The sequence below is a fragment of the Klebsiella indica genome, from assembly GCF_005860775.1.
In the GTDB taxonomy this organism is placed as follows: domain Bacteria; phylum Pseudomonadota; class Gammaproteobacteria; order Enterobacterales; family Enterobacteriaceae; genus Klebsiella; species Klebsiella indica.
Window position 1 is genome coordinate 1 of the sequence record NZ_VCHQ01000014.1, and the last position, 57,671, is coordinate 57,671.

The 57,671-nt window shown below is 52.3% G+C and carries 53 protein-coding genes, 2 pseudogenes and 1 other annotated feature (1 of these 56 running past the window's edge); of the genes and pseudogenes, 28 read left to right on the forward strand and 27 right to left on the reverse strand.

Translation table 11 applies throughout. The features are described 5' to 3' along the window. On the forward strand, positions 1-944 hold a 944-nt coding region (locus FE839_RS11200; protein WP_138360899.1), incomplete at its 5' end, for an IS630 family transposase. A gap of 11 nt (positions 945-955) precedes the next feature. Here FE839_RS11200 and FE839_RS24750 read toward each other — a convergent pair. From FE839_RS24750 to FE839_RS25090, 9 genes and pseudogenes are all read right to left on the reverse strand, one after another. Continuing rightward, on the reverse strand, positions 956-1,624 hold the full coding sequence (locus tag FE839_RS24750) for a hypothetical protein (protein WP_179951936.1): 669 nt from the start codon (positions 1,622-1,624) through the stop codon (positions 956-958). Positions 1,625-1,936: 312 nt separating this feature from the next. Next, positions 1,937-2,746 carry an SIR2 family protein gene (locus FE839_RS11210; protein WP_206665972.1) on the reverse strand — a complete coding sequence of 270 codons (810 nt, stop codon included), beginning with the start codon at positions 2,744-2,746 and terminating at the stop codon, positions 1,937-1,939. Between the two features lie 318 nt (positions 2,747-3,064). Beyond that, positions 3,065-4,289 (reverse strand): annotated as a pseudogene (locus FE839_RS11215) (tyrosine-type recombinase/integrase). Positions 4,290-4,608: 319 nt separating this feature from the next. Next, on the reverse strand, positions 4,609-5,973 hold the full coding sequence (mnmE, locus tag FE839_RS11220) for a tRNA uridine-5-carboxymethylaminomethyl(34) synthesis GTPase MnmE (RefSeq protein ID WP_138360900.1): 1,365 nt from the start codon (positions 5,971-5,973) through the stop codon (positions 4,609-4,611). A gap of 175 nt (positions 5,974-6,148) precedes the next feature. Next, positions 6,149-7,795, reverse strand: a complete 1,647-nt coding sequence (gene yidC / locus FE839_RS11225) for a membrane protein insertase YidC (RefSeq protein WP_138360901.1) — start codon at positions 7,793-7,795, stop codon at positions 6,149-6,151. Positions 7,796-7,797: 2 nt separating this feature from the next. Beyond that, positions 7,798-8,055, reverse strand: coding sequence for a membrane protein insertion efficiency factor YidD (yidD, locus tag FE839_RS11230; RefSeq protein WP_004871831.1), 258 nt, complete (start codon positions 8,053-8,055; stop codon positions 7,798-7,800). Then, positions 8,019-8,378: a ribonuclease P protein component gene (gene rnpA, locus FE839_RS11235; RefSeq protein ID WP_138360902.1), complete on the reverse strand. Its 360-nt coding sequence runs from the start codon at positions 8,376-8,378 to the stop codon at positions 8,019-8,021. Before rnpA ends, yidD begins: the two co-directional genes overlap by 37 nt. A 15-nt stretch (positions 8,379-8,393) precedes the next feature. Next, the gene (gene rpmH, locus FE839_RS11240; RefSeq protein ID WP_000831330.1) at positions 8,394-8,534 is read right to left on the reverse strand and encodes a 50S ribosomal protein L34; all 141 of its coding nucleotides are present in this window, start codon (positions 8,532-8,534) and stop codon (positions 8,394-8,396) included. 217 nt (positions 8,535-8,751) lie between these two features. After that, positions 8,752-8,832, reverse strand: a complete 81-nt coding sequence (locus FE839_RS25090; RefSeq protein ID WP_421808458.1) for a hypothetical protein — start codon at positions 8,830-8,832, stop codon at positions 8,752-8,754. A gap of 322 nt (positions 8,833-9,154) precedes the next feature. Between FE839_RS25090 and dnaA the strand changes: the two genes are divergently transcribed. From dnaA to gyrB, 4 genes are all read left to right on the forward strand, one after another. After that, entirely contained in the window at positions 9,155-10,555 is a 1,401-nt protein-coding gene (gene dnaA, locus FE839_RS11245) for a chromosomal replication initiator protein DnaA (protein ID WP_138360903.1), read from the forward strand. A gap of 4 nt (positions 10,556-10,559) precedes the next feature. Continuing rightward, on the forward strand, positions 10,560-11,660 hold the full coding sequence (gene dnaN, locus FE839_RS11250) for a DNA polymerase III subunit beta (protein ID WP_138360904.1): 1,101 nt from the start codon (positions 10,560-10,562) through the stop codon (positions 11,658-11,660). Positions 11,661-11,868: 208 nt separating this feature from the next. Beyond that, the gene (recF, locus tag FE839_RS11255; RefSeq protein ID WP_138360905.1) at positions 11,869-12,942 is read left to right on the forward strand and encodes a DNA replication/repair protein RecF; all 1,074 of its coding nucleotides are present in this window, start codon (positions 11,869-11,871) and stop codon (positions 12,940-12,942) included. A 28-nt stretch (positions 12,943-12,970) separates the two neighbouring features. Further along, positions 12,971-15,385, forward strand: a complete 2,415-nt coding sequence (gene gyrB, locus FE839_RS11260; RefSeq protein WP_138360906.1) for a DNA topoisomerase (ATP-hydrolyzing) subunit B — start codon at positions 12,971-12,973, stop codon at positions 15,383-15,385. Here the strand turns inward: gyrB and FE839_RS11265 are convergent. From FE839_RS11265 to FE839_RS11280, 4 genes are read right to left on the reverse strand one after another with little or no spacing between them, the layout of a single operon-like run. Beyond that, the gene (locus FE839_RS11265) at positions 15,382-16,566 is read right to left on the reverse strand and encodes a DUF3322 domain-containing protein (protein WP_138360907.1); all 1,185 of its coding nucleotides are present in this window, start codon (positions 16,564-16,566) and stop codon (positions 15,382-15,384) included. The genes gyrB and FE839_RS11265 overlap by 4 nt on opposite strands. Next, positions 16,547-19,930, reverse strand: a complete 3,384-nt coding sequence (locus FE839_RS11270; protein WP_138360908.1) for an ATP-binding protein — start codon at positions 19,928-19,930, stop codon at positions 16,547-16,549. Before FE839_RS11270 ends, FE839_RS11265 begins: the two co-directional genes overlap by 20 nt. Next, on the reverse strand, positions 19,923-20,528 hold the full coding sequence (locus FE839_RS11275; protein WP_138360909.1) for a DUF4194 domain-containing protein: 606 nt from the start codon (positions 20,526-20,528) through the stop codon (positions 19,923-19,925). The genes FE839_RS11270 and FE839_RS11275 overlap by 8 nt, the downstream gene beginning before the upstream one ends. Further along, on the reverse strand, positions 20,515-21,978 hold the full coding sequence (locus tag FE839_RS11280) for a DUF3375 domain-containing protein (RefSeq protein ID WP_138360910.1): 1,464 nt from the start codon (positions 21,976-21,978) through the stop codon (positions 20,515-20,517). Before FE839_RS11280 ends, FE839_RS11275 begins: the two co-directional genes overlap by 14 nt. Before the next feature lie 162 nt (positions 21,979-22,140). Here FE839_RS11280 and yidA point away from each other — a divergent pair, with 162 nt between their 5' ends. After that, positions 22,141-22,953, forward strand: coding sequence for a sugar-phosphatase (gene yidA, locus FE839_RS11285; protein WP_138360911.1), 813 nt, complete (start codon positions 22,141-22,143; stop codon positions 22,951-22,953). A 149-nt stretch (positions 22,954-23,102) separates the two neighbouring features. Beyond that, complete coding sequence (locus FE839_RS11290) at positions 23,103-24,341, forward strand: YidR family protein (protein WP_138360912.1); 1,239 nt, start codon at positions 23,103-23,105, stop codon at positions 24,339-24,341. Here the strand turns inward: FE839_RS11290 and FE839_RS11295 are convergent. Then, positions 24,331-24,660, reverse strand: coding sequence for a YceK/YidQ family lipoprotein (locus FE839_RS11295; protein WP_171034869.1), 330 nt, complete (start codon positions 24,658-24,660; stop codon positions 24,331-24,333). The two genes, FE839_RS11290 and FE839_RS11295, sit on opposite strands and share 11 nt — an antisense overlap. 243 nt (positions 24,661-24,903) lie before the next feature. Continuing rightward, positions 24,904-24,979, forward strand: a sequence feature (ROSE (Repression Of Heat Shock gene Expression) occurs in the 5'-region of heat shock genes and acts as an RNA thermometer to modulate expression.). On the opposite strand from FE839_RS11295, the gene ibpA reads away from it, so the two are divergent. From ibpA to FE839_RS11310, 3 genes are all read left to right on the forward strand, one after another. Next, positions 24,973-25,386 carry a small heat shock chaperone IbpA gene (ibpA, locus tag FE839_RS11300; protein WP_004126917.1) on the forward strand — a complete coding sequence of 138 codons (414 nt, stop codon included), beginning with the start codon at positions 24,973-24,975 and terminating at the stop codon, positions 25,384-25,386. (Overlaps the previous feature by 7 nt.) Positions 25,387-25,482: 96 nt before the next feature. Then, positions 25,483-25,911: a small heat shock chaperone IbpB gene (gene ibpB, locus FE839_RS11305; RefSeq protein WP_138360914.1), complete on the forward strand. Its 429-nt coding sequence runs from the start codon at positions 25,483-25,485 to the stop codon at positions 25,909-25,911. A gap of 318 nt (positions 25,912-26,229) precedes the next feature. Beyond that, positions 26,230-27,891: a putative transporter gene (locus FE839_RS11310; RefSeq protein ID WP_138360915.1), complete on the forward strand. Its 1,662-nt coding sequence runs from the start codon at positions 26,230-26,232 to the stop codon at positions 27,889-27,891. Here FE839_RS11310 and FE839_RS11315 read toward each other — a convergent pair. Next, the gene (locus FE839_RS11315; RefSeq protein WP_138360916.1) at positions 27,859-28,605 is read right to left on the reverse strand and encodes a GntR family transcriptional regulator; all 747 of its coding nucleotides are present in this window, start codon (positions 28,603-28,605) and stop codon (positions 27,859-27,861) included. The two genes, FE839_RS11310 and FE839_RS11315, sit on opposite strands and share 33 nt — an antisense overlap. 222 nt (positions 28,606-28,827) lie before the next feature. Here FE839_RS11315 and FE839_RS11320 point away from each other — a divergent pair, with 222 nt between their 5' ends. From FE839_RS11320 to FE839_RS11340, 5 genes are all read left to right on the forward strand, one after another. After that, entirely contained in the window at positions 28,828-30,447 is a 1,620-nt protein-coding gene (locus tag FE839_RS11320) for an alpha-glucoside-specific PTS transporter subunit IIBC (RefSeq protein ID WP_138360917.1), read from the forward strand. Further along, positions 30,444-31,766, forward strand: a complete 1,323-nt coding sequence (locus FE839_RS11325; protein WP_138360918.1) for a 6-phospho-alpha-glucosidase — start codon at positions 30,444-30,446, stop codon at positions 31,764-31,766. The genes FE839_RS11320 and FE839_RS11325 overlap by 4 nt, the downstream gene beginning before the upstream one ends. Before the next feature lie 158 nt (positions 31,767-31,924). Further along, a complete protein-coding gene (locus FE839_RS11330) occupies positions 31,925-32,272 on the forward strand; it encodes a YidH family protein (protein WP_138360992.1) in 348 nt (115 codons plus the stop codon). Further along, complete coding sequence (locus FE839_RS11335; protein WP_138360919.1) at positions 32,262-32,624, forward strand: DUF202 domain-containing protein; 363 nt, start codon at positions 32,262-32,264, stop codon at positions 32,622-32,624. Before FE839_RS11330 ends, FE839_RS11335 begins: the two co-directional genes overlap by 11 nt. Continuing rightward, positions 32,621-33,151 carry a radical SAM protein gene (locus FE839_RS11340; RefSeq protein WP_138360920.1) on the forward strand — a complete coding sequence of 177 codons (531 nt, stop codon included), beginning with the start codon at positions 32,621-32,623 and terminating at the stop codon, positions 33,149-33,151. The genes FE839_RS11335 and FE839_RS11340 overlap by 4 nt, the downstream gene beginning before the upstream one ends. Positions 33,152-33,163: 12 nt before the next feature. Here the strand turns inward: FE839_RS11340 and dsdA are convergent, their stop codons facing one another. Both dsdA and dsdX read right to left on the reverse strand, forming a co-directional pair. After that, positions 33,164-34,492: a D-serine ammonia-lyase gene (dsdA, locus tag FE839_RS11345; protein ID WP_138360921.1), complete on the reverse strand. Its 1,329-nt coding sequence runs from the start codon at positions 34,490-34,492 to the stop codon at positions 33,164-33,166. Positions 34,493-34,509: 17 nt separating this feature from the next. Further along, positions 34,510-35,847, reverse strand: a complete 1,338-nt coding sequence (dsdX, locus tag FE839_RS11350; protein WP_138360922.1) for a D-serine transporter DsdX — start codon at positions 35,845-35,847, stop codon at positions 34,510-34,512. 203 nt (positions 35,848-36,050) lie between these two features. On the opposite strand from dsdX, the gene dsdC reads away from it, so the two are divergent. Then, entirely contained in the window at positions 36,051-36,998 is a 948-nt protein-coding gene (gene dsdC / locus FE839_RS11355; RefSeq protein WP_277753113.1) for a DNA-binding transcriptional regulator DsdC, read from the forward strand. Positions 36,999-37,066: 68 nt separating this feature from the next. Here the strand turns inward: dsdC and emrD are convergent, their stop codons facing one another. The 4 genes and pseudogenes from emrD to tisB form a co-directional block, all read right to left on the reverse strand. Continuing rightward, on the reverse strand, positions 37,067-38,251 hold the full coding sequence (emrD, locus tag FE839_RS11360) for a multidrug efflux MFS transporter EmrD (protein WP_138360923.1): 1,185 nt from the start codon (positions 38,249-38,251) through the stop codon (positions 37,067-37,069). A gap of 174 nt (positions 38,252-38,425) precedes the next feature. After that, entirely contained in the window at positions 38,426-39,259 is an 834-nt protein-coding gene (locus FE839_RS11365) for a DMT family transporter (protein WP_138360994.1), read from the reverse strand. 37 nt (positions 39,260-39,296) lie between these two features. Beyond that, positions 39,297-39,422, reverse strand: a pseudogene (locus FE839_RS25095) (hypothetical protein); the annotation flags it as partial. A gap of 206 nt (positions 39,423-39,628) precedes the next feature. Then, on the reverse strand, positions 39,629-39,718 hold the full coding sequence (gene tisB / locus FE839_RS11375; protein WP_138360924.1) for a type I toxin-antitoxin system toxin TisB: 90 nt from the start codon (positions 39,716-39,718) through the stop codon (positions 39,629-39,631). 582 nt (positions 39,719-40,300) lie between these two features. Here tisB and ivbL point away from each other — a divergent pair. The 3 genes from ivbL to ilvN all read left to right on the forward strand — a co-directional run bounded on the left by ivbL (position 40,301) and on the right by ilvN (position 42,482). After that, positions 40,301-40,396, forward strand: coding sequence for an ilvB operon leader peptide IvbL (gene ivbL / locus FE839_RS11380; RefSeq protein WP_138360925.1), 96 nt, complete (start codon positions 40,301-40,303; stop codon positions 40,394-40,396). Between the two features lie 103 nt (positions 40,397-40,499). After that, entirely contained in the window at positions 40,500-42,188 is a 1,689-nt protein-coding gene (gene ilvB, locus FE839_RS11385; protein WP_138360926.1) for an acetolactate synthase large subunit, read from the forward strand. 3 nt (positions 42,189-42,191) lie between these two features. Next, positions 42,192-42,482, forward strand: coding sequence for an acetolactate synthase small subunit (gene ilvN / locus FE839_RS11390; protein WP_138360927.1), 291 nt, complete (start codon positions 42,192-42,194; stop codon positions 42,480-42,482). Position 42,483: 1 nt separating this feature from the next. Here the strand turns inward: ilvN and FE839_RS11395 are convergent, their stop codons facing one another. After that, positions 42,484-43,275: a DeoR family transcriptional regulator gene (locus FE839_RS11395; protein WP_138360928.1), complete on the reverse strand. Its 792-nt coding sequence runs from the start codon at positions 43,273-43,275 to the stop codon at positions 42,484-42,486. Between the two features lie 334 nt (positions 43,276-43,609). Between FE839_RS11395 and rbsK the strand changes: the two genes are divergently transcribed. The 8 genes from rbsK (at position 43,610) to FE839_RS11435 (ending at position 52,654) form a co-directional block, all read left to right on the forward strand. Then, a complete protein-coding gene (rbsK, locus tag FE839_RS11400) occupies positions 43,610-44,530 on the forward strand; it encodes a ribokinase (protein ID WP_138360929.1) in 921 nt (306 codons plus the stop codon). Between the two features lie 27 nt (positions 44,531-44,557). Continuing rightward, positions 44,558-45,874: an L-fucose:H+ symporter permease gene (gene fucP / locus FE839_RS11405; protein WP_138360930.1), complete on the forward strand. Its 1,317-nt coding sequence runs from the start codon at positions 44,558-44,560 to the stop codon at positions 45,872-45,874. 11 nt (positions 45,875-45,885) lie between these two features. Next, complete coding sequence (locus FE839_RS11410) at positions 45,886-46,899, forward strand: aldose 1-epimerase family protein (RefSeq protein ID WP_138360931.1); 1,014 nt, start codon at positions 45,886-45,888, stop codon at positions 46,897-46,899. 207 nt (positions 46,900-47,106) lie between these two features. Next, positions 47,107-47,697 carry a response regulator transcription factor UhpA gene (gene uhpA, locus FE839_RS11415; protein ID WP_138360932.1) on the forward strand — a complete coding sequence of 197 codons (591 nt, stop codon included), beginning with the start codon at positions 47,107-47,109 and terminating at the stop codon, positions 47,695-47,697. Then, on the forward strand, positions 47,697-49,199 hold the full coding sequence (gene uhpB, locus FE839_RS11420) for a signal transduction histidine-protein kinase/phosphatase UhpB (protein ID WP_138360995.1): 1,503 nt from the start codon (positions 47,697-47,699) through the stop codon (positions 49,197-49,199). Before uhpA ends, uhpB begins: the two co-directional genes overlap by 1 nt. 9 nt (positions 49,200-49,208) lie before the next feature. Then, positions 49,209-50,537, forward strand: coding sequence for an MFS transporter (gene uhpC / locus FE839_RS11425; RefSeq protein WP_071259136.1), 1,329 nt, complete (start codon positions 49,209-49,211; stop codon positions 50,535-50,537). A 144-nt stretch (positions 50,538-50,681) separates the two neighbouring features. Continuing rightward, entirely contained in the window at positions 50,682-52,073 is a 1,392-nt protein-coding gene (gene uhpT / locus FE839_RS11430; RefSeq protein WP_138360933.1) for a hexose-6-phosphate:phosphate antiporter, read from the forward strand. Positions 52,074-52,201: 128 nt separating this feature from the next. Beyond that, entirely contained in the window at positions 52,202-52,654 is a 453-nt protein-coding gene (locus tag FE839_RS11435) for a DUF1198 domain-containing protein (protein WP_138360934.1), read from the forward strand. A 60-nt stretch (positions 52,655-52,714) separates the two neighbouring features. On the opposite strand, the gene FE839_RS11440 is transcribed toward FE839_RS11435, so the two are convergent. Both FE839_RS11440 and FE839_RS11445 read right to left on the reverse strand, forming a co-directional pair. Further along, positions 52,715-53,038, reverse strand: coding sequence for a helix-turn-helix domain-containing protein (locus tag FE839_RS11440; RefSeq protein ID WP_115614294.1), 324 nt, complete (start codon positions 53,036-53,038; stop codon positions 52,715-52,717). Continuing rightward, positions 53,022-53,381, reverse strand: a complete 360-nt coding sequence (locus FE839_RS11445; protein WP_138360935.1) for a type II toxin-antitoxin system RelE/ParE family toxin — start codon at positions 53,379-53,381, stop codon at positions 53,022-53,024. The genes FE839_RS11440 and FE839_RS11445 overlap by 17 nt, the downstream gene beginning before the upstream one ends. Positions 53,382-53,607: 226 nt before the next feature. Between FE839_RS11445 and nepI the strand changes: the two genes are divergently transcribed. Then, a complete protein-coding gene (gene nepI / locus FE839_RS11450; protein WP_138360936.1) occupies positions 53,608-54,789 on the forward strand; it encodes a purine ribonucleoside efflux pump NepI in 1,182 nt (393 codons plus the stop codon). Positions 54,790-54,930: 141 nt separating this feature from the next. Here nepI and FE839_RS11455 read toward each other — a convergent pair whose 3' ends face one another. From FE839_RS11455 to murQ, 3 genes are all read right to left on the reverse strand, one after another. Then, on the reverse strand, positions 54,931-55,833 hold the full coding sequence (locus tag FE839_RS11455) for a DMT family transporter (RefSeq protein ID WP_308562220.1): 903 nt from the start codon (positions 55,831-55,833) through the stop codon (positions 54,931-54,933). A gap of 209 nt (positions 55,834-56,042) precedes the next feature. Further along, positions 56,043-57,476: a PTS N-acetylmuramic acid transporter subunit IIBC gene (gene murP, locus FE839_RS11460; RefSeq protein ID WP_138360937.1), complete on the reverse strand. Its 1,434-nt coding sequence runs from the start codon at positions 57,474-57,476 to the stop codon at positions 56,043-56,045. A 24-nt stretch (positions 57,477-57,500) separates the two neighbouring features. After that, positions 57,501-57,671, reverse strand: partial view of an N-acetylmuramic acid 6-phosphate etherase gene (gene murQ, locus FE839_RS11465; RefSeq protein WP_138360938.1) — the end only. Its footprint extends 732 nt past the window's final position; 171 of the gene's 903 nt are visible here — the last part of the coding sequence; its start codon lies beyond the right edge, outside the window — the gene reads right to left on this strand; the stop codon is at positions 57,501-57,503.

Below are 57,671 nucleotides of genomic sequence, written 5' to 3' on the forward strand. Positions count from 1 at the left end.
GGCTAACGGCTATGCTGATGCTTCATCGGGGTGAACGGGTCAGCGATGTTGCCAGAACACTCTGTTGTGCCCGTTCATCCGTTGGTCGCTGGATTAACTGGTTTACGCACTCAGGTATTGAAGGCCTGAAATCCTTACCCGCAGGACGCTCCCGACGCTGGCCGTTCGAGCATATTTGTGCATTGCTGCGTGAGCTCGTTAAGCATTCTCCCGGCGATTTTGGTTATCAGCGTTCCCGCTGGAGTACCGAACTGCTGGCGATAAAAATCCGTGATGTCACCGGTTGTCCGCTACATGCTTCAACCATCCGGCGATGGTTACCTGCTGCCGGACTGGTATGGTGCAGAGCAGCGCCAACACTGCGTATCCGGGACCCGAATAAGGAAGAAAAAATGGCAGCGATTAATGTGGCGTTAGCCAGCTGTAGCACAGAACACCCGGTGTTTTACGAAGATGAAGTGGATATCCACCTCAATCCCAAAATCGGCGCTGACTGGCAGTTACGCGGGCAGCAAAAACGCGTTGTCACGCCGGGGCAGAATGAAAAGTACTATCTTGCCGGTGCGCTGCACAGTGGTACGGGCAAAGTCAGCTACGTGGGTGGAAACAGCAAAGGTTCATCATTATTTATCAGTATGTTAAAACATCTGAAGGCGACATACCGGCGGGCAAAATCGATAACGCTCATTGTCGATAACTACATCATCCACAAAAGCCGTGAAACGTTGCGCTGGCTGAAAGCAAACCCAAAGTTCAGAGTGATTTATCAGCCAGTTTACTCGCCGTGGGTCAATCATGTTGAACGGTTGTGGCAGGCGCTTCATGAAACAATAACCCGAAATCACCAGTGCCGTTCAATGTGGCAACTGTTGAAAAAGGTTCGTCACTTTATGGATACCGTCAGCCCATTCCCCGGTGGAAAGCATGGGCTGGCTAAAGTGTAGCGGTATTAGGATCAGTTATTTAGCTGAATTAACTCTTTTGTATTTCTAGGGCCAAACTTATTGCCCATTTTATCTCTTCGTAAATTACTTAACGTCTCTCCATTTTTAAGAATTGACAGGATTTTTAGCATCTCAAGTGTGAGGTGTTTGTTTGGATCGTTAAGTAAAATATCAATCTGTTTTAATGTGATGCTGGGAATGCTATCTGAATGGAATATATCATCAAAGATATCATCTTGAGATAATACTTCCTGTGTTGAGCTATCCTCTAAAAAATACATAATCTGTTCGAGTTTTTTCATTACTCCTTCTGAATATTCATGTATTTTAGATATTTCATATGTCTTAAATCGGTTTTCATCAAACCTATTACGAAGTATTACACCTGTTTCATGTAAACTTAACTCTGATAATTTGGTATGAATAAAACTAAATTCTTTAAAGTTCACACTTGAGGAATAAACGAAAAAAATATTATTATTTTGAACTCTGAATATATCACGAAGTTTTAGTAAATATGTAATTGCTTCTGCATCAATATTACTACGTATTTTATCAAAAATTATAAAATAAACGGATTCATTATGTACGCTTAATGTATATATTAACGACGCTAAGTTATGTCCTGAATCAGTTTTTACCTTGTCATCGACCTGACCTTTTGATATAATCTCAGACATATCGATTTTAATACATTTTATTATTCTGTGTTTTACGGTACTAATAAGAGAAGAAATGAACTCATAAAGTCCATAGCCTAATCCTGCTTCTATAAAAACAGCATGGGTCTCATTCAATGATTTTATAGAGCTATTTCTTTCTTTTTCTCTAATTTGATTGCAATATTCCCTTTCATCAGGGAAATAAAAATTAATGTCATCAAAATAAGTATCATCTGTTAATTTACTTGTTTTTTTTTAGGTTCTGATTTCGTTAATAGCTTATCAAAGATGATATTGCAATCAATGTTTTTAAAAAATTGAATTCGATCTCTACTTATTGCTGGTGTTAACTATATCAAATAGATCTTTAAAGTTTCTATCAATAACGCCATCTTCTTTCTCATAAAAACACCATGCTAGATTGTATTCAACTTTATCATCATTTACAATATTTGCTAATGTTCTCGTAAAACTATCTAACCAACCACTATAAGCTAACGCAATAACATGTTGTTCAGCCAAAAGTGTCCTTAGTGAAGCTTCAATTTTATCTCGTTTAGCTTCTAGCTGGTTTCGAGTATGCATGGTATCGCCTTTATTCCAAACACCATGAATATGAATAATATTTATTAAATCATTACTATTATCATTTATGTTTGAATCAGAAACTATACTTATGCTATTAAAACCAATGCCATCTTTTGTAAATTGTTCTTCAATTAATGTATCAAAATTAGTTGTGATGATGTTTTTTACTTTTATTTTGTTTTCTTTTATTGCATGAGAAAAATCTTTTATTGCTTTTGGAATTTTGTGCTCATTATTGTCACTATCATAGTTACTCATTATTACACGTCTAACTATCTCTTGTGTTGATGTTGCTCCTTTTATTGCTGACAAGTATGCAAATGATTCTTGGTAAATTTCTTTTTCATCTTTTCCTTTGATAAAATCATTATATCCATCCAATAGATCGTTTTCATCAGCGTAAGAGCGAATTATTTCTGCTACTTGCGAAACATTAGGAATACCTGCCCCGTCTTTTATGGCGCTAAAAGCCGAACCAAAAAGAAATGAAAGTTCACTACTTCCTTTTAATCTCTGTAACAGAATAGTATCTGAAAAAAACTGACGTTCCATGGAAATCCTTAGAAAAATTTTGTTTATGAGAGAGAACATAACTTACCTATTGATATTTTTGGCTAAACACTCTCGCTCATGCTATTTCACAAAAAATAATCCATCCGATGCTTTGTTTCATAGTGTCATAATCAAGATTATCTTATCTCAATTTTTCAGTTAGTTACTATGATTTTTTGTGTACATCCGTTTTTTACTACATCTAGACTTGTTGGATATAGGGGCATCACCAAGAATTGCTGCTGGTAACCGGATGATTTTAAATAAAATTAGATATTAACCATCTATAATATTTTGATTATCAATGTTTTTTGACGATTACTTCGTTGTTGACTCATAAGCCTTCCCAAACTTCCCGATAACCACCTTCCGCCCCTCCTCAATCTGCGCATCAACAAAGTCCGCCCAGGACTGAAGCATCTCCCGGCGCTGATTCAGGTATTCCGCACGGTTGTAGACACCGCGAACGCCGCCGATCTTATGCGCCAGGCATTTCTCTACCCAGTCGGAGTTGTAGCCTTGCTCATGGAGCAATGTGCTGGCAGTACGCCGGAAGTCATGAATAACAAAATCCCTGACGTTCAGATCCAGCGTACGCACTGCGCAGTTAAGCGTTGTTTTGGAGATCGGGCGTCGGTGGTCGTTTCGGCTGGGGAAGATGTATGGAGAATCTCCGGCCAGAAATTTTAGCTCTTCGAACATCGCCAGTGCCTGCTTTGACAGCGGAACAATATGCGGGTTATCCATCTTCATTCTTTCGCCGGGGATACGCCATTCCAGCGCGTTGAAGTTAACTTCACTCCATGTCGCTTCAATCAATTCCGATTTACGCACCATGCAGATGATTAGCAGGTGCAGGGCCAGCTTGTGGCGTCGATTCATGTTAGAGGTGTAGATTCCCCGTAGCAGGATGCCGATCTCTTCTGCGGTTAGCGCCACGTCACGGCTTGTTGCTTGTGCGATATAACGGGCCTTGATAGCGGCTGCCGGGTTGTTGAAGATGATTCCCCTGGAAATCGCATAGGCCAGCATGCGTTTAAGCACGTTTCGCGTCAGTAGCGCGACGTGATCTGAACCTTGTTGCTTGATGCGGTAAAGCATGACCTGAATGTGGGCAGTTGTGAGTTCTTCTAGTTCCAGTTTCCCGATGATGGGAATGATGTCCTTCTCGATAACGCGAGTGATGTTGCGCGGATCGCGGTTACTTTTTTCAACGATATCGGTCAGCCAGCGTTTGGCAAATGTTTTGACTGTCGTTGGGACTTTCTGTTTAAGTTTTTCTTCCTGCTTTTTCTGTGCGGGATTGATGCCATGGGCAACCATTGAGCGGCACTTTTCACGCCAAAGCTGCGCCTCTGCATGTGAGGAAGCTTGGTATTCGCCCAGAGAGTGATCTTTTGCGATTTATTGTCAAAGCGGTAGCGGAAACGCCAGATTTTTCGTCCGGTGGGAAGAACTTCAATCACCAACCCGTCATGATCGGCAAGTTGCCAGGGCGATTTTTGGGAGTCAGCGTGCGTAGTTTGGTATCTGAAAGTGCCATATCTCACCTCTACAGTGTGTCCATGAGCATCCTTTCTAATAGATTGTTTAATATTGAATTATTAACGCCTTCTTTTTCACTGTGTCCATGAGAAGGCAGGTTTGAGCGTTTTTTATACCGCTTTTGTGTCCATTTGATGTGATTTTTAGCTCAAAAAATGAACATTTATACATGAAGAATTTAAAGATGGGCACAATTCAGGACGCAAAAATCGCGGATGAATCCGCACGACTATGGACGAGTACAGAAAGTAAAAACCCGCATTAACGTACAGTTAATGCGGGTTAGTGAACGTTCACGTACGAGGATGGACTAAAACTTATTTACCAATACAGAAGCTGGAGAAAATCCGCCCCAGCAGGTCGTCGGAGGTAAACTCGCCGGTGATCTCGCTCAACGCCTGTTGCGACAATCTCAGCTCTTCCGCCAGCAGTTCTCCTGCCCACGCGCCCAGCAGCTGCGCTTTACCCTGTTGCAGATGCTCTGCTGCGTCGGACAGCGCCTGCAGATGACGACGGCGCGCCAGGAAGCCGCCTTCCATATTGGTTTCGAAGCCCATGCTCTGTTTAAGATGGTTGCGCAGTACGTCTACGCCCTCGCCGGTACGCGCGGAGAGACGCACAACTGAGTGGCCATTTACTTCGCTTAGCCCCAGCGTCTCGCCGGTAATATCCGCTTTATTACGCACGACGGTAATCGGCAAGTTCTTTGGTAAACGGGCGATAAAGTCCGGCCAGATATTCACCGGGTCGGTGGCTTCAGTCGTAGTGCCATCCACCATAAACAGCACGCGGTCAGCTTGTTCAATTTCCTGCCAGGCGCGTTCGATACCAATGCGTTCCACTTCGTCGTTCGCGTCGCGCAGACCGGCGGTATCAATGATATGCAGCGGCATACCGTCGATATGAATATGTTCGCGCAGCACGTCGCGAGTAGTGCCGGCAATATCGGTGACAATAGCCGCTTCACGGCCCGCCAGGGCGTTCAGCAGGCTCGATTTTCCGGCATTCGGGCGGCCGGCAATCACCACCTTCATCCCTTCGCGCAGCAGGCTGCCCTGGCGCGCTTCGGCGCGGACGGCGTCGAGATCGGCGATCACTTCGTTGAGCTGCGCTTCGATTTTGCCGTCGGAGAGGAAGTCGATCTCTTCGTCCGGAAAGTCTATGGCCGCTTCCACATAGATGCGCAGGTGAGTGAGCGCTTCCACAAGATGGTTAACGCGGGTGGAGAACGCCCCTTGCAACGAGTTCAGGGCGGATCGTGCCGCCTGTTCGGAGCTGGCGTCAATCAGGTCGGCAATGGCTTCCGCCTGCGCCAGGTCAAGCTTGTCGTTGAGAAACGCGCGCTCGGAAAATTCGCCGGGTCTGGCGATACGTACGCCCGGTAGCGTCAGAATGCGTTTCAGCAGCAGATCGAGGATTACGGGGCCGCCGTGTCCCTGTAGTTCCAGCACATCTTCGCCGGTAAAGGAGTTCGGGCCGGGGAACCACAGCGCAATCCCCTGATCCAGCACGCTGCCGTCGCCGTCTTTAAATGGCAGGTAGTCGGCATAGCGCGGCTTTGGCAATTTGCCCAGCACCGCCTGCGCGACGTCGTGCGCTTTCAGGCCTGAGATGCGCAGAATGCCCACTCCACCGCGTCCCGGAGGGGTGGCCTGGGCGACGATAGTGTCGTTATGGCTCATAATGACTCTCTATGTAAATGTAAAAAAGGCGGTCTGTTGACCGCCTTCTCTGGCATTTAATTTACCGTAGACTCTCAAAATAATTCACGTTGCAGGACAAAACGGCTAATCGTTTTGAACCGCAGACGCGCTGGCTACGAAGCCTGCGCATCTGCTACCTGAAGAACAAAGAGTATCAGGTTTTTTTCTTCTCACGGCTATGCAGGCCGCGTTTTTCCAGACCACGGTAAATCAGCTGCTGCTGAATAATGGTGACCAGGTTGCTGACGATATAGTAAACCACCAGACCAGACGGGAACCACAGGAAGAACACCGTGAAGATGACCGGCATAAAGGTCATGATCTTCTGCTGCATCGGATCGGTCACGGTGGTCGGGGACATCTTCTGAATGAAGAACATCGTCGCGCCCATGATGATCGGCAGGATGTAGTACGGGTCCTGTGCAGACAGGTCGTGGATCCACAGGATAAACGGCGCATGACGCAGTTCAACCGAGGCGCTCAGCATGTAGTACAGCGCAAGGAAGATAGGCATCTGGATAATCAGCGGGAAGCAGCCACCCAGCGGGTTAACCTTCTCCGCTTTATACAGCGCCATCATTTCCTGGCTTTGACGCTGTTTGTCGTCGCCCAGACGCTCGCGCATTGCCTGAATCTTCGGCTGCAGCATACGCATCTTCGCCATGGAGGTGTACTGCGCTTTAGTCAGCGGGTACATGATGCCACGAACGATGAAGGTGATAACGATGATGGAGAAGCCCCAGTTGCCGAGGAAGCTATGAATCCATTTCAGCAGTTTGAACAGCGGCTGAGAGATGAACCACAGCCAGCCGTAGTCAACGGTCAGATCAAGATGCGGCGCAACGGCGGCCATTTTATCCTGAATGGCCGGGCCAACCCACAGTACGCTATCCAGCTTATCGGTCTGGCCTGGCTGCACCAGGACCGGCTGCGATTTATAGCCGATAGCCACAAGACCGTTACCGAGGTTGGAGGTGTAGAAGCTGTTGGTACCGTTATTCTGCGGAACCCATGCGGTAGTAAAGTACTGCTGCAGCATGGCAACCCAACCGTTTTTGGTGCTGACGTTCAGGTTTTCGTTATCGAGAATGGTATCAAATTTGTATTTTTCGTATTTCGACTCGGAGGTTGAATACGCCGCACCACGGAAAGTGTGCATTGTCGTCAGGCCACCGGTCTGAGTGTCGCGATGGGTCGGCAGATTGGCGGTTTGTTTTAGTTGACCGAAAGTCGACACTTCCAGCGGTTTTTCGCTGGCGTTATGTACGCTGTAGCCAACGTTCACCGCATAGTCACCGCGCTTCAGGGTGAAGGTTTTAGTGAAAACGTTGCCTGATTTATCTGTGTACGTCAGTGGAATGACGATTTCGTTCTGGCCGTTAGCCAGCACAAACGCATCTTTATCGACGTTATACAGCGGACGTGGTCCGTTAGCCGGGTTGTCCGGGCCATCACGGCCGGTTAAACCGCTCTGTGCCTGATAGGTAAACTGCGGCGTGGTTTCCAGTAACTGGAACGGTTCAGTCGATTTCAGCTCTTTTGGATAATCCAGAAGCAGCGCTTGCTCAACATCTCCACCGCGGGTGTTAATGGTCAAATCAAGCACATCGGTTTTAACCGTAATCAGTTTCCCCTGGCCACTGGCCGGTACGCCCTGGTCGGCGGCGCTACCCGCTGCTGTGGTCGTTGTCTGCGTGGTCTGCTGCTGAGGCTGAGGATTGTTATCCTGCTCCCAGGCTTGCCAGATCATGAAAGACACGAACAACAAAGCGATGATAAGAAGATTGCGTTGCGAATCCATCGTTAGTGTTCTCTGGTATCAAATGGTCCAGGCGGGACGGGATCGTCACCACCAGGGTGTAAAGGGTGGCATTTTAATACGCGTTTCACCGTCAACCAACTGCCTTTTATCAATCCAAACCTGCGCAATGCCTCAATTCCGTATTGAGAACAGGTTGGCGTGAAACGACAGTGCGGCCCGAGTAGCGGACTAATCAGGCGTTGATAGACCCGAATCAGGCCTATCAGGACCCGCGAGCCAGGCGACAGTGGCGGCGCCATAATTTTTCCAACGCTTCCGAGAGAGCACGGTTATCGAGGTCGGCAACCCCTTTCTTTGCCACCACCACGAAATCCATCGGCGGGAGTTCGTGTTGACGTAAACGGAAGCTTTCACGCGTCAGACGTTTAATCCGGTTGCGTTCATGCGCGCGCTTAACGTTTTTCTTGGCGACCGTAAGACCGATGCGGGGATGCCCCAGCGAATTTTGGCGGCCGAGGATGGTGATTTGCGGCGTGCCAGCCCGTAATGGCTGCTGGAAGACGAAAGTGAAATGATTGGGAGTTAACAAACGTAACTCCCTGGGAAATGCGAGCTTAACCACTCAGGGTTAGCTTTATTACTTGGAAACGGTCAGACGAGCACGGCCTTTAGCACGACGACGTGCCAGAACCTGACGACCATTTTTAGTAGCCATACGAGCACGGAAGCCGTGAGAACGGTTGCGCTTCAGTACAGACGGTTGAAAAGTGCGTTTCATGGCGATTTCTACCTAAACTTGAATAATTTCACTGACTTTCACGTAAACCCGAACAAACTTTGCACGGCCTACGCCTCAGCGTGGGTGATTAAAGAGGCCGGATTGTAATAATTGTACACTCCGGAGTCAATTCTCTTTCCTTATTTCTCGCACCTTGCCGCACAAAAAATAAGCGATGACGCGTTGCGGAAAACGGTATTACGCGCCGGGTGGGGGATTATACGGCGTGATGAGTAAAGCGCAAGGATCGCAAAGGATCTTCGTTAGATCGATTAAGTCCAAAACGCGCGCAGGTCATTAATTTTTCCAATATGCGGCTGAAATCGTACTCTACTCCAGCCAGGATCGATTACACTTACCGGGCTTCGATCCTTCCTGTGGATAAATCGGGAAGAATCTGTTGAGAAACACAAGATCTCTTTCTCAGTTTAGGCTATGATCCCCGGTCCCGATCGGGATCCAGGGATCCGCATCGGGTAACAACCGCAAATAGCGGTTCGCACGTCACCCCTTTTGTGCAGGGGCTTTTCGGCTATGCAGGGTCTTGTCGACGTGTGCCAACAATCATGATTGTTTCAGTTTCTCTTTGTATATCGATTTTTGTTCGAGTGGAGTCCGCCGTGTCACTTTCGCTTTGGCAGCAGTGTCTTGCCCGATTGCAGGATGAGTTACCAGCCACAGAATTCAGTATGTGGATACGCCCTTTGCAGGCGGAATTGAGCGATAACACGCTGGCACTGTATGCGCCAAACCGTTTTGTGCTCGATTGGGTAAGGGATAAATACCTCAATAATATCAATGGGCTCCTCAATGATTTTTGTGGTGCGGATGCCCCGCAGCTGCGTTTTGAAGTCGGCGCTAAGCCTGCTGTTCAACCGCAGAGAGGCACGGTGAGCGTTGCGGCAGCCGCGCCTGCCGCGCAGATCCAGACGACGCGCGTTGAGCCAACTATCGTGCGGTCTGGCTGGGATAACGTCCCGGCGCCGGCAGAGCCGACCTATCGCTCCAATGTTAATGTAAAGCATACGTTTGATAACTTCGTCGAAGGTAAATCTAACCAGCTGGCGCGCGCGGCGGCACGCCAGGTTGCCGATAACCCAGGCGGGGCATACAACCCACTGTTCCTTTATGGCGGCACCGGTCTGGGGAAAACCCACCTGTTGCACGCAGTCGGTAATGGCATCGTGGCGCGCAAACCCAACGCGAAAGTGGTCTATATGCACTCTGAGCGCTTTGTGCAGGACATGGTAAAAGCCCTGCAAAATAACGCGATTGAAGAGTTTAAACGCTACTACCGTTCCGTTGATGCCCTGTTGATCGATGATATTCAATTCTTTGCGAATAAAGAGCGTTCGCAGGAGGAGTTTTTCCACACCTTTAATGCCCTGCTGGAAGGTAATCAGCAGATCATTCTGACGTCGGATCGTTATCCGAAAGAGATCAACGGCGTTGAGGATCGTCTGAAATCACGCTTCGGCTGGGGGCTGACGGTGGCGATTGAACCGCCAGAGCTGGAAACCCGCGTGGCAATCCTGATGAAAAAAGCTGACGAAAACGACATTCGCCTGCCCGGCGAGGTGGCGTTCTTTATTGCTAAGCGACTACGCTCTAATGTGCGTGAGCTTGAAGGGGCGCTGAACCGCGTGATCGCCAACGCCAACTTTACCGGCCGGGCGATTACCATCGATTTCGTGCGTGAAGCGCTGCGCGATCTGCTGGCTTTACAGGAAAAACTGGTCACCATCGACAATATTCAGAAGACGGTGGCGGAGTATTACAAAATTAAAATCGCGGATCTGCTTTCCAAGCGTCGATCTCGCTCGGTGGCGCGTCCTCGCCAGATGGCGATGGCGCTGGCAAAAGAGCTGACCAACCACAGTTTGCCGGAAATTGGCGATGCGTTTGGCGGTCGCGACCATACCACCGTCCTGCACGCCTGTCGTAAGATTGAGCAACTGCGTGAAGAAAGCCACGATATCAAAGAAGATTTCTCTAATTTAATCAGAACATTATCCTCGTGACGCTATGAAATTTACCGTAGAACGTGAACATTTATTAAAACCACTGCAACAGGTCAGTGGTCCGTTAGGTGGTCGTCCGACGCTACCGATTCTCGGCAACCTGCTGCTGCAGGTTACCGATGGCGCGCTGTCGCTGACCGGTACCGATCTGGAAATGGAAATGGTCGCGCGCGTTGCGCTGATTCAACCGCATGAAGCGGGGGCGACGACCGTTCCGGCGCGTAAATTTTTTGATATTTGCCGCGGTTTGCCGGAAGGTGCGGAAATCGCGGTGCAGCTGGAAGGCGAGCGGATGCTGGTGCGCTCCGGGCGTAGTCGTTTCTCGCTTTCCACGCTGCCTGCAGCAGACTTCCCGAATCTTGACGACTGGCAGAGCGAAGTGGAATTCACCCTGCCGCAGGCGACAATGAAGCGTCTGATCGAAGCAACCCAGTTCTCAATGGCGCATCAGGACGTGCGTTACTACTTAAACGGCATGCTGTTTGAAACCGAAGGGAGCGAACTGCGCACTGTCGCGACCGATGGGCACCGTCTGGCGGTCTGTTCGATGCCGCTGGAAGAGTCGCTGCCGAATCATTCGGTGATCGTGCCGCGTAAAGGGGTGATTGAACTGATGCGTATGCTTGATGGCGGTGAGACGCCGCTGCGCGTACAAATCGGCAGCAATAATATTCGTGCCCACGTCGGCGATTTTATCTTTACATCGAAGCTGGTTGATGGCCGTTTCCCGGATTATCGTCGCGTATTGCCGAAAAATCCGGACAAACACCTTGATGCGGGCTGCGATATTCTCAAACAGGCTTTTGCCCGCGCGGCGATTCTCTCCAACGAGAAATTTCGCGGTGTGCGCCTGTACGTCAGTGAAAATCAGCTGAAAATCACCGCCAACAACCCGGAACAGGAAGAAGCGGAAGAGATTCTGGACGTCACCTATGCCGGCGCTGAGATGGAGATCGGCTTTAACGTCAGCTACGTGCTGGACGTGCTGAACGCGCTGAAGTGCGAGAATGTGCGTATTCTGCTGACGGACTCGGTATCAAGCGTGCAGATTGAGGATGCGGCATCGCAATCCGCAGCCTACGTCGTCATGCCTATGAGATTGTAGAATCTGCAAAGGGGCTGGTTTACTTGCCATTTCGCCTTCCGGCAGTGCTCGACAAAACGCTATGCGTTTTGGACGTCTGTAAGACGGTCCGAAGGACGAGCGGAGCGAGCAAATGCTCACGTACTTCGTGTACGCTCCGCTTTCTGCGCGCTGGCGGTAGACGAACTGGCTGCGACACCCACGCCCCTTGAATGATGACGAGCTGACTATGTCGCTATCCCGACTGCTAATCAAAGATTTCCGTAATATCGAAAATGCGGATCTCGCTTTATCCCCCGGCTTTAACTTCCTGGTTGGCGCAAACGGTAGCGGCAAAACCAGCGTGCTGGAGGCCATCTATACGCTCGGCCACGGTCGGGCGTTTCGCAGTTTGCAGATTGGTCGGGTGATCCGTCACGAGCAGCCGTCCTTTGTTCTCCACGGTCGTTTGCAGGGCGAGGAGCGTGAAGTTTCCATCGGCCTGACCAAGGATAAGCTGGGCGACAGCAAAGTGCGCATCGACGGCACCGACGGCCATAAAGTGGCGGAGCTGGCGCACCTGATGCCGATGCAGCTCATCACGCCTGAGGGCTTTACTTTACTCAACGGCGGCCCCAAATACAGAAGAGCGTTCCTTGACTGGGGATGCTTTCACAATGAAGCCGGGTTCTTCACCGCCTGGAGCAACCTGAAGCGGCTGGTAAAGCAGCGCAACGCCGCGCTGCGTCAGGTCAGCCGCTATGCCCAACTGCGGCCCTGGGATCTGGAACTGATCCCGCTGGCGGAACAAATCAGCCGCTGGCGCGCCGAATACAGCGCCGCTATCGTCGACGACATGGCGGACACCTGTCGGCAGTTTTTACCGGAGTTCGCTCTCACCTTTTCTTTCCAGCGCGGCTGGGAGAAAGAAACGGATTATGCCGAGGTGCTGGAGAAGAATTTCGAGCGTGATCGTATGTTAACCTACACCGCCCATGGCCCGCACAAAGCGGATTTCCGCATTCGTGCTGACGGTGCGCCGGTGGAAGATACTTTATCGCGTGGGCAGCTTAAACTGCTGATGTGCGCTTTACGACTGGCGCAAGGCGAGTTTCTGACTCGCGAGAGCGGGCGGCGTTGCCTGTACCTGATAGATGATTTTGCCTCGGAACTTGATGACGCGCGGCGCGGGCTGCTGGCCAGCCGTTTAAAAGCCACGCAGTCGCAGGTTTTCGTCAGCGCCATTAGCGCTGAGCACGTTATGGACATGTCCGATGAAAATTCGAAGATGTTTACCGTGGAAAAGGGTAAAATAGCGGATTAACCTAAGATGAAATGAGCGAGAAACGTTGATGTCGAATTCTTATGACTCCTCCAGTATCAAAGTCCTGAAAGGGCTGGATGCGGTGCGTAAGCGCCCGGGTATGTATATCGGCGACACGGATGACGGCACCGGCCTGCACCACATGGTATTCGAGGTTGTGGATAACGCTATCGACGAAGCGCTCGCGGGTTACTGTAAAGACATCGTGGTCACTATTCACAGCGATAATTCCGTCTCCGTACAGGATGACGGTCGCGGTATTCCGACGGGTATTCACCCGGAAGAGGGGGTTTCTGCTGCGGAAGTGATCATGACCGTGCTGCACGCGGGCGGTAAATTCGACGATAACTCCTATAAAGTCTCTGGCGGTCTGCACGGCGTGGGTGTTTCGGTGGTTAACGCCCTGTCCCAGAAGCTGGAGCTGGTTATCCAGCGTGATAACAAAATCCACCGTCAGATCTATGAGCATGGCGTACCGCAGGCGCCGCTGGCGGTGACTGGCGAAACTGACAAAACCGGTACGATGGTGCGTTTCTGGCCGAGCCTGGAAACCTTCACCAACGTCACCGAATTTGAATACGAAATTCTGGCTAAGCGTCTGCGTGAGCTGTCCTTCCTGAACTCCGGCGTCTCTATTCGTCTGAAAGACAAGCGCGACGGCAAAGAAGACCATTTCCACTACGAAGGCGGCATCAAAGCGTTTGTTGAGTACCTCAACAAGAACAAAACGCCGATCCACCCGAATATCTTCTACTTCTCCACCGAAAAAGACGGTATCGGCGTGGAAGTGGCATTGCAGTGGAACGACGGTTTCCAGGAAAACATCTACTGCTTTACCAACAACATTCCGCAGCGTGACGGCGGTACGCACCTTGCAGGCTTCCGTGCGGCGATGACCCGTACCCTGAACGCCTATATGGATAAAGAAGGCTACAGCAAGAAAGCCAAAGTCAGCGCCACCGGCGACGATGCGCGTGAAGGCCTGATTGCCGTGGTTTCCGTGAAGGTGCCGGACCCGAAATTCTCCTCCCAGACCAAAGATAAACTGGTCTCTTCCGAGGTGAAATCGGCGGTGGAACAGCAGATGAACGAGCTGCTGAGCGAATACCTGCTGGAAAACCCGTCCGACGCCAAAATCGTGGTCGGCAAAATTATCGATGCGGCGCGTGCGCGTGAAGCAGCGCGTCGTGCGCGTGAAATGACGCGTCGTAAAGGTGCGCTGGATCTGGCGGGTCTGCCGGGTAAACTGGCGGATTGTCAGGAACGCGACCCGGCGCTGTCTGAACTGTACCTTGTGGAAGGGGACTCCGCGGGCGGCTCTGCTAAACAGGGTCGTAACCGCAAGAACCAGGCGATTCTGCCGCTGAAGGGTAAAATCCTCAACGTGGAGAAAGCGCGCTTCGACAAGATGCTCTCTTCCCAGGAAGTGGCGACGCTGATCACCGCACTGGGCTGCGGCATCGGTCGTGACGAGTACAACCCGGATAAACTGCGCTATCACAGCATCATCATCATGACCGATGCGGACGTCGATGGCTCGCACATCCGTACGCTGCTGTTGACCTTCTTCTATCGTCAGATGCCGGAAATCGTCGAGCGCGGTCACGTCTACATTGCGCAGCCGCCGCTGTACAAAGTGAAGAAAGGCAAGCAGGAACAGTACATTAAAGACGATGAAGCGATGGATCAGTATCAGATTGCGATCGCTCTGGATGGTGCGACCCTGCATACTAACGCCAGCGCTCCGGCGTTAGCTGGTGAACCGCTGGAACGACTGGTCTCAGAGTATAATGCCACGCAAAAAATGATTGGCCGTATGGAGCGCCGCTTCCCGAAAGCGCTGCTGAAAGAGCTCATTTATCAGCCGACGCTGACGGAAGCCGATCTTAGCAACGAGCAGACGATTACCCGTTGGGTGAACGCGCTGGTTACGGAACTGAACGAGAAAGAGCAGCACGGTAGCCAGTGGAAGTTCGACGTTCGCGAGAACGCCGAACTGCAGCAGTTCGAACCGATTGTTCGCGTGCGTACTCACGGCGTGGATACCGACTATCCGCTGGATCACGAGTTTGTCACCGGTGGCGAATACCGTCGCATCTGCACGCTCGGCGAGACGCTGCGCGGTCTGATCGAAGACGATGCGTTCATCGAACGCGGCGAGCGCCGTCAGCCGGTAGCGAGCTTCGAGCAGGCGCTGGAGTGGCTGGTGAAAGAGTCCCGTCGAGGACTTGCGATTCAGCGCTATAAAGGTCTGGGCGAGATGAACCCGGAGCAGCTGTGGGAAACCACCATGGACCCGGACAGCCGCCGCATGCTGCGCGTCACCGTCAAGGATGCGATTGCCGCCGATCAGTTGTTCACTACCCTGATGGGCGACGCCGTTGAACCGCGTCGCGCCTTTATCGAAGAGAACGCCCTGAAAGCGGCAAACATCGATATCTAAGCTATGCTCCCCGGCGGTTGTTGTACCGTCGGGGATAGTTCCTCCAGCGCCTGCTCTATCCAGCGCGGCGAAATATGTTCCTGCTCCAGACGAACGCCCTCTCCAAAGTGATTCTCTGTCAGCGCCTGATAAAGCTGCTGCTCCGACTCTGTCAGGTTGGATAACAGCCGTGTGCAGGGCTTGTCTTCTTCAACCCAGGATGATCTGTGCATTAGCAGGGTATTTTCATCCATTAAAAAACTTTGGGTATGGGGGAAAAGTTGACGGAACTGACTAAGAATTGCAAAGCCGTGGGTATCAATATCTCCCCAGTAATAGAGTTTTTTGTGACAAATCCAGCGAGCGGATGACAACATATCAAAGCCGTACCCGCGTCCAAAAATCACCATACTTCCTGCTGGTCCTGAGAAAGTCAAAAAACTGATTTCGTTTTCAATAACAAAAACGGCAACAACGGCTAAGTCCAGGGAAGCGAATTCGCGGCTATCGATCTCCCGGTCGCTATCTGGCTGGTCAATGAGGCGGTATCGGACGCGCTGAGGCTTATCACGAAAGCCAAAACGGCGATTAAATTGTGAAATGCCACGCGCCTGCAGGTCGATGGCCTCTGGTTGCAAAGTGAGATTGAGTAATTCCGTTAAGATACCGCGATGTTGTTCGATAAATTTACTGTTGATGTCAGGAAGATCGATCTGTCGTAAGTAGATGTCAGGGCGAGGGTTCTCTTGCAGCCAGGCAATAATGGCCAGCAACCGTGCCCAGTCTTGCTCTGGCACGCGTAACGGATATTTTATCAGCCAGCTATGCAGCGTGGGTTGGGCAGAAACAATTTGCTGGTACAGATAGCGATATTTTTCAGCCTGCTTGTGCAAACCGAGTATTTTTATTGCCGTGGCGGCGGAATCAACCCAGATTTTTGCCGGCAAACGGTTGACGCCGATCACCCGATGGCGGACTTCCCGCCATTCAAGCCGGAATCCCTTTTTTTCACTCTGAGCCAGTGAGCTAATCCACTGACGAACCTCATTAAAACGTGAGGAAAGGTCGTCCGAGGTCGGCTTTTTACAGGTCAGGCGCAGCGGAAAGTAGCCGCTGTCTTCGGTTATCTCACGTAACAGCACGCCTTTTTCCCACAGTTTGCGTAACTGCGTTTTGAGCGCTTCAGGCGTTGTCCAGCTCATGCCTTTTCTCTACTTTTTCCTGCTGATAGGCGTCAATGCTGATATTACGCAGACGCGAAATTTTCCCTGCCTCGTTATGAACAAATCCTACGTTTGCCACATAAGGCTCAATAATATGGATTTTTTGCAGCGGCGTGACGATGAGTAACTGCAGATTTAAGCGCTTAAAAAGCTCCAGCCCATACTGAGCGGATTCGTCGGAACCTCGACCAAACGCCTCATCAATCACCACGAAACGGAACGAGCGTGAGCGTTTCTCTCCCCATTCAAGGCCGAACTGATAAGCCAGGCTGGCGGCGAGAATGGTATAGGCCAGTTTCTCTTTTTGCCCGCCGGATTTACCACCGGAATCTGAATAATGTTCATGCTCGCTATCATCCTCCCGCCAACGCTCGGAGGCGGAGAAGGTGAACCAGTTGCGCACATCCGTCACTTTTGCGGTCCAGCGTTTGTCCTGATCGCTTAATCCCTCGCGCCCACGGAAACGTTCAATGATACGTTTTACCTGTAAGAACTTATCTTCTGAATACTGCTCATCTTCGGAGCCCGTCAATGCGCCTTCCGTGCAGACGCGTAGCTCACTCTGAAAATCACGAATATCCGCATCGGTGCTCAGTTGGGCCACCAAAGAAATATAGCGTCCAGGATTGTAATCAACGGGGACCAGGGAGTCGTTAATCTTCTCGATTCGTTCTTTAATCGTCTCTCTTTCCCGGTTGAGCTGGCTCTGAAAGCCTGCGATATCATTGATGGTGTTTTCGTTGAGCAGTTGCTTAAAACGTGCTTCGAAACGCGGGAGATCGTCGGCTTGCAACGCATTCAGCATCTGACGATATTCCTCGGCGGATTCGAGACTGGTATCAATATCCTGTGTCTCCAGGGAGAACTGGTGATTATACTCTGCCATCCTGTTAATGATTTTGTCGCGGGAGCGGACCAGTTTTTTATCTTCGCTGTCAATTTTATCCTGCAACCAACCCCGCATCTCCTGCTGGCAATTATCGCAGGACTCAACGCTGATTTGCCTCCCGGGGAGCGCTTCTTCACGCCACTGTTCCAGTTGCGGATAATATTGCGCCATTCCCCCTTCATTTGCCATTTTTTGTACGGATTCCGCTTCCAGCAAGCTCTCTTCCGCGCGTTCTATTTTTTCCTGTGTGCGCCCACGCAGATCGATTTTATCCGCATGAGTCGTCTCAAGAGACTGAATTTCCTTCAGAACATCATCCAGACGTTGGTTCAGGACTGCCAGTTGATCGGATGCTGCCTCAAGCTCGCGTTTTTCCGCTTCCATTCGGGCAATTTCCTGAGCCTGCGGCTGCCAGTTCATGGCTTGATAATCGTTATGTTCGCTGAGACGATTATAAATATCGCGCTGTTGTTGCAAATTTCTGAGCTTTTCATCAACAGCGGCTAATTTTCCACCGAGTTCCGCAAGCTCTTGCTCAAGGTTTTGCGCCAGTTTCAGCAGGACGGCGATTTTCTCCTTGTTACTCCAGCCGAGGATAAAGCGGCTACGGTCGTTAATATCATGACGGTCATCTTTTTCGTGGCGCTCGCCCGGTGATTTTATCTGACCGCTGCGGGTAATCGCCTTATTTTCCCGGCGGAATTGTTCCAACGTTTCGCAACAAGCATGGTTAAATTGTTGATGTAGCCTTCTTTCCAGCCAGTCATACCAGCCTGTATTGGGTTTGATTTGTAGCTTTTCACTCAGCGCGCCGGGAACCGGAGAGACGGGCGTGTGATGCGAACTGACATGCACTCTGAAATAACTTAACCGACCGTGAAGATGATTATTTTCAACCCACTGAGCGACCTGCTGATAGTCCTCGTCGGCAACCAGAATAGAGAGGCCAAAGCCACGTAAAAGACGCTCTGCCGCGCCTTCCCATGCTTTTTCTTCTTCGCGAACAGCAAGTAACTCACCAACAAAGGGAAGACGTTCTTCGGAGAATCGGAGCGCCTCGCAGATAGCGGCGCGTAATTGAATTTGTCGTACTTCAATATTACTGCGGCGTAAACGAAGATTGTCTATTTCTGCATTGAGTTGCTGGTGTGTTTCGCGTTTATGGGAAAAGGCGACATGCAGGTCGTTTTTTTGCTGCTGTAATTCGGCTTCGCGATCGGCAATCTCATCGGCGTTATTTTGCAGAAGCTGTCGTGTCGCCAGCCATTCGTCATGATCTTTAACCGGCGCAAGATTAATTTTTCCTAACAGCGCGTTATAGTTTTCCGCCGCTTTCAGACGCCGATTCTTCTCCTGCTCACGATGGGCTATTTCCAGGCGCAATTGTTCAAGGCGATCGCCGCCATTTGCCGCAATATCAGTGCGTAACTGCCTTTCCTGATTTCGTTTTTGTTGTAATTGTTCAGCGGTTATCGTGAGAGTGTTTGTATAGCGCTGTAGCTCATCCCTGAGGTTTGTCAGCCTTTTTTCAAGCAGTGCTTGTTTCAGCCGCGCAAACCAGCCTGCCAGGGCATCGCGACAGACGCGCATGTTTTCTGTTTCCTGAAGTAATAGCGTATGCCTGTCGCACTCAGCAACGAGCGGAGTTAAGTGTTCAATCTGTCGACGGGCTTTCAGAATCGATTCATGGGCGCGATTAAGATCTTCAAAATGTTCAATCAGATGTTTAATTCGCTGAGCCATATCAAAAGGTTCCAGCATATGGCTACGCACAAAATCAGTGAGATTACCAACCGATTTCATCGATACGGTCTGGTGAAACAGCTCCAGCGCCTGCTCATTATTAATACCGAAGCGCCGCCGGAACCAGGTGCCATAAGGTGGAAATGAATCAAATATTTCCGCGTTATTTTTACGTAGTTTTTTTCGTAGATTATTAATATCAGAGCCGAAGCCGGAAAAATCCCTGGCGATGGTGAGTTCACCCTCTGACGCGACATAAAAAGTTACCGGCTTTCCGGCAGGTTCTTTTAACGAAAATACCTGTGCCAGAGTAACGGTTTGGCTAAATCCTTGATTATGAAAAACACCGAGAATTACGGAATAGTTTCTATGGTCGCGGAGCGCGACGGGTTTTCCACCCATGCTGTTTTCCAGCCGCTCCGATTTGTAGTATCCCAGAACATATGAACGCAACGAACGCTCTTTGTTTTCTGCGCCTGCCGCTTTGTTGTAGGCGATGCGGTGAGCTGGCACCAGTAATGTGGTTACCGCATCCACCAGGGTTGATTTTCCTGAGCCAATATCCCCGGTGAGAAGCGCATTTTTTCCCTGTAGGTTAAAGGTCCACACCTGGTTGTTGAAGGTCCCCCAGTTAAAAATTTCCAGTCGCTCAAGGCGAAAACCAGCGGAAGATTCGTCACTGCTGAAATCAAGCTCCAGTGCATCAGTCATGATTATCTCCCCTGAGATGCTGGTTATAGGCCTGCAAGCGCGTATCAAAATCAGATAACCACTGTGCGTCAACAAAAGCTTTCAAAATACGCCGTACTTCCCATGTTTGATTTTGGTTACGTAAAGGACGCAGAAATCCCATTTCCGCAATTTTATTGATATGGCGCCCAATCTGATCAACCAGACGCGCTTCATTGGTGCTTTCAGTTGTGAAGACTCGCATCAAATCAACAATCTGTTCTTGCGTCATAATCAAACGGGTTTCGCTCCCGCTGGCGTCAAATTCCGCCATTTTTTTGCGTAATAGCGCCAGTAGCAAGCTGACAGGAAAGGACAAAGGGCGGCGGGAAATCAGGCGAGGAACGGATTCATCGTCGACATTATCAGGCGCTGAGCGCAAAAAAGCATAACCTTCTGCTTCGTCCAGATGAAGTTCCAGGTTCATCACCCGGCAATAATCACGAACCTGAATTTGTAAACGCAACAGCGCGCCCCAGAGATGCGGATCGTTCTCCTGATACACCACGCCTTTCAACAGCGAGATAATCAGCGTCGAAAGCGCGCTGTCGTGTGAAATTTGCGACTCATTCTGCTCCATGGCCTGCCTCCTTTGTACGGGTAAAAATAACGGTGTTAATGTGCGCCGCCTTTTTTTCACCTGAAGCAGTGAGCCAATATACGGTCTCGCTGCTGCTTTCATCAAAAGTGGCAGTTGTTGATTCACTGGCGAGCTGAATATAAGTGACCAGTTCAGCAAGCCCTTGTTGCAAGGGATACAGGGATAGCAACGCTTGTAAACTGATTTGTGAACGTGTTTGTAACACCTTGCGAATATTGTGTAATAAACGGGATTTATCAATCGTGATTTGTGAAAACAGGATATCAATATCTATTGACTCGTCGCCTTGTTCCAGTACTTGCTGAATAATTTTGGTTTTTACTGGAGGGGTATAAAGCGGACGTTCGCAAGGTAATATAATCTGTGGCTGGGGATCGCTAATATTCATTATGTCGCCTTCGGGTGGCAGTGATTTGAGGGCGACAGCGTGGTGCTCAATATTATGCAAAATTTCCATAATTCGCTTATTCTCCAGCCAGGCTTGATCGTCAAGAAAACGACGTAACTGTTGCGAAAGTTGTGCCACGGTACGCTGTGTATTTTCTCCAGCTTCCAGCCAGTCATAATGAATGCGTTTAAAGCGATGGTCGGGGTGTGTTTCGGCAATGGCATCAAGGGAGAGTAATTTTTCCAGTAAACGGGATAACTCTTCCTGTCTCGTTTGCGACATCAAAAAATCCCAGAAAGCGCGAAAACTACGTCCTTGATCTGATTCGGTTATCGCGTCACGTTCGCCAAGCACTTGCGTCAACAGATCGCCTTTCGTGCCGTTCCATAATGCAATGCGCTCACGAACATTGCGGTCAAGCTGACGAAAATTATGCTCAACCTGGCGGAAATCAGAGAGGAGTTCTCGGGATAAATGTACGATCTGTTGGAAACGTTCTTTTTGCGCGGTGCTGTCTAACAGCGTCAGTTTACCCTTGCGGATTGCAGCTATTTCGGCGTCAATATTGTCGCGCTGCTGTTCGAGTTCCTGAATGCGTAATTGCGGATTATTTTCACTCCCGGAGATAACTTGCTTGAGTAGCTCAAACAATGTCACCAGTCTGGATTCTGTACCGATAAAAGCAGAGTCACTCAGTTTATCCAGCCAGCTCAGCGCCTTTTCGGTCGCTGGCGTCAGGTCAAACCAGGGCGTGTCATCGCCGGGCGGATAAAACTTACGTAGCCATCCCCGTTCAGGCGCTGCCCAGTCATTAAGATAATCCCGCGCAGGACGAGGATAAAAGTTATCGCCATACTGCTGACGTAAGATATAGAGCGTATCTTCCAGTTTTTCCGTTAACTCTTCCTGAGGAATACTGCGGGCGTTCGGCAAAGAAAAAGCCTGCCACAGAAAGCTGGCAATTAACGCTGCTGAATCTGCTCGTAAAAGTTTCCATGCCGGATGGTTCGTGCGCATGGTATCCAGAGTGGCGAAATCCATAAATGCGCATCTCCTGAAAATATAAGGTTATTTTCCATCTTACCTTCTTTAAATTTATTAAGAAAAGGGGAAAACACCGCCATTTACTATCCTCTTTAATATGCTGTTTTTTGAGCGGAATCGCGTTAGCATGAGGACGGACTTATTTAATCCGGGGAACTCATGGCTATCAAACTCATTGCTATCGATATGGATGGCACCCTTTTGCTGCCCGATCATACCATTTCACCTGCGGTAAAAACGGCGATTGCCACCGCGCGCGCCCGTGGCGTTAACGTGGTGCTGACCACTGGCCGTCCGTATGCGGGTGTCCATAGCTATCTGAAAGAGCTTCACATGGAACAACCCGGTGACTACTGCATCACCTACAATGGCGCGCTGGTGCAGAAAGCGGGCGATGGCAGTACCGTTGCGCAAACGGCGCTGAGCTATGACGATTACCGCTTTCTGGAGAAGTTGTCCCGCGAAGTCGGCTCACACTTCCACGCGCTGGATCGCAACACGCTGTACACCGCAAACCGTGATATCAGCTACTACACCGTACATGAATCCTATGTCGCCACCATTCCGCTGGTGTTCTGTGAAGCGGAGAAAATGGACCCGGCAACGCAGTTCCTGAAAGTGATGATGATTGATGAACCCGTCATCCTTGATCGGGCCATTGCGCGTATTCCGGCGGAAGTAAAAGAGAAATATACCGTGCTAAAAAGTGCGCCGTACTTCCTCGAAATCCTGGATAAACGCGTCAATAAAGGCACTGGCGTGAAGTCGCTGGCCGATGCGCTGGGGATCAAGCCGGAAGAAATCATGGCGATTGGCGATCAGGAAAACGACATCGCGATGATCGAATATGCAGGCATGGGTGTGGCGATGGACAACGCGATTCCGTCGGTGAAAGAGGTGGCCAATTTTGTCACCAAATCCAACCTGGAAGACGGCGTGGCATACGCAATTGAGAAATATGTATTAAATTAAACGATCTGGTTCATTATCTCATCTGTGTTTATCACGATTAGGTAATGAAAAGGATATTAGTTACCCCTGTCCCTGCATTCGGACCATAGCCATTTTTCGGCGGTTCAACTACTCTGAAGCGCTATATACGCTTCAGAGTTTAACCCGATATGAAACAAATCACTTTCGCTTCGCGTCATCATCAGCTTACGAATACCAACACCTGGACGGCGGACAGCCAGTGGCTGGTTTTTGATGTGCGTCCGTCAGGCGCCTCGTTTACCGGTGAGACGATTGAGCGCGTCAACGTACGGACTGGCGAGATTGAGGTCATTTATCGCGCTACGCAGGGCGCGCACGTTGGCGTGGTGACCGTTCATCCACAAGACGATCGCTATGTGTTCATTCATGGCCCGGAGAACCCGGACGAGACGTGGCATTATGATTTCCACCATCGTCGCGGCGTGATAGCGGCACAAAACTGCGTGACGAATCTGGATGCAATGGACATCACCGTGCCGTATACGCCCGGCGCGCTGCGCGGCGGCAGCCATGTGCATGTGTTCAGTCCGAACGGCGAGCGTGTCAGCTTCACCTATAACGATCATGTACTGCGTGAGCGCGATCCGGCGCTGGACTTGCGCAACGTCGGCGTTGCGGTGCCGTATGGCCCGGTTACGGTGGCGGTTCAGCATCCTCGGGAGTACAGCGGCAGCCACTGGTGCGTGTTAGTGAGCCAGACCACGCCGGCGCCACGGCCGGGCAGCGATGACATTAACCGCGCCTACGAAGAGGGCTGGGTGGGCGATCATGCGCTGGCGTTTATTGGCGATACGCTATCGATAAAAGGCGATAAAGTACCGGAGCTTTTTCTTGTCGAACTTCCGAAAAGTGAACAGGGCTGGAAGCGGCAGGGAGATGCGCCGCTGGCAGGCACTGATGCCACAATGCCCGCCCCTCCGGCTGGCGTGATTCAGCGTCGCTTAACCTTTACTCATCAACGCCGTTATCCTGGACTGGTGAATATGCCACGCCACTGGGTACGTGCTAATCCACAGGCATCAGAAATTGCCTTTCTGATGCGTGATGATAGCGGCGTGGTTCAGCTATGGCTGGTTTCGGTGCCGGGGGGAGAAATGCGGCAGCTAACTTACAATCACTCAGACATCCAGTCGGCGTTTAACTGGCACCCGTCGGGAAAATTGCTCGGTTTTGTGTTGGAAAACCGCATCGCGCTGTGCGACGGGCAGAGTGGAGAAATCACCTTTTTAACTGTCGGACACAATAATCCTCCATCGGCGGATGCGGTCGTCTTTTCGCCAGACGGTAAACAGGTGGCCTGGATGGAGGAGGTGGACGGTTACCGGCAGCTATTGGTAACCGCAACGGGGCACGGCATTAAGGATTAGGCATTGGCGCGGGTGGGATCAATGAATTGGTCGCCAGCGTCTCTTTCTCGCTCTTTTCCACACGGGATTTGACTGAGCTATCGGTACGGAACATATCCCACGGCAGCAAGAGCGTATCCATTACGGCGGTGAACGGCATATCCAGTGCAACCAGAGACTTGACGCCCAAACTGGTATTGTCATCGCCCAGCATTTGCGCACTGGAACGGGTCCCTGGGTAGGTTCCTTCTTTGCCGCCGGTATGTGACATGACGCTGGAGCAACCACCCAAACTTATTATCCCGCTAAACAGGATTAGCTTTACCAGACTGCTTTTCATCATTCTTCCGTCATCGTTACGGGCGTTGATATAACTTTCTATCGGTTATATCGGGCCATTCCATGGATGCATAGTGTTATTGCGCCGCACTGTGGCAAGCATCGCACTTTGCCTTTGGTGCTGTCACTTCAGTCTAAGCAATAGATTGCAAACTGCAAAAAAAATCGCTGTCTTCGCCTTGAAAAAAACAGGGATATACCCATTTTAAGAGTGTAAACCGTTGAGAATATGCCGAATGGGTATTCCGGTGAATAACGGCCTGTCCAGTATGGAGGGCCAGATAAATCTCGCTGATTTCAGGAGCTAAGTATTATGCGTAATTTCGATCTCTCCCCATTATATCGTTCTGCTATCGGTTTCGATCGTCTTTTTAATCTGTTGGAAAATAATCAAAGTCAGAGTAATGGCGGCTATCCTCCGTATAACGTTGAGTTAGTAGACGAGAACAACTACCGCATCGCGATTGCCGTTGCCGGGTTTGCCGAGAGTGAACTGGAAATTACCGCCCAGGATAATCTGCTCATTGTGAAAGGCGCCCATGCTGCAGAGCAGAAAGAGCGCACATATTTGTATCAGGGAATTGCCGAGCGCAATTTCGAGCGTAAATTCCAGCTTGCGGAAAATATACATATTCGCGGCGCCAACCTGGTAAACGGTCTGCTGTATATCGATCTGGAGCGCGTTATTCCTGAAGCGAATAAACCGCGTCGTATCGAAATCAACTAATTAGGGTATTTACCCTAAAAATTGCCTGCCGTCAGGGGGCAATGCAAATCCACGGAATTTGCAGATATCTACTCGCTTCTTAGAAGGAGAAATACTATGCGTAACTACGATTTATCCCCATTGCTGCGTCAATGGATCGGTTTTGACAAACTGGCCAATGCCTTGCAAACCGCCGATGAAAGCCAGAGCTTCCCACCTTATAACATCGAAAAAAGCGATGATAACCACTATCGCATTACGCTTGCGCTGGCTGGTTTTCGTCAGGAAGATCTAGAAATTCAGCTGGAAGGCACACGTTTGACGGTAAAAGGTACGCCTCAGCAACCGGAAAAAGAGACAAAATGGCTGCATCAGGGACTGGTTAACCAGGCATTTAGCCTGAGCTTTACACTTGCCGAAAATATGGAGGTGACCGGGGCAACCTTTACCAATGGCCTTTTGCATATTGATTTGACCCGTAATGAGCCAGAACAGATAGCACCGCAGCGCATTGCTATCAGCGCACGTCCCGCGTTAACTCGCTAATTAAGCGACCAGTTATTAGCCCCGATTTTTCGGGGCTTTTTTTATGTGATTGAGAAAGCATTGTTCAGATTGCTGACATAGTGCGTTCTTCAGGAATTGCCCAACGGTGCTTTGGTTGATGTTTAACCTATTGATATGTTAGATATTACAGGTTATATCAAACGTCTCCCGATACCCGGAATAAATGCGAACGCAGCATCTTATACAGATTTGTTATTTAATTTAATGCCGTGATTATTGTGCGCCAGGCGGCATACAGCCTGTCAGCTAGCAGTCATACTCCTCTTTGTTCGTAATGTTATTCACAGGGAATAGACGATGAGTGACATAGCATTGACTGTGAGCGTATTGGCGCTGGTGGCGGTAGTCGGATTGTGGATCGGCAATGTGAAAGTGCGCGGTGTCGGCTTTGGTATCGGTGGCGTGCTGTTTGGCGGAATTATCGTCGGTCACTTTGTGGACCAGGCAGGCGTTGCGCTCAGCGGCCCGATGCTGCATTTTATTCAGGAATTTGGCCTGATTCTCTTCGTATATACCATCGGTATTCAGGTTGGTCCGGGCTTTTTCGCTTCGCTGCGGGTTTCCGGTTTACGGCTTAATCTTTTCGCGATTTTAATTGTTATTCTCGGCGGTCTGGTGACGGCGGTCCTGCATAAATTGTTTGATATTCCTCTTCCTGTGGTGCTCGGTATTTTCTCCGGCGCGGTAACCAATACGCCGGCGCTGGGCGCCGGGCAGCAGATCCTGCGCGATCTTGGCGTGCCGCTTGATACCGTCGACCAGATGGGGATGAGCTATGCGATGGCCTATCCGTTCGGTATCTGCGGTATTTTGCTGACGATGTGGCTGGTACGGCTGTTTTTTCGGGTCAACGTTGAAAATGAAGCTCAGCAATTTGATAAGAACAGCGGCAATGGTCATGTGCATCTCCAGACTATCAACGTGCGGGTGGAAAATCCCAATCTGAACAATATGGCGATTCAGGATGTACCGTTGCTTAACAGCGACAAGCTGATTTGTTCGCGTCTCAAGCGTGAGGACATGTTAATGGTGCCGTCGCCGACTACCCTGATTCAGCTAGGCGACCTGCTCCATATGGTTGGGAGACCAGAGGATTTGCATAACGCCCAACTGGTCATTGGTAAAGAAGTCTCCACTTCGCTCTCGACCCGCGGTACCGATCTGAAAGTTGAGCGTGTCGTGGTCACCAACGAGAAAGTGTTAGGCAAAAAAATTCGCGATTTGCACTTTAAACAGCGCTATGACGTGGTGATCTCGCGCCTTAATCGTGCCGGGGTTGAGTTGGTCGCCAGCAGCCATTCCAGTCTGCAGTTTGGCGATATTCTTAACCTGGTCGGTCGCCCGGAGGCGATTGACGCCGTTGCCGCCGAGCTTGGCAACGTCCAGCAAAAACTGCAGCAGGTGCAGATGCTACCTGTGTTTATTGGTATCGGTTCAGGCGTGCTGTTGGGATCGATCCCCCTGTTTATTCCGGGGTTTCCGGTGGCGCTGAAACTGGGGCTGGCGGGCGGGCCGCTGATTATGGCGCTGATCCTCGGGCGGATTGGCAGTATCGGTAAGCTGTACTGGTTTATGCCGCCCAGTGCTAACCTTGCGCTACGCGAGCTTGGCATTGTGCTATTCCTGGCGGTGGTTGGGCTGAAATCCGGCGGCGACTTTGTGGCGACGCTAATTGAAGGCGACGGTATGCGCTGGATTGTCTACGGTATCTTTATCACGGCAATACCGCTGCTGACCGTCGGCATTCTGGCGCGTATGTTGGCGAAGATGAATTACCTGACGCTGTGCGGCATGCTGGCCGGCTCAATGACCGATCCGCCTGCACTGGCGTTTGCTAATAACCTGCATGCGACCAGCGGCGCGGCGGCGCTCTCTTACGCCACCGTCTATCCGCTGGTGATGTTCTTACGCATTATTACCCCGCAGCTACTCGCGGTGCTGTTCTGGGGGATGGGTTAACGGATTTTCCGCATGGACGCGGCGCAGATGGTAGTCCACCTGATACTCACTGGCGTTACGGAACATGACTGAATAGTTAAGAAACTCGCCGCTGTCGCTGTAGGAAAGGGAGGTAATGCGCAGCAGAGGCGTCTGCTCCGGTACATTCATGGACTGCGCCAGCTGCTTGTCGGCCAGCACCGGGGTTAGTGTTTCGTAGTTACCGCTGATCGTTATCCCGCATTCCTTCTCAATGTAGTCAAACTTTGACCCCTCCAGATGTACCAGCGACAGATTACGGAACAGCTTCACCGGCATATAACTGTCTTCCAACATTAGCGGTTTGCCCTCAACATAACGCACCCGGCGCGAGAAGTAGATCCGTTCATTAATTTGTATCCGCAACTGACTGGCGATAGCCGGGGGGGCGGGCATGACTTCGAAGACTAATACCTGACTTATAACCTCTTTACCCTGCTGGCGCAGCACTTCGGCCAGCCCGGTCAGATTGGTGGTTTCATGATGTACGTCTTTACGGGCGACATAGGTCCCGGAGCCGTGCCGACGTACCACCAGCCCCCAGTCGACCAGTAAATCAGTCGCTTTACGGATCGTCATGCGCGCGACGCCAAACTCTTCTGCCAGTTTCTGTTCACCAGGTAATGGGCTGCCAATGTTGTAATCAGATGAATTGAGCCGGATTCTTAGCCTTTCCGCTATTGATTTGTAGATCACTATCAGACCTCTTTTTCCCTTTAAATTCTGCGCAATGAGCCTTTTAATGTCTAATTTTTATGTAAAAAGTAGACATTATTGGTGGAATTAAAACCATGAATGCGATCACGAATCGAAGCGGCGCGTCATGTTCTCAGAATAGCAATTTCTTATTCTCGTCTCTGGCCAGCAATCACTACAAAAAAGGCCTCTCCCTACTGGTTGTTATATGAGGATGTAAAAATGCTCAGTCAAATACAACGCTTTGGCGGCGCTATGTTTACCCCGGTTTTACTCTTTCCTTTTGCCGGGATTGTGGTCGGTATCGCCATTATGCTGCGCAACCCGATGTTTGTTGGTGAAGCGCTCGCTGCACCGGATAGTTTATTTGCTCAAATCGTTCACATTATTGAAGAAGGCGGCTGGACGGTTTTCCGTAATATGCCGCTGATTTTCGCCGTTGGCCTGCCAATTGGCCTGGCCAGACAGGCTCAGGGGCGGGCCTGTCTGGCGGTACTGGTCAGTTTCCTCACCTGGAACTATTTCATTAATGCCATGGGGATGACCTGGGGCCACTTCTTCGGCGTCGATTTTTCTGTTGAACCGACGACTGGCAGCGGCCTGACGATGATTGCCGGAATTAAAACCCTCGATACCAGTATTATCGGCGCGATTGTCATCTCGGGGCTGGTGACTGCCCTGCATAACCGCTATTTCGATAAACCTCTGCCGGTATTTCTGGGTATTTTTCAGGGGTCGTCGTTTGTGGTTATTGTCGCTTTCCTGGTGATGATCCCCTGCGCCTGGTTAACTCTGCTCGGCTGGCCAAAAGTTCAGTCAGGTATTGAATCACTGCAGGCCTTTTTACGCTCGGCCGGGGCGCTGGGCGTGTGGGTCTACATCTTTCTTGAACGCATCCTGATCCCGACCGGATTGCACCATTTTGTCTATGGGCCGTTCATCTTCGGTCCGGCGGTTGTGGAAAGTGGTATTCAGGTCTACTGGGCGCAGCATTTGCAGGCGTTCAGCCAGAGCACCGAGGCGCTGAAAACCCTGTTCCCGGAAGGCGGATTTGCGCTGCACGGTAACTCGAAAGTCTTTGGTTCGGTGGGGATTGCGCTGGCGCTGTATTTTACCTCTGCGCCGGAAAACCGCGTCAAAGTCGCCGGACTGCTGATTCCCGCCACCCTGACTGCCATGCTGGTAGGCATCACCGAACCCCTGGAGTTTACCTTCCTGTTTATCTCGCCGCTGCTGTTTGCCGTCCATGCGGTTCTGGCGGCCACTATGGCGACGGTGATGTATATCTGCGGTGTGGTGGGCAATTTTGGCGGCGGTCTGCTTGACCAGTTCCTGCCGCAAAACTGGATCCCGATGTTTCATAACCACGCTTCAATGATGTTTATCCAGATAGGCATTGGCGTGTGTTTTACCGCGATCTACTTCGTTATCTTCCGCACTCTGATTCTGCGCCTGAACCTGAAAACGCCAGGCCGTGAAGAGAGTGAAATCAAGCTCTACAGCAAAGCGGATTACAAGGCCGCGCGTGGACAGACAACGACGCCCGCGCCGGACGCAAAACTTGGGCAGGCAGCCGGGTTCCTCCAGGCGCTGGGCGGCGCGGACAATATCGAAAGCATTAATAACTGCGCCACGCGCTTACGTATCGCGCTCCACGATATGGCGCAGACCCAGAGTGATGACGTTTTTAAAGCGCTGGGCGCGCACGGCGTGGTTCGCCGTGGCAATGGTATCCAGGTGATTGTCGGCCTGCATGTGCCCCAGGTCCGCGACCAGCTTGAAACCCTGATGAAAGATTCCCTACAGACCGAACAAACCACCATGACGGAGGCAGTATCATGAAAAAATTCTCAGTTGTTATCGCAGGCGGCGGTAGCACATTTACCCCGGGCATCGTTCTGATGCTACTGGCGAACCAGGACCGTTTCCCGCTGCGAGCGCTGAAATTTTACGACAATGACGGTGCGCGCCAGGAGATTATCGCCGAGGCTTGCAAAGTGATCCTCAAAGAGCAGGCGCCGGAGATTGCGTTTAGTTACACCACCGATCCCGAAGCGGCGTTTACCGATGTGGATTTCGTGATGGCGCACATCCGCGTAGGAAAATACCCGATGCGGGAAAAAGACGAAAAAATCCCGCTGCGCCACGGCGTGTTAGGCCAGGAAACTTGTGGCCCGGGCGGGATTGCGTATGGGATGCGTTCTATTGGCGGCGTGCTGGAGCTGGTGGATTACATGGAGAAATACTCCCCGAACGCCTGGATGCTGAACTACTCCAACCCGGCGGCGATAGTGGCCGAGGCGACGCGCCGTTTGCGCCCGAACGCCAAAATCCTCAATATCTGTGATATGCCGATCGGCATTGAAGGGCGGATGGCGCAGATTGTCGGCCTGCAAGATCGTAAGCAAATGCGCGTGCGTTATTACGGGCTGAACCACTTTGGCTGGTGGACGTCGATTGAGGACTTGCAGGGTAACGACCTGATGCCGAAACTGCGGGAATACGTCGCGAAACACGGTTATGTCCCGCCATCTAACGATCCGCATACTGAAGCGAGCTGGAATGATACGTTCGCCAAAGCGAAGGATGTGCAGGCGCTGGACCCGGACACCATGCCGAATACCTATCTGAAATACTATCTGTTCCCGGACTATGTGGTACAGCACTCGAACCCGGAACGTACCCGCGCGAACGAGGTGATGGATCACCGTGAAAAACAGGTATTTGGCTCCTGCCGCGCCATTATTGAAGCGGGCCACTCCTCCGCTGGCGAGCTGGAAATTGATGAACACGCGTCTTATATCGTCGATCTGGCAACGGCAATCGCCTTTAATACGCAGGAACGGATGCTGCTGATTGTGCCAAACAACGGGGCGATTCATAACTTTGATGATGAAGCGATGGTGGAGATCCCTTGCCTGGTGGGGCATAACGGGCCGGAACCGCTGACGGTTGGTGACATTCCGCAGTTCCAGAAAGGGCTGATGAGCCAGCAGGTGGCCGTCGAGAAACTGGTGGTCGATGCCTGGGAGCATCGCTCTTATCAGCGTCTGTGGCAGGCGATTACGCTCTCCAAAACTGTGCCGAGCGCGTCGGTCGCCAAAGCGATTCTTGATGATTTGATTGAAGCCAATAAAGCATACTGGCCGGAACTGCGCTAACGATGCAGACTGGCATCCACCGGATGTCAGTCTGCGTGTTTCAAGGCCAACATGGCGGTATCGGCTGCAGAACTTTCTTTACCCAGAGGCGATTATTAATGCCTTCCGCTTTGGCTCTCAGGTAGAATCGCCGATATTTTACGCAATCGGGAGCCATGATGAAAATTTCCCGCCTCGGTGAAGCGCCGGACTATCGCTTTTCACTGGCCAATGAACGTACTTTTCTGGCGTGGATCCGCACGTCGCTCGGTTTTCTGGCCGGAGGCGTCGGTCTTGACCAGCTGGCGCCGGATTTCGCTACACCGCTGATTCGCGAGATCATTGCTCTTCTGCTGTGCTTGTTTGCCGGTGGTCTGGCGATTCACGGCTACTTGCGCTGGCTGAGCAATGAAAAGGCGATGCGGCTCAAGCAGGATCTTCCCTATACCCGCGCTCTGCTACTTATCAGTATTCTGCTGACGCTCGTTATTGTGGTGGTTACGGTCCTGGTGTTCTATGCCGGATAATCGTCGGATACGTCGCGAAAGCGACCCAGGGCTGCAGCCGGAACGCACGTCACTGGCCTGGTTTCGCACCCTTTTAGGCTATGGCGCGCTACTGGCGCTGGCGCTTAAGCACCACTGGCATCAGGCAGGGCTGCCATTCTGGCTCTCACTGTGTATTTTGCCGTTCGTCGCGATGATTCTTTGGCGCTATACCCGCAGCCGTAATTTGATGAATGTCGGGCAAAGCGATTTTGCCCGGCCGCAGGCGGTTCGTGATAAATTTTTGATCGCATTCGCAGTACTTTCGTTGTCATTGTTGTTTGCTATAACGCACATACGACAGATGATTTTGTTAATTAAGGATGTGACATGACAGGATGTCAGGCCGATTATAGTGACGTTTGGCACAGTGGCGACGGCAAAACCCTGATGAACGAGACTCCCGTTCGGGAAGTCATGATTTATCGCCACGAGTGTGAACACCCGGCGCGTGTTTATCACCAGTTAAGCGTGCAGGGCGCGACGGCTATCCAGTTTGTTCCCCATCTGCAGCCCGCTGACGCCAGGCTTTGGGGAGACTTCCTTTGCGCGGTATTTGCTATTTGGGTCAAAGAAGATGTTAACCGCGTCATGGTCTCGCTGTTTGAGGCCACGCTACATGCCTGGCGCGGCGAAGCGGTGCGTTATGACGATACGCCACCGGGGCCGACTTGCGCAGGCTGTATCTGGTTAAAATTATGCGGTGGCGGCTGCCCGCAACTGCGTCTGGAGGATGGCACCAGCGCGTTATGCGAAGGGTACCGGCAGTTTTACAACTGGAGCGCACCCTATATGCGCGTCATGCGGGATCTGATTAAACAGCATCGCTCACCGATGGAACTGATGGCGATGCTGCGTTAAGGTCAATGGCGTTTAGCGCCCTTTCGCCAGGTATCGGGCCATCTCCTCTTCCGGCACCATGCCGCCGCCGGTCGCCCACACCAGATGGGTCGCGTTCTGCATCTGTTCTGCGGTGAAATTGTGCATTTGCTGATATACCAGGCTGGCGCACACCCGTTGCGGCCCGGCCATTCCCGCCAGCGCGGACGGTTCCAGGCGAATACCATCTTCCTGCGCCAGCCAGCCCAGCATGTCATACATGGTCTGGTCATCAAGGGTGTAAAACCCATCCAGCAGACGCTCCATTGCCCGCCCCACAAAGCCCGAAGCGCGGCCAACCGCCAGACCGTCGGCGGCGGTCTGGTTATCGATTCCAAGATCCTGCACCGAAATTTGGTCATGCAGGCCGGTATAGACGCCCAGCAGCATACAAGGTGAGTGGGTCGGTTCGGCGAAGAAGCAGTGAACGTTGTCGCCAAATGCCAGCTTCAGACCAAACGCCACGCCGCCAGGGCCGCCGCCAACGCCGCAGGGCAGGTAGACAAATAAGGGGTGTTTGGCATCCACAACGCGCCCTTCGCGGGAAAACTGCGCTTTTAGCCGCTCTCCGGCCACGGAATAACCGAGGAACAGCGTGCGCGAATTCTCATCGTCAATAAAGAAGCAGTTTGGGTCAGACTCCGCCGCTTTGCGTCCTTGCTCGACCGCCACGCCGTAATCCTCTTCGTATTCCACGACCATTACGCCGTGGCTACGCAGTTTGGCTTTCTTCCAGGCGCGGGCATCGGCGGACATATGTACCGTCACCTTAAAGCCGATACGCGCGCTCATAATGCCAATCGACATACCCAGGTTACCTGTGGAACCGACGGCGATGCTGTACTGGCTGAAAAATTGCTCGAATTCCGGGGTTAACAGCTTGCGGTAGTCGTCGGAAGGCGCCAGCAAACCGGCATTGATCGCCAGCTTTTCTGCGTGGGCCAGCACCTCGTAAATGCCGCCCCGCGCTTTAATGGAACCCGAAATGGGCAAATGGCTGTCTTTTTTCAGCAGCAGATCGCCGCTAATGGGCTGGCTGAAGGCATTCTCCAGCCTGGCCTTCATTGCCGGGATGGCGACCAGTTCAGATTCGATAATCCCACCGGTTGCGGCGGTTTCCGGGAAGGCTTCCGCCAGATATGGCGCAAAGCGATCGAGCCGGGCATGGGCATCTTCAACGTCATTTTCCGTCAGACCAACATAGGGTAAACCTTCCGCAAGGGAGGTGGTGCCTGGGTTAAACCAGGTCGTTTCTTTCAGGGCTATCAGCTCCTCCAGCAGAGGAAACCGGGCGATTAAGGTGGTCATATCAGCGTTTTTCATATTACGTCTCTTTGCGCTCAGATAATGAAAGAAAGCAGGAATGTGCTCGCCAGTGCAAGTAACGAAGCGATAAAGGTTGCGGTGGTATAATATTTGAACGTTTCGTTGAGGCTTGCGCCGCAGTACTGTTTAACCAGCCAGAACAGGGAATCCGTGACGATAGTGCAGCCAATCGCGCCGGAGCCGATGGCGATAGCGATGATCTCGGGGCTGACGTTGGGATAAAGCGGCAGCATCGGCGCCACGATGGCGGTTGCGCCCATCATCGCAACGGTAGCGGAACCCACTGCGGCGTGCAGAATCAACGCCACCAGCCAGGCCAGCAGAATTGGATGCATGTCCAGATTCGACAGAATTACCGCCAGAGTATCGGCCAGGCTGCTGGTCTTAAGGATTGCGTTAAAGGCCCCGCCCGCGCCGATAATCAGCAGAATATTGGCAATCGAACCGAAGCCGTTTTCCGTATGCGTCAGCAGGGCACCCATGCCTATTTCCTGGCGGAGCCCCAGCACATAATAGGCGACAAAGACGGCGATAAACATCGCGGTGATGGGGTTGCCGATAAATTCCAGCAGCATATACAGCGTGCCGCCTTTGGTCATATTCAGTTCGGCTATGGTTTTGACCAACATCAGGCCAATCGGCAGCAGAACCGTAAACAGCGTTGCGCTAAGTGAGGGTAGCGTCTCTTCTTTACGTACTTCGAGATTGGAAAATTCAGTGGGAACCGCTTTAAACGGCAGACGGTTGCCGAGCAATCGCAGGAATAGCGGCCCGCCAACCAGCGAAGCCACCAACCCAACCAGCAGACCATAAACGATAACGGAACCGATATCCGCGCCCAGTTTATTCGCCACAAACAGTGCAGCCGGATGTGGCGGCACCACGCAATGCACCGCCATGAGCGCGGTACACAGCGGAATAGCCAGCTTGAGCAATGATGTGTTGGTCTTTTTCGCAATGGAAAACGCCAGTGGAATAAGCAGAACAACGCCCACTTCAACGAATAACGTGATCCAGCAAATCAGCCCCACCAGCACCATGATCACGTCAGCGGAAAGCCAACGGCAGCGCTGGAGCGTCAGGCCGATGCGTTCCGCTGCCCCGGAAACCTCCATCATTTTACCGAGAATGGTCCCGAGGCCAATAACCGCCGCCAGAAAGCCTAACGTGCCGCCAATACCGCTCTCAATAGCATTGACCATATCCAGTGGGCTCATCCCCATCATGGCGCCGACGAAAAAGCTCGCCAGCAGTAGCGCCAGGAATGGATGAAGCTTCAGTTTGATAATAGTTAGCACAATTAACACGATGCTTATCAGCAGCGTGCTGACAACCCAGATCTGAGATTCCATGCCCCACCTCACCTGTGAATAATCTGTGGTTATTGAACAGAAAATCGGCAACTGCTGACAAACGATATAAATGGCGCTTCAGGTGAATCAGATTGAATCAAAGTGGTGATTTGGCTCTAAATAAGATGGTTTAATGTGCAATGAGTCACTTTTATTCATCTTTAACCTAAGTCCGGGACGCAAAGTTTCTTACAATCGGCACAATGAAAGTGAAAGAACAGGAAAGGGAGGCGCAAAAAGCGATGGGGAATCGACTGCTTAACGGCTGGCAACTTTCGAAGCTATATACTTTCGAGGTCGCCGCCCGGCACGAGTCGTTTGCGCTGGCAGCGGAAGAGCTGTCGTTGACGCCGAGCGCGGTTAGCCACCGCATAAATCAACTGGAAGAGGAACTGGGGATTCAGTTGTTTGTACGGTCGCATCGCAAGGTGGAACTTACCCATGAAGGCAGACGGGTGTTCTGGGCGCTGAAATCCTCCCTGGACAGTCTCAACCAGGAGATTCTGGATATTAAAAACCAGGAACTGTCGGGGACATTAACGGTCTATTCGCGCCCGTCCATCGCCCAGTGCTGGCTGGTTCCGGCGTTGGGCGATTTTACCCGCCGTTACCCCTCCATATCGCTCACCGTGCTGACCGGCAACGATAATGTCAATATGCAGCGAGCGGGAATCGATCTGGCGATCTATTTTGATGACACGCCTTCGTCGCAGCTTAGTCATTATTTTCTGATGGATGAGGCTATCGTGCCGGTTTGCACGGCGGATTACGCGCATCAGCATCAGCTTCAGCAGAACCCTGGCAATCTTCGTCACTGTACGTTGCTGCACGATCGCCAGGCCTGGAGCAATGATTCCGGTACCGATGAGTGGTTTAGCTGGGCGCAACAGTTTGGTATTGACTTGCCGCAATCGTCGGGAATTGGCTTTGATCGTTCGGATTTAGCGGTGATAGCGGCGATGAATCACGTCGGCGTGGCGATGGGGCGTAAGCGGCTGGTGCAGAAGCGGCTCGACAGCGGTGAGCTGATGGCACCGTTCGGCGACATGACCCTGAAATGCCATCAGCACTATTACGTGACGACCCTGCCGGGCCGTCAGTGGCCGAAAATCGATGCGTTTATCAACTGGTTGCAGCACCATGCACAATAATAATGGCTCGTTTTCTATAATCCGGGTTAGACATTTGAGTCGCAACCCGGAAGAAGGCGACCCAGGGCTTAAACCGGCAGCCGGTGATGATGAAAACGAGATGCCAGCGGCAGCCAGCATAGCAGAATCAGCAATCCCATCAGCATCATCAGTAGCCCCAGGCTGCTCTGGCCGGTTTGCGGCATCATCGCGGACAGCCATGCCAGCACGCCGGAACCGATATTCTGCAATCCTCCCACCAGCGCTCCGGCAGTACCGGCAAGAAACGGGAATGGCTCCATTGCGCCGCTGGTCGCCAGCGGAAACAGCATTCCTGCGCCAAAAAAGAACAATGCGGCGGGCACCAGCAGCGTCCAGATGGTCATCACGCCTAACAGCGCAGGGAGCCACATCAGGATCCCTGCCAACAGGCAGCAAACTACCGACTGCCACATTAGCATCGGGAAGCGCTTATTCGGGCGTCCGGCAAACCAGGCGCCAAAAAATGCCGCCGGAATCGGCACGATAAACAGAATACTCACTGACATGCTGCTCAGGCCCAGCACGGCGCCCATCAGCACGCCGGAACAGGCTTCAAAAACGGCGATCCCCGCCAGACCACCAATCAACATCAGCAGATAGCAGTTAAATGCGCCGGTACCAAACAGGGTTTTATAATTGGTTATCAACCGGCTGCGCGGCGCGCTGGCTGGCCGGGTTTCCGGCATCCAGCGCGCCATGCTGAAAGTTACGCCAGCGCACAGCACTAGCAGAAAAATATAGCAGGCCCGCCAGCTCCAGAGGGTGCCAAGGATACCGCCTATCAGCGGCGCCAGCAGCGGGCTGACCAAAATCCCCATATTAAGCAGACTATTAGCATGTCTTAGCTGCGCGCCTTCATACAGATCACGCGGCAGAGTACGCGCCATAACGCCGCCGACACCGGTGCCCATCCCCTGCATGGCGCTGGCGGCAATCAGCACTGGCAGGCTATGGGTGGTGATAGCAATCAGCGTCGCCAGCATAAAAACAGACATCCCGGCCAGGATCACCGGGCGGCGGCCAATGCGGTCAGACAGCGGGCCATAGAAGAGCTGCGATACGCCATAGGTCAGTAAATAAGCGGCCATGACGCTCTGCACAGCGCCCTCGCGGACGTTGAGTGATACCGCCATATCAGCAATCGCCGGAATATAAATGGTTTGCGCCATCTGACCAACGGCCACCAGCAATACCAGCATCAACAATAAATTGACGTTCTTATGCCGTTTCATTCGATGAATACTTTGTAAAAAATAGATATAAAGAATATGTGACTGGAACATACGGTAATAGCGGAGAAATCTACCATATAAAAATAACAGGGCAACCATACGGCGGTGATTGTCGGAGGAGAATCGGGCTGGTTTTGTAAACCAAAATCGGCAACTAATGTTGCCATGTATAATTTATGATAACCGCAGCAGAATCGCCCCAACAGCAATCCCGCAAGCGGCAAGAATACGCAGCGGAGCGACTTTTTCTTTTAACAGGATCAAAGCGATAATCGCGCCGAAAAGAATCGACGTCTCACGCAGGGCGGCGACCACCGCCAGCGGCGCCTGGGTCATCGCCCACAGCGCCAGACCGTAGGAGCCCATTGTACCGACTCCGCCGACCAGGCCTTTCTTCCAGTGCTGGCGCAAATAGCGGCTGGCCTGCGGGCGTCGGGCGATCAGCGCCCAGCCCAGCAGACAGAATCCATTCATAAAAAAGGTCCATAGCGTATAGCCCAGCGCGGTTCCCGAAAGTCGCACCCCGGTTCCGTCAACCAGCGTATAACCGGCAATAAAACAGGCGTTGATTAGCGCCAGTACGATACCCGTACTTGAGCTGGCCCGGCCGTTAAAGGCCATCGCCAGAATAGCCAGGCAGATGATGCCAATTCCGAGCCACGCCACCGGGGAGAGACGATCGCCGAGGAGGGCAACGCTGATTATGGCTACCAGTAGCGGCGCGGTGCCACGCATTAGCGGATAGGACTGGCTCATATCCGAGACCTGATACGTTTTCGCCACCAGTACCGTGTACACCACCTGTAGTGCGCAGGAGACGGCGAGAAACGGTACGCTGGCGAGTGCGGGTTGTGGGGCGAAAGGGAGTAGAGCAAGGGCGATTAGTGAGGCGGAACCGCAAACGCCTACCGCTGCGTACATTTTATCGCCGCTCGCTTTAACGATAGCGTTCCAGCTGGCGTGCAGCAGGGCTGCAAACAGTAAAATGCAGAAGACGGTTATGGTCATCACGGCCCGAAAACAGGGAATAGATCGTTACTGGACTCTAACATGCGTGCGCTTCGGCAGCCAGAGGTGACGAAAGGGCGAAGAACAGGCGAGCCGTGACCCGCGGTTCATCCCACACCGGGCGAAATCCCAGATTTTCATAAAACGACGGGGCATGGGGATTCCCCGCTGTGTCAGTTTTCCTCCAGGCGGCGCAGCATGTTGTCATTTTGCGCCAGGATTTCGTCGCGTAGCGTGGCAAAACCGGGTGTGTTCGGCGTTGTTGCGGGTAATCTGCAGCGCTGGCATAGTCCTCTCCATCAGATCGGTTAATGGGTAGCCTGCAGAGGGGCGGTTTCCCGCCCCTCTCAGGTGCGACTTGAACCTGAATCAGCGGAACTGCTTCAGGACGGCATCAAGTAGTTGCAACACGGCAACCATGAGTTTCAGGATCAAAACGATAATATCCACTCCGCTCATACGCGTCTCCTCTGGTTCAGGAGCACGACCAGCTGGCGTACCTTTCCGCCGCCTGTTGCCAGCCAGAGTATATCCGTCATATTTCTGGTGCAGCCCCGTTGGCTGTGACCTAAATTATTCGGGATATTTGTTGACGTAACACAGTGTGCTCGGCTGGGGTTAAGGCGCTGACGGCACCACCCGTTTCAGCCAGGACTTGATTGCGCCGGTAAAAGTGCGGCCCCAGATGTCACTCTGCGTACTTTTGCAGTATAGAATAAATACTGTATGTATGAACAGTATTTATTGGACAAATTTACGCGCGCGATCGATACTCTAAATCAGCAAAAACCATGGTCAAAATTGCGCCTTCTTCGCCGATCGCGTATACTTTTGCCGTTGACGTAATACAGTGTGTTTGCGGCCACCAACCGGAAAGCGCTGAGCAAAAAACCTCGCCGGGCGGGGTTTTTTGTTTTTATCCCCTCGCAAATTAATGTGATCTTCCACACAGTTTTTTGTGGATGAAAATAAATCCATTGTGAAATGGTACAAGCTGTGTTTGTATAAATTCATTCACTATTTCGATACAACAGGTCCCTAATGAACGCAGCCATGCTGACTCCGACCCTACTACTCACCGCGCCTGCCGCGGTGGTCGTCGTGTCTGTGGTGGTCGTCGTCGGCAATGCGCCGTAGGGTCCGGAACAACACGAATTCCAAAACCCCGCCGGCGCAAACCGAGCGGGGTTTTTCGTTTTATGCCCCCCGGTAAGTCGGCCCAGAATAAAAGGACTGGAGCATGGCAAGTTCGGGCACAACATCACAAAAAATGCGCTTCACTGGCGCGCAGTTAGTCGTTCATTTACTGGAACGTCAGGGGATCACCACCGTTAGCGGTATACCGGGCGGCTCCATCCTTCCCATTTACGATGCATTAAGCCAAAGCACGCAGATTCGCCATATTCTGGCGCGTCACGAGCAGGGGGCGGGGTTTATCGCTCAGGGTATGGCGCGTACCGAAGGTAAACCGGCGGTGTGTATGGCCTGTAGCGGTCCAGGAGCGACTAACCTGATCACCGCTATCGCCGACGCTCGTCTGGATTCGATTCCGCTGGTTTGTATCACCGGCCAGGTGCCTGCCTCAATGATTGGTACCGATGCCTTCCAGGAAGTCGACACCTACGGTATTTCTATCCCCATCACCAAACATAACTACCTGGTGCGTAATATTGCTGAATTGCCGCAGGTGATGAGCGATGCCTTTCGTATCGCCCAGTCCGGGCGGCCAGGGCCGGTGTGGATAGATATTCCTAAGGATGTTCAGGCGGCGACCATTGAGCTGGACGTGCTGCCGGAACCGGGTACCCGGACGGCGGCGCCGGCGTTCGATAGCGCCTGCGTGCGCGAAGCGGCAGCGATGATTAACGCCGCGCAGCGCCCGGTGCTCTATCTGGGCGGCGGGGTTATCAACGCTCCTGAGCAAATTCGCCATCTGGCGGAGAAAGCGAACTTACCGACGACCCAGACCCTGATGGCGCTGGGGATGTTGCCAAAAGCGCATCCGCTGTCGTTAGGCATGCTGGGGATGCACGGCGCGCGCAGTACCAACTTTATTCTTCAGGAAGCGGATTTACTGGTTGTTTTAGGCGCACGTTTTGATGACCGGGCGATTGGTAAAACCGAACAGTTCTGCCCGAATGCGAAGATTATTCACGTCGATATCGACCGTTCAGAGCTGGGTAAAATCAAACAGCCGCACGTGGCGATTCAGGGCGATGTGGGCGAAGTGCTGAACCAACTGATCCCGCAGGTTGAGGCGCGGCCTCGCAGCGAATGGCTGCAACTGGTGGCTGACTTGCAGCGTGAGTTCCCTTGCCCTATTCCGCAGGAGAAAAACCCGCTCTCGCATTACGGGCTGATTAACGCCGTTGCCGCCTGCGTTGATGATGACGCGATCATTACCACCGATGTGGGACAGCATCAGATGTGGGTTGCTCAGGCTTATCCGCTGAACCGTCCGCGCCAGTGGCTGACCTCTGGCGGTCTGGGTACCATGGGTTTTGGCCTGCCCGCTGCGGTTGGCGCGGCGCTGGCTAACCCGCAGCGCAAGGTTATCTGTTTCTCCGGCGACGGCAGCCTGATGATGAATATTCAGGAGATGGCCACCGCGGCGGAAAATCAGCTGGATGTGAAAATCATTCTGATGAATAACGAAGCGCTGGGGCTGGTTTATCAGCAGCAGAGCCTGTTTTATAAGCAGGGCGTGTTCGCTGCAACCTATCCGGGTATGATCAATTTTATGCAGATCGCTGCCGGTTTTGGTCTGCAAACCTGTGATTTAAATAACGAAGCTGACCCGCAGGCGGCGCTGCAGGCGATTATCGACCGACCGGGTCCGGCATTGATTCACGTGCGTATCGATGCTGAAGAAAAAGTGTATCCGATGGTACCGCCGGGTGCGGCCAATACTGAAATGGTGGGGGAATAAGCCATGCAACAGTCAACTCATGAAAACGTTATTCTACAGCTCACCGTGCATAACCATCCTGGCGTGATGACCCACGTTTGCGGTCTGTTTGCCCGCCGCGCGTTCAACGTGGAAGGCATCCTTTGTTTGCCGATTCAGGGTAGTGCCCAGAGCCGTATCTGGCTACTGGTGAACGACGATCAGCGTCTAGGGCAAATGATTAGCCAGATTGAAAAGCTGGAGGATGTCGAGAGCGTGGTGCGTAACCAGTCCGATCCTTCCATGTTCAGCAAAATTGCTGTCTTTTTTGAATGAGTTATTCGCTTTCAGAATCTGGGGTGATGACGTTTATCGAACCATTCCGGCAGTGTGAGGCATAATCTGCCGGTAATGGACGGTCGCTGATAAGCACATCAAATGCCGATAATGGAGCAAGACTGGCAGGCGCGACATCGTCGAATAGCGCGTAGCGCGCGAGTAGTATCTTTCGCAGGCCGCGATCCATCGCTTTACGTTTGGTGGCCAGGTCTTCAGGATTGAACCAACTGACGCCAAAATATTCATGTACTCCACTGGCGGAGATAAATACTTTACGCGGATTGAGTGAATCGAGCGCCGATGGATTGATGGTATCGTAGAAGGCATCACTTTTAGCCCGATAGGTTCCGCCACACAGGATGGCTGTGGCGTTGGGCTTTTCATTGAGCGCCATAAATACCTGATGCGAATAGCAGATACCGGTAAAGGTAATGTCATCGGGGATCATGTTGATGATCAGCGGCATTTCTCTGCCGTTATCAAAAAAGATCAGATCGTTTTCGCTTACCAGACCCGCCGCAAGAATAGCAATGGGTAAATCGTCGCGATGATGTTTTTGCGTAGGCACAAGGGAGGGCGTGAGCGAGGGAGATGAAGGTTTGTTCACCATGACGATATAGCCGCCGAGCAGGGTAAGCGGCAGAGGCTCATCATTTTCCTGGTTGAGATCCCGGCGAATCGTCATCACGGAGACTTCCAGCATGCGTGCGGCGTCTTTAAGATGGACGCGATCGGTTTTCTTCAGCAGTTCCATCAGGCGACGTATACGTTCTTTTTGTTTGGTCTCCATTCATACTCTCCGCGAAGTAAACTAATAATGTTATTTTTATAACATTTTTCAGTGGGAAAACATTGCACACATCCATTACTATACAGTGACTATTCGCAATAAAAAACCCTGGTAGCCCCCATATTTTTACTTAAATTTATTCTTTTTCAGTGTGTTATCTTTTGTTTTTGCCCTTTTCACTTCGCTTTTCTCCGTTGAGGGCCGCTCTCCGTTGCTCGTTAAACAATCCATGAATGATTCAGTAATCGCGATCATTGTCACAAATGATACCAAAGTAACATGATAATGTTATTATAATATCATTGTTACATGGTTGTTTCTGAGAGGTAGTAAAATGGATATCGCGGTTATTGGCTCTAATATGGTTGATCTCATCACCTATACCAATCAAATGCCAAAAGAGGGGGAGACGCTTGAGGCGCCGGCATTCAAAATTGGTTGCGGTGGGAAAGGCGCAAATCAGGCCGTTGCGGCAGCTAAGCTCAATTCGAAAGTAATGATGCTGACCAAAGTGGGAGATGATATCTTCGCGGATAACACGATTCGTAACCTTGAGTCCTGGGGGATCAATACCACTTATGTTGAAAAAGTACCTTGCACCAGCAGTGGCGTTGCGCCGATCTTTGTGAATGCTAACTCCAGTAATAGCATTCTTATTATTAAAGGTGCAAATAAATTTCTTTCTCCCGAAGATATCGATCGCGCTGCTGAGGATTTAAAAAAATGTCATTTGATTGTTTTACAGCTTGAAGTTCAGTTAGAAACTGTTTACCACGCAATCGAATTTGGTAAAAAGCACGGTATCGAAGTTTTATTAAATCCAGCGCCGGCATTGCGTGAATTAGATATGTCTTATGCCTGTAAGTGTGATTTCTTTATTCCTAATGAAACCGAGCTGGAAATATTAACCGGTTTGCCAGTTGATACGTACGATAATATTCGCAATGCCGCACGCAGTCTCGTTGAAAAAGGTCTCAACAATATTATTGTTACTATGGGAGAGAAAGGCGCGCTGTGGATGACTCGTGAGCAGGAAGTTCATGTCCCGGCATTTAAGGTCAGCGCAATAGATACCAGTGGCGCAGGAGATGCTTTTATTGGTTGTTTCGCTCACTATTATGTCCAGAGTGGCGATGTTGAATCGGCCATGAAAAAGGCTGCGCTCTTTGCCGCATTTAGCGTCACAGGAAAAGGTACACAATCCTCTTATCCGAGTATTGAGCAGTTTAATGAATTTCTGTCATTAAACGAATAATCACTCTGCACTATCAAAGGTAGCACTATGAACGATAAAAAAATCATTCAGATGCCTGATGGTTATCTGAATAAAACACCTCTGTTCCAGTTTATTTTGTTATCCTGCTTATTCCCGTTATGGGGATGTGCTGCAGCATTAAATGATATTTTAATTACGCAGTTTAAGAGCGTATTTGCATTGAGTAATTTTGCTTCTGCATTGGTACAAAGTGCATTTTATGGTGGTTATTTTCTCATTGCGATCCCGGCATCGTTAGTAATTAAAAATACCAGCTATAAAATTGCCATCCTTATCGGACTTACACTTTATATCGTTGGCTGTACGCTCTTTTTCCCGGCTTCGCACATGGCAACCTACACCATGTTTTTGGCCGCAATTTTCGCCATAGCTATTGGTTTAAGCTTCCTGGAAACGGCGGCGAACACCTACAGTTCAATGATCGGTCCGAAAAATCATGCCACATTACGATTGAATATTAGCCAGACGTTTTATCCGATAGGTGCGGCGACCGGGATTTTACTCGGCAAATATTTAGTCTTTTCTGATGGTGAAAGCCTGGAAAAGCAGATGGCGGGTATGAATGCCGAACAGATCCATAACTTTAAAGTATTGATGCTGGAAAACACTCTTGAGCCTTACAAATACATGATCATGGTTCTGATAGTGGTCCTGGTGTTGTTCCTGCTGACGCGATTCCCGACCTGTAAAGTTGCGCAGTCCGAGAATCATAAGCGTCCGTCTGCGATCGATACGTTGCGCTATCTGACCACTAATGCACGTTTCTGCCGTGGCATTGCCGCCCAGTTTCTGTATGTCGGCATGCAGGTAACGGTCTGGTCGTTCACTATCCGTCTCGCGCTGGAGATGGGGAATATTAATGAGCGTGATGCCTCAACGTTTATGATCTACAGTTTTGCCTGTTTCTTTATCGGCAAGTTTATCGCCAACCTTTTGATGACCCGTTTTACACCGGAAAAAGTACTGATTATCTATTCGATCATCGGTGCGTTGTTCCTGGCGTACGTTGCGCTGGCACCGAGCTTTAGCGCGGTATATGTGGCGGTACTGGTAAGCGTGCTGTTTGGACCGTGTTGGGCAACCATCTATGCTGGCACATTGGATACAGTCGATAACGAACATACTGAAATGGCTGGCGCCGTGATTGTGATGGCGATTATTGGCGCGGCGGTTATTCCGGCGATTCAAGGTTTCGTCGCCGATATGTTCCACTCCCTGCAGATCTCTTTTCTGGTGCCGATGCTGTGTTTTATTTACGTGGGCGTTTATTTCTGGCGTGAGTGCAAAGTCCGTCGTGCGCTCACCGAAGCGGCAGCATCCTGAGGAGAATTCTTGTGACAACACGTTTACCTTTATGGCGTCAGTTATTTAGCGAGCAACCCCGTACATTACTGGCGAATGATGACTTTACGGTAATGGCATTCCGCTATGCCAGCGGCGTAGAGGCGTTGCGGGTGGAAAACGCGCGCGGTTATCTGGTGATATTGCCCTGGATGGGACAAATGATCTGGGATGCAGTGTTTGACGGTCATGACCTGACAATGCGCAATATGTTCAGTGAACCGAAACCGGCAGCGGAGGTGGTCGAAACCTATGGCTGTTTTGCATTTCATTCCGGGTTACTGGCGAATGGCTGCCCGTCACCGCAAGATACCCATCCTCTGCATGGTGAAATGGCCTGCGCGGCAATAGACGATGCCTGGCTTGAGCTCGGGGAAGAGGAGCTGCGCGTGACGGGACGTTATGAATATGTGATGGGTTTTGGACATCATTATGAGGCGCGGCCAGCGGTAGTATTCCGCAAAGCGAGTGCGCTGTTTGATATTCAGATGGCGGTGACTAACCTTGCCGCTGTCGCTATGCCATTACAGTATATGTGCCATATGAACTATGCTTACGTGCCGGAGGCAACATTTAGCCAGAATATTCCTGATGACGCGTTCTCGCTGCGTGAATCGGTACCAGCCCATGTGAAGCCGACTGCGTCGTGGCTAGCGTTTAATCAACGGATCCAGCAAGGTGAGACATCGCTGTCTATATTGAACGAACCTCAGTTTTACGATCCGGAAATCGTCTTTTTTGCGGATGATCTGGCGCGTTACACCGCTACTCCTGAATTTCGCATGATAGCGACTGATGGGACCATGTTCATCACCCGTTTTTCAAGCTCGGAGCTTAATTACGTCACCCGCTGGATTCTCTATAATGGCGATCAACAGGTCGCGGCCTTTGCGCTACCCGCTACCTGTCGGCCGGAAGGGTTTCTGGCAGCCAGGGCCAATGGTACTTTGGTTTCACTCGCACCACAGCAAACTCGCACTTTCACGGTGACCACCGGTATTGCATGAGGTGGATAATTCTGTTCAATGCTTTGGGCAGTAACGCGTTTATATACAAACGCACTCCAGTTGCATCAAGGCGGCGAGTCTGAGAAGCCCCCGGCGCTTACTTAAGTAAGTACCGGGGGAGCAGACGCAGACAGTGCAGAGGTAGCTTGAAGGATGACGTGTATCTCGCTAAGGTAGGCGCGTTTTTTACACCCGCCAGGACATGCCATGACCACTATCGCCCTTATTGACGATCATCTTATCGTCCGCTCCGGCTTTGCCCAATTGCTGGGGCTGGAAGCCGATTTTCAGGTTGTCGCCGAATTCGGTTCTGGTCGCGAGGCGCTGGCGGGACTGCCCGGTCGCGGCGTGCAGGTCTGCATCTGCGATATCTCCATGCCGGATATCTCCGGGCTGGAGTTATTAAATCAGCTTCCTAAAGGGATGGCGACGATAATGCTGTCGGTACATGACAGTCCGGCGCTGGTGGAACAGGCGCTGAACGCCGGTGCGCGCGGCTTCCTTTCCAAGCGCTGTAGCCCTGACGAGCTGATTGCCGCGGTACATACGGTGGCGACGGGCGGCTGTTACCTGACGCCGGATATCGCCGTTAAACTGGCGGCCGGACGGCAGGACCCGCTGACCAGACGTGAACGCCAGGTGGCGGAAAAGCTGGCGCAGGGAATGGCGGTGAAAGAGATCGCCGCCGAGCTGGGGCTGTCGCCAAAAACGGTACACGTACATCGCGCCAATCTTCTGGAAAAACTGGGCGTCAGCAACGACGTTGAGCTGGCGCGCCGCATGTTTGATGGCTGGTGATGAAAACCATCCTCTCCCGGTTAATTACCGTTATCGCCTGCTTTTTTATCTTCTCCGCCGCGTGGTTTTGCCTGTGGAGCATCAGCCTGCACCTGGTTGAGCGCCCGGAGCTGGCGGTACTGCTGTTCCCGTTCGGTTTACGCCTGGGGCTGATGTTGCAGTGTCCACGCAGCTACTGGCCGGTATTGCTGGGCGCGGAATGGCTGCTGGTCTGGTGGCTGGCGCAGGAAGTGGCGCTGGCGCATCTACCGCTTTTGATGATCGGAAGCCTGTTGACGCTGCTGCCTGTGGCATTAATCTCCCGCTATCGCCATCAGCGCGACTGGCGCACCCTGCTGTTACAGGGCGCGGCCTTGACGGCGGCGGCATTGTTACAGTCTCTGCCCTGGTTAGGCCAGGGGGAAGAGACGTTAAACGCGCTGCTGCTGACGCTTACCGGCGGGTTGACGCTGGCGCCCATCTGTCTGGTGTTCTGGCATTACCTGACCAGCACCACCTGGTTACCGCTCGGCCCGGCGCTGGTCTCTCAGCCGGTGAACTGGCGCGGGCGGCATCTGGTCTGGTATCTGCTGCTGTTCACCGTCAGTCTGTGGCTACAGCTGGGTCTACCGGCTGAGCTGTCACGCTTTACGCCGTTCTGCCTTGCGTTGCCGATTATTGCGCTCGCCTGGCATTACGGCTGGCAAGGGGCGCTGATCGCGACGTTGATGAACGCCATCGCGCTGATTGCCAGCCAGACCTGGCACGATCATCCCGTTGATTTACTGCTTTCTCTGCTGGCGCAAAGCCTGACCGGGCTGCTGCTTGGCGCGGGGATTCAGCGCCTGCGCGAACTCAACCAGTCGCTACAAAATGAGCTGGCGCGCAACCATCGTCTGGCGGAACGCCTGCTGGAAACGGAAGAGAGCGTGCGGCGCGACGTAGCGCGGGAACTGCACGACGACATCGGTCAGACCATCACCGCCATTCGCACTCAGGCGGGAATTGTACAGCGGCTGGCGGCGGATAATGGCGGCGTAAAACAGAGCGGGGCGCACATTGAGCAACTGTCGCTGGGCGTGTATGACGCGGTGCGTCGCCTGCTGGGGCGCTTGCGTCCGCGCCAGTTGGATGACCTGACGCTGGAACAGGCTATCCGTTCGCTGATGCGGGAAATGGAGCTGGAAAGTCGCGGCATCATCAGCCATCTCGACTGGCGAATAGACGAGTCTGCGCTCAGCGAAAGCCAGCGGGTAACGCTGTTTCGCGTTTGTCAGGAAGGGCTGAACAACATTGTGAAACACGCTAATGCCAGCGCGGTTACGCTACAGGGCTGGTTGCAGGATGAGCGGCTGATGCTGGTGATTGAAGACGATGGCAGCGGCCTGCCGCCGGATTCCGGCCAGCAAGGTTTTGGTCTGACCGGGATGCGCGAGCGCGTGACGGCGCTTGGCGGCGTACTGGCCATCTCCTGTACGCACGGCACGCGCGTTAGCGTGTCGTTGCCTCTGCGTTACGTTTAAGGAGCGGCGATGCTGACGTTTCTGAAAGCTCCGGCAAATGCGCCGTTGATAACCGATAAACACGAAGTTGATGCGCGTTACCGCTACTGGCGGCGACAGATCTTACTGACCATCTGGCTTGGCTACGCGCTGTTCTATTTCACCCGTAAAAGTTTTAATGCCGCCGTGCCGGAGATCCTCGTCAGCGGCGTGCTGACCCGCAGTGATATCGGCCTGCTGGCGACGCTGTTTTACATCACCTATGGCCTGTCGAAGTTTGTCTCCGGCATTGTCAGCGACCGTTCCAACGCCCGTTATTTTATGGGCATTGGGCTGATCGCCACCGGCGTGGTGAATATCCTGTTCGGTTTCTCCACGTCGCTGTGGGCCTTTGCATTACTGTGGGCGTTGAATGCCTTCTTCCAGGGCTGGGGAGCGCCGGTGTGCGCCCGTCTGCTGACGTCCTGGTACTCGCGTAATGAGCGTGGCGGGTGGTGGGCCATCTGGAATACCGCGCATAACGTCGGTGGGGCGCTGATTCCGATCGTCATGGCTGCAGCCGCTCTGCATTACGGCTGGCGCGCCGGGATGATGATTGCCGGAACGCTGGCGATTATCGTCGGCATTTTTCTCTGCTGGCGGCTGCGCGACAGGCCACAGGCTATCGGTTTGCCAGCGGTCGGGGACTGGCGGCATGATGAGCTGGAAATCGCTCAGCAGCAGGAGGGCGCGGGGCTGACCCGCAAAGAGATCCTGACCAAATACGTGCTGTTGAATCCCTATATCTGGCTGCTCTCGCTGTGCTATGTGTTGGTGTACGTGGTACGCGCGGCGATCAACGACTGGGGCAACCTGTATATGTCGGAGACGCTGGGTGTCGATCTGGTCACCGCCAACATGGCGGTCACGATGTTCGAGCTGGGCGGGTTTATCGGCGCGCTGGTGGCGGGCTGGGGTTCAGATAAACTGTTCAACGGCAACCGTGGGCCAATGAACCTGATTTTCGCTGCCGGAATACTGCTCTCTGTCGGTTCGTTATGGCTGATGCCGTTCGCCAGTTACGTGATGCAGGCGGCGTGCTTCTTCACCACCGGCTTTTTTGTTTTTGGCCCGCAAATGCTGATCGGCATGGCGGCTGCGGAATGTTCGCACAAAGAGGCGGCGGGGGCGGCAACCGGTTTTGTTGGTCTGTTTGCCTATCTTGGCGCATCGCTCTCCGGCTGGCCGCTGGCGCAGGTGATGGAAACCTGGCACTGGACCGGGTTCTTTGTGGTGATTGCCATTGCGGCGGGCATTTCCGCCCTGCTGCTGCTGCCGTTTTTGAACGCGCAGGCACCGCGCGAGGCCAGCATTACGTGACGGACTTCACCTTTTTACCCCGAGTGGGGCAAAACTAAGACATTTTCCCGGTTTCGCCTGGACGCTGTCTCAGGCTGGTTGGGCGGCTGATTTTTACAATGCCTGCAATAAAGCAGGCTTAAAAAATCAGGAGATACCCGTCCCATGCTGAACTTCTTAAACCAGGTGCGTAAGCCGACCCTGGATCTGCCGCTCGATGTACGGCGCAAAATGTGGTTCAAACCGTTCATGCAGTCCTATCTGGTGGTCTTTATCGGCTACCTGACCATGTACCTGATCCGCAAAAACTTCAACATCGCCCAGAACGACATGATCTCCACCTACGGGCTGAGCATGACGCAACTGGGGATGATTGGTCTGGGCTTCTCGATCACCTATGGCGTAGGCAAAACGCTGGTTTCCTACTATGCCGACGGCAAAAACACCAAGCAGTTCCTGCCGTTTATGCTGATTCTTTCCGCTATCTGTATGCTGGGTTTCAGCGCCAGCATGGGGAGCGGTTCCGTTAGCCTGTTCCTGATGATCGCCTTCTACGCGCTGAGCGGTTTCTTCCAGAGTACCGGCGGGTCGTGCAGTTACTCCACCATCACCAAATGGACGCCCCGTCGTAAGCGCGGCACCTTCCTCGGCTTCTGGAATATCTCCCACAACCTCGGCGGCGCTGGCGCGGCAGGCGTGGCGCTGTTCGGCGCGAACTACCTGTTCGACGGCCATGTGATCGGCATGTTTATCTTCCCGTCGATCATCGCGCTGATTGTGGGCTTCATCGGCCTACGCTTTGGCAGCGACTCCCCGGAATCTTATGGTCTTGGTAAGGCGGAAGAGTTGTTCGGCGAAGAGATCAGCGAAGAGGACAAAGAGACCGAAGAAAATGAGATGACCAAGTGGCAGATCTTTGTGGAATACGTCCTGAAAAACAAAGTGATCTGGCTGCTGTGCTTCTCCAACATCTTCCTGTACGTGGTGCGTATTGGTATCGACCAGTGGTCTACCGTTTACGCGTTCCAGGAACTGAAACTCTCTAAAGAAGTGGCGATTCAGGGCTTTACCCTGTTTGAAGTGGGCGCGCTGGTCGGTACGCTGCTGTGGGGCTGGCTGTCGGATCTGGCGAACGGTCGTCGCGCGCTGGTGGCCTGCGTTGCGCTGGCGCTGATTATCGCCACCCTCGGCGTTTACCAGCATGCCAGCAACCAGTACGTCTATCTGGCGTCCCTGTTCGCGCTCGGCTTCCTGGTGTTTGGCCCGCAGTTGCTGATTGGCGTGGCGGCAGTTGGCTTCGTCCCGAAAAAAGCGATCGGCGCGGCGGACGGCATTAAAGGCACCTTCGCTTACCTGATCGGCGACAGCTTTGCCAAGCTGGGGCTGGGGATGATTGCCGACGGTACGCCAGTCTTTGGTCTGACCGGTTGGGCGGGCACCTTCGCCGCGCTGGATGCCGCTGCCATTGGCTGTATCTGCCTGATGGCGATGGTCGCGGTGCTGGAAGAACGTAAAATTCGCCGCGAGAAAAAGAAACAAACTTTGCAGACAGCCTGAGTGATTGGCTGTACGTCACGTTACCCGGCTTCTGTGCCGGGTTTTTTTATTTGCGCCGGGTGATGCTCACATTGCCTGTCGACAATTTGTCGCTATGATGAACATCCTGTTGAGTAACGGATGTACGCATGATTTGGATTATATTGGCCACGCTGGTCGTGGTGTTTATTGTTGGCTTCAGGGTGCTCACCTCGGGGACCCGGCGTGCGATTCGTCGGTTAAGCGAGCGTCTGGGCATTAGCGTGGTGCCGGTGGAATCAATGATCGACCAGATGGGCAAAGCGCCGGGAGAGGCGTTTTTACAGTACCTGCATCGTCCTGATGAATCACATCTGCAAAATGCCGCCCAGATATTGCTGATCTGGCAGATCGTGATTGTGGATGGCAGCGATCAGAACCTGCAACAGTGGTATCGTCAGCTGCAAAAAACGCGTCTGGCCGCGCCAATTACTGACGCGCAGGTACGCCTGGCGCTGGGGTTTCTGCGCGAAATAGAACCGGATATACAAGAGATTAACGCCTTCCAGATGCGCTATAACGCCCTTTTTCAACCTGAAGATGGCGTGCACTGGTTGCATTGAGAACGGTATGTGCCATTTTGCATATAACGAATGGTGTTAACGGCTTATCAGCGAGACTCATCAGGCCAGCACTTTTAGTCCGTGCTTTTGCACAATGGTAAGAAGCTTCAGCGCCATACCGCCGGGGCGCTTTGCGCCGCTCTCCCATTTTTGCACTGTAGAAACGCTGGTATTCAGATAGCGCGCGAAAACGGGCTGGCTGACGTTCAGCTTCTCGCGTAGTGCTTTGATTTCAAGCGGCTGAAGATCTTCCACGCTACTGAGGCATGCTTTGTCAAAGTTGCGCATCGTTTCCTGGGGAATGGCATCAACGCTGAATAATCCAGAAGCTGCGCTGTGAATAGCTTCAAAAGCAGGGCTTTTGAATTTATTTTTTGCAGTCATGGCAAATCTCCACCAATTCTTTATTTTTAATCAATGCCGTCATTTTATCTTCAGCGAGACCAGCATAATGCTTTGCTAACTCGCGGAACCCGGCTAATTCACCGTTGTCGATGTTTGCCATATCCTGTTTGGCATATAAAAATGTATAAAACCAATGTATACCTCCTTTTGCGAGGATGATCGCGCGATCGCGATTCTGATTGAGGCGTTTTTTGTAAACCCCACCACCAAGATCCTCCACTTTTCCCTGCATTGCTGCTGCAATAACCTTACATAACTCTTCGTCTTTGATTGCATGGGACTTTGCTACCCTGGCAAACCATTTGGTTTTAAATACACGCATCGGGTTGACATCCTGTAACCGTAAGTGTAGCACTTAGTGCTATACTATGTTCTTTTCTTCCCACTGTGAATGCGAAGGCGCGCGAATATCATGGCGCATTTTTCATCATGTGATCGGGTAAGCATATTTCCCTGCAACAAAGGAAAGTTGCTAAAACGTTAAATGCGTCACACTTTAGATGTTACACTGCACGGCTTTTCTGGCAGAGAAAGACGCAGGTAACGAAATGAGTACAAGAATTGCAGAACAATCCCATGCTGAGACGATTATCCGGCCAAACTGGTCGGCTGTTTTCGCTGTGGCGTTCTGTGTTGCCTGCCTGATCACCGTTGAGTTTTTGCCCGTCAGCCTGCTGACGCCGATGGCGCAGGACCTCGGAATATCTGAAGGCGTCGCCGGGCAGTCGGTAACGGTAACGGCGTTTGTCGCCATGTTTGCCAGCCTGTTTATCACCCAAATTATTCAGGCGACCGATCGTCGCTATGTGGTGATCCTGTTTGCCGTTTTACTGACGCTTTCCTGTCTGCTGGTCTCATTTGCAACTTCCTTCACGCTGCTGTTGGCCGGGCGTGCCTGCCTGGGGCTGGCGCTGGGGGGATTCTGGGCGATGTCGGCTTCGTTGACGATGCGTCTGGTGCCGCCGCGTACCGTGCCTAAAGCGTTGTCGGTTATTTTTGGCGCGGTCTCCATCGCGCTGGTGATCGCCGCGCCGCTGGGCAGTTTTTTAGGTGGGATTATTGGCTGGCGTCATGTTTTTAACGCGGCGGCGGTGATGGGCGTACTGTGTGTTATTTGGGTAGTGAAATCGTTACCTTCGCTGCCTGGCGAACCGTCTCACCAAAAGCAAAATATTTTCAGTCTGTTGCAACGTCCCGGCGTAATGGCGGGGATGATCGCCATCTTTATGTCCTTTGCCGGACAGTTCGCGTTCTTTACCTACATCCGCCCGGTGTATATGAATCTGGCGGGCTTTGATGTCGATGGCCTGACGCTGGTGCTGTTGAGCTTTGGCATCGCCAGTTTTGTGGGAACGTCGCTCTCTTCTTCTGTTCTTAAACGCTCGGTCAAACTGGCGCTGGCAGGCGCGCCGTTGGTTCTGGCCGTCAGCGCGCTGGTGCTGACGTTGTGGGGACGCGAAAAAGTGGTGGCGGCAGGGATTGCGATTGTCTGGGGGCTGTCGTTTGCGCTGGTGCCGGTAGGGTGGTCAACGTGGATCACTCGCTCCCTTTCCGATCAGGCGGAGAAGGCCGGGTCAATCCAGGTAGCGGTGATTCAGCTGGCTAACACCTGCGGCGCAGCCATTGGTGGTGTGGCGCTGGATCATTTAGGACTGCTGTCGCCGCTGGCGCTCTCCGGCACGTTGATGTTGCTTGCCGGCATATTGGTGGTAATGAAAGTACGGGTATAACGGGGGAGGAATGCTTCTGTCCCCCGGCCAGTAATGGATGCGGCTGACCGGCGTATCTACCATGCCATACGCCCGAGACGAGTCGATCTCTGGCGTTCACAGCCTGATGCGTTGATAGCATCCAGTGCCGCCAGATTATCGTCAGGTCGTTTTCACTCGCCGCCGCGAATCAAGGGCTATCAGCACCACCGATGAGAGAATCAGTAGCGTTCCCAGCCAGTCCGGAAGGGTAAAGGTAATGCCCAGCAACAGCAGGGAAAGTAAGGCGCTGCTCAGTGGTTCCGCACAGCTGAGAATACCCGCCTTCGCGCCGCCAATCCGCTGTGCGCCGTTCAAATAAAGACTAAAGGTAAGCGATGTACCGATAACCACCAGGTAGAAAAACGCCAACAGCAGACCGCCAGTAACCACAAAATGATTGCCCTGCCCGGCATAGAACGGTAACAGCATCGCACCGCCGAGCAGCATGCTCCAGCCGACAATCGGCAAGGTTCCGTAGCGGGCTATCAGCGTTGATGGATAGGTGGTGTAGAAGGCGGCAGCAAACGCCGAGGCAATTCCCCAGAAGAGCGCGGCGGGGGAAATCGATAGGGTTGTCGGATTGCCGTGGGTGACCAGCAGAAACGTGCCAATGAGCGAAGTACAGATAGCCGCCAGCACCAGCGGATTGGGGCGCATTTTACGGGCGACAGCAAACCAGGCGACGATAATCGTCGGCGACAGAAACTGCAGCACCGTCGCGGTGGCGGCGTTTGATTTTTCGATAGTTATCAGGAAAGTGTATTGTACGGTCAGTGCGCCAAATAAGGAGAAGATCAGCAGTCTGAAGGTATCTTTGTGGTTTTGCAGGATACGGAAAATTTTATCGCCGTGAACGAACGAGAGCATCAGGATAATCATGCCGGCGAACAACAGGCGGGTCATGGTCAGAAACGGCGATGACATCTGACTTTGCTGCATAATGAATTGTGCACAGACGCCGGAACTTCCCCACAGCACGGCGGCTATCAGTACATTCAGCATTCCTTTTTTGCTGGAGCCCATCTTTCCCTCAGGTGAAATATCGCAAAGACGCATCATAGCATGAGCGCGCCCGCACAGTGGGGGCGGAGATGGTTTTCAGACGATTTGGTCCGTTGCTGATCTCTGCGGTTTTCGGCGCTATTGATGGGAACGGGTAACCCGGTAAGCGTTGCGCTACCGGGCCATTGCCGCAAACTGACGTGGTCAGCGATGTTAATCAGGACGGCACCTTAACTTAAATCGACATTTTTACTGCCGAACAGCCAGGTCAGCGCGAAGCCGCACAGGTAGGACACTGCCAGCCCCGCGGCATATACCGCCATTCCGGTATAGATGCCGCTACCGGACGTCATCAGCGGCAGCGCCACCAGCCCGGAAGGGCCAAACACCGTATTCAGGCCGACCGGTAACCCCATCCAGGCAATAAAACCGAGGAAAAACCCGCCGCAGGCGCCGCCGAGGCAGGCGGTGATAAACGGCTTCATTCGCGGCAGCGTGACGCCGTAAATTAGCGGTTCGCCGATACCGAGCACGCCGGGAATTATCGCCCCTTTAATCTGGGTGCGCAGCAGCGAACCATGCTTTGCCCGCCAGAACAGCGCCAGCGCCGCGCCCACCTGCCCGGCTCCGGCCATCGCCAGAATCGGGAACAGCGAGTTAAAACCTTGCGCGTCCACCAGCGCGAAATAGACCGGCACAAAGCCCTGATGCACGCCAAACATGACCGCCAGCAGAAACAGACCGGCCAGCACCGCAGAGCCGAACGGGTTGCCGTTAAGATGCAGGAACAGCCATGACATCCCGGTGAACAGCCAGCCGCCAATCGGCATAATGACGGTAAAGGTTATCGCGCCCATTATCAGCAGCGTCACCGCTGAGGTGAGGATCATATCGAGGTTGGCGGGCATAATACGGCGCACCTGCTTTTCCACCCACGCGCCGATAATGCAGGCGATCAGCACCCCGATAATGTTGCCGCGCGGGTCGATACTTTGCCCGAAGAAGGTCGAGATACCGGAATAAAAACCGCTGGTGGCTTCCGGGTTATAGCCGAGTACAAATAGCGCCGCGATAATCGCGCCATTCACCCCGGAGCCGCCGAACGCCTTCTGAGCGTTATAGCCGATCAGGATGCTCAGAAAGGTAAACATCCCCTTGCTGAAGACCTTCATATAACCGATCAGCGCCACCAGCGCGGCATTCGGATGGGTATTTTCGAGGATAAACATCTGCTCCGCCAGGGTGGCAAACCCCAGCAGCAGGCCGACGGCGATAAAACCGGGGATCAGCGGCGTGAAAATGGTGGCAAATTTGGCGAGAAACTTTTGTACGCCGCTGGTTTGCTTGCTTTTCAGTGCCTGTTTTTTCTCCGCAGCGACATCGGCCAGAGAGGGGACCTCCCTCGGGGTCTCTTCCAGCAGGGCATTCATTATCTCCGCTGCGGTTTGCGCCTTGCCGGGACCCAATACCACCTGAAACTGTTCGTCGCTGACGATAACCCCCATCACGCCGTCAATCTGACGGATAGCCTCGCTATCGGCCTGTGACGCATTGCGCAGGGTCAGGCGCAGGCGGGTCATACAGTTGCCTGCCTGCGCGACATTCCCGGCTCCGCCAACGTGGCTGAGGATCCGCACTATCATTTCTTTATTTATTTTTGCCATTGCAGATTACCTGTTTGTCAGCGGTCAGGCGCGGCTCAGCGCCTTGCGGATATAGCCCTTATTTTTCGCCAGCAGCGCCCCGGCTTCTGCGGCGCTTAAATCAGCCAGCACCATCACGATGGCCGTTTTACAGTGGCGGGCGCAGGCATCCAGCGCACGTTGGGCGGTCACGCGATCGCACCCGGTGGCTTCCAT

Bases quoted from the DNA above. Each gene is read 5' to 3' on its own strand.
- FE839_RS24750 (WP_179951936.1), bottom strand. From the start codon at position 1,624: ATGTCTGAGATTATATCAAAAGGTCAGGTCGATGACAAGGTAAAAACT.
- FE839_RS11210 (WP_206665972.1), bottom strand. From the start codon at position 2,746: ATGGAACGTCAGTTTTTTTCAGATACTATTCTGTTACAGAGATTAAAA.
- mnmE (WP_138360900.1), bottom strand. From the start codon at position 5,973: ATGAGCCATAACGACACTATCGTCGCCCAGGCCACCCCTCCGGGACGC.
- yidC (WP_138360901.1), bottom strand. From the start codon at position 7,795: ATGGATTCGCAACGCAATCTTCTTATCATCGCTTTGTTGTTCGTGTCT.
- yidD (WP_004871831.1), bottom strand. From the start codon at position 8,055: ATGGCGCCGCCACTGTCGCCTGGCTCGCGGGTCCTGATAGGCCTGATT.
- rpmH (WP_000831330.1), bottom strand. From the start codon at position 8,534: ATGAAACGCACTTTTCAACCGTCTGTACTGAAGCGCAACCGTTCTCAC.
- FE839_RS25090 (WP_421808458.1), bottom strand. From the start codon at position 8,832: ATGACCTGCGCGCGTTTTGGACTTAATCGATCTAACGAAGATCCTTTG.
- dnaN (WP_138360904.1), top strand. From the start codon at position 10,560: ATGAAATTTACCGTAGAACGTGAACATTTATTAAAACCACTGCAACAG.
- recF (WP_138360905.1), top strand. From the start codon at position 11,869: ATGTCGCTATCCCGACTGCTAATCAAAGATTTCCGTAATATCGAAAAT.
- gyrB (WP_138360906.1), top strand. From the start codon at position 12,971: ATGTCGAATTCTTATGACTCCTCCAGTATCAAAGTCCTGAAAGGGCTG.
- FE839_RS11265 (WP_138360907.1), bottom strand. From the start codon at position 16,566: ATGAGCTGGACAACGCCTGAAGCGCTCAAAACGCAGTTACGCAAACTG.
- FE839_RS11270 (WP_138360908.1), bottom strand. From the start codon at position 19,930: ATGACTGATGCACTGGAGCTTGATTTCAGCAGTGACGAATCTTCCGCT.
- FE839_RS11275 (WP_138360909.1), bottom strand. From the start codon at position 20,528: ATGGAGCAGAATGAGTCGCAAATTTCACACGACAGCGCGCTTTCGACG.
- FE839_RS11280 (WP_138360910.1), bottom strand. From the start codon at position 21,978: ATGGATTTCGCCACTCTGGATACCATGCGCACGAACCATCCGGCATGG.
- yidA (WP_138360911.1), top strand. From the start codon at position 22,141: ATGGCTATCAAACTCATTGCTATCGATATGGATGGCACCCTTTTGCTG.
- FE839_RS11290 (WP_138360912.1), top strand. From the start codon at position 23,103: ATGAAACAAATCACTTTCGCTTCGCGTCATCATCAGCTTACGAATACC.
- FE839_RS11295 (WP_171034869.1), bottom strand. From the start codon at position 24,660: ATGAAAAGCAGTCTGGTAAAGCTAATCCTGTTTAGCGGGATAATAAGT.
- ibpA (WP_004126917.1), top strand. From the start codon at position 24,973: ATGCGTAATTTCGATCTCTCCCCATTATATCGTTCTGCTATCGGTTTC.
- ibpB (WP_138360914.1), top strand. From the start codon at position 25,483: ATGCGTAACTACGATTTATCCCCATTGCTGCGTCAATGGATCGGTTTT.
- FE839_RS11310 (WP_138360915.1), top strand. From the start codon at position 26,230: ATGAGTGACATAGCATTGACTGTGAGCGTATTGGCGCTGGTGGCGGTA.
- FE839_RS11320 (WP_138360917.1), top strand. From the start codon at position 28,828: ATGCTCAGTCAAATACAACGCTTTGGCGGCGCTATGTTTACCCCGGTT.
- FE839_RS11325 (WP_138360918.1), top strand. From the start codon at position 30,444: ATGAAAAAATTCTCAGTTGTTATCGCAGGCGGCGGTAGCACATTTACC.
- FE839_RS11330 (WP_138360992.1), top strand. From the start codon at position 31,925: ATGAAAATTTCCCGCCTCGGTGAAGCGCCGGACTATCGCTTTTCACTG.
- FE839_RS11335 (WP_138360919.1), top strand. From the start codon at position 32,262: ATGCCGGATAATCGTCGGATACGTCGCGAAAGCGACCCAGGGCTGCAG.
- FE839_RS11340 (WP_138360920.1), top strand. From the start codon at position 32,621: ATGACAGGATGTCAGGCCGATTATAGTGACGTTTGGCACAGTGGCGAC.
- dsdA (WP_138360921.1), bottom strand. From the start codon at position 34,492: ATGAAAAACGCTGATATGACCACCTTAATCGCCCGGTTTCCTCTGCTG.
- dsdX (WP_138360922.1), bottom strand. From the start codon at position 35,847: ATGGAATCTCAGATCTGGGTTGTCAGCACGCTGCTGATAAGCATCGTG.
- dsdC (WP_277753113.1), top strand. From the start codon at position 36,051: ATGAAAGTGAAAGAACAGGAAAGGGAGGCGCAAAAAGCGATGGGGAAT.
- emrD (WP_138360923.1), bottom strand. From the start codon at position 38,251: ATGAAACGGCATAAGAACGTCAATTTATTGTTGATGCTGGTATTGCTG.
- FE839_RS11365 (WP_138360994.1), bottom strand. From the start codon at position 39,259: ATGACCATAACCGTCTTCTGCATTTTACTGTTTGCAGCCCTGCTGCAC.
- tisB (WP_138360924.1), bottom strand. From the start codon at position 39,718: ATGAGCGGAGTGGATATTATCGTTTTGATCCTGAAACTCATGGTTGCC.
- ivbL (WP_138360925.1), top strand. From the start codon at position 40,301: ATGAACGCAGCCATGCTGACTCCGACCCTACTACTCACCGCGCCTGCC.
- ilvB (WP_138360926.1), top strand. From the start codon at position 40,500: ATGGCAAGTTCGGGCACAACATCACAAAAAATGCGCTTCACTGGCGCG.
- ilvN (WP_138360927.1), top strand. From the start codon at position 42,192: ATGCAACAGTCAACTCATGAAAACGTTATTCTACAGCTCACCGTGCAT.
- FE839_RS11395 (WP_138360928.1), bottom strand. From the start codon at position 43,275: ATGGAGACCAAACAAAAAGAACGTATACGTCGCCTGATGGAACTGCTG.
- rbsK (WP_138360929.1), top strand. From the start codon at position 43,610: ATGGATATCGCGGTTATTGGCTCTAATATGGTTGATCTCATCACCTAT.
- fucP (WP_138360930.1), top strand. From the start codon at position 44,558: ATGAACGATAAAAAAATCATTCAGATGCCTGATGGTTATCTGAATAAA.
- uhpA (WP_138360932.1), top strand. From the start codon at position 47,107: ATGACCACTATCGCCCTTATTGACGATCATCTTATCGTCCGCTCCGGC.
- uhpB (WP_138360995.1), top strand. From the start codon at position 47,697: ATGAAAACCATCCTCTCCCGGTTAATTACCGTTATCGCCTGCTTTTTT.
- uhpC (WP_071259136.1), top strand. From the start codon at position 49,209: ATGCTGACGTTTCTGAAAGCTCCGGCAAATGCGCCGTTGATAACCGAT.
- uhpT (WP_138360933.1), top strand. From the start codon at position 50,682: ATGCTGAACTTCTTAAACCAGGTGCGTAAGCCGACCCTGGATCTGCCG.
- FE839_RS11435 (WP_138360934.1), top strand. From the start codon at position 52,202: ATGATTTGGATTATATTGGCCACGCTGGTCGTGGTGTTTATTGTTGGC.
- FE839_RS11440 (WP_115614294.1), bottom strand. From the start codon at position 53,038: ATGACTGCAAAAAATAAATTCAAAAGCCCTGCTTTTGAAGCTATTCAC.
- FE839_RS11445 (WP_138360935.1), bottom strand. From the start codon at position 53,381: ATGCGTGTATTTAAAACCAAATGGTTTGCCAGGGTAGCAAAGTCCCAT.
- nepI (WP_138360936.1), top strand. From the start codon at position 53,608: ATGAGTACAAGAATTGCAGAACAATCCCATGCTGAGACGATTATCCGG.
- FE839_RS11455 (WP_308562220.1), bottom strand. From the start codon at position 55,833: ATGGGCTCCAGCAAAAAAGGAATGCTGAATGTACTGATAGCCGCCGTG.
- murP (WP_138360937.1), bottom strand. From the start codon at position 57,476: ATGGCAAAAATAAATAAAGAAATGATAGTGCGGATCCTCAGCCACGTT.